The sequence below is a fragment of the Geodermatophilus sp. SYSU D00698 genome (genome assembly GCF_054050335.1).
The window spans coordinates 1-55,346 of record NZ_JBJGZD010000029.1 but is presented as its reverse complement, the minus strand read 5'-3'; the positions used below and the strand labels follow the sequence as shown (position 1 = coordinate 55,346).

Sequence of the window (55,346 nt, the reverse complement as noted above, 5' to 3'; positions counted from 1 at the left end):
AGCTCAGACCGGGCCGCGGCCTTGCCCGGCTGGCTGCACACCTACAACCATCACCGCACCCACAGCGCCCTCGGCGGACGGCCACCGATCGGCCGCATCCCCGTCAACGACCTCGCGGGACAGAACAGCTAGCGGGCCGTGTAGGCGGCGAGGAAGAGCACGAACGCGCTGGAGCCGAGCAGCAGGCGGGCCGGGGTCAGCCCGTTGATCAGCCCCGCGGTCGCCTCCACCCAGGCAGGCCGCACCGTGGCCTCCCGGGCGCCGCGGCGGACCAGCCGCACCTCGTCCGCCAGCAGCGCCCCGGCCGCGCCGAGCATCACCAGTCCGACGACGAGGAACACCAGCGCCAGGCGCTCGGCGAACGCCTCGGCCCGCCCACCGAGCAGCAGGACGGCGACCACCCCGGCCAGCAGGCCGAGGACCGCGCCGGCGAGCGGCGCCCACGGGCCCATGCGGGTCAGCGGGTCGCTCCGGCGGGGGCGGACCACCGGCGGCCGGCCGGGCACCGGCCCGGTCGGGGAGGAGCCCGTCTCGCCGCCGCCGGGCACGGGCCCGCCCGTCGCCGGCGCGCCCGTGCCCGGTCCGCCCGGAGGGCCGCCGGGGGCAGGGGCGGCGGTTCCGGGGGACGCCTGGCCGGCGGCGGTCGCCCCGCCCGCGCCCGGGTCGCCGGGCGGGTACTGCACGGGGGCGGTGGCGGGCGCGGTCGGCGGGGCGGGACGTGCGGGGACGGCGGGCTCGGTCATCGCCGGCGACGCTAGGACGCCCCTCCGACAGGTCCGCGCAGGTCGGCCGGGCGCGGCGGGACCCGCCGGTCCCCCCGCGGGGCGCCGCGGCGCGCGACCACGCTGCGTCGCCCCGGGGTGACGGGGCGTCAGAGCAGCCGGCGGCCGTCCTCGGCGACCACGCGCAGCCAGCGGTACCCGTAGCCCTCGAGCGCCAGCTCCGCCGCGCCGTCGTCGCCGAGGGGCGTCGTCCGGGTGACCAGCAGGTCCTCCAGCCGGTGCGAGGCGTCGCAGCCCCCGAGCACCAGCGGCACCACGCGCGGCTCGGGACCGAGGTTGTGGACGGCGACCAGCGTGCCGTCGTCCCACTCGCAGACGTGCGCGAGCACCTCGCGGTGCGGCTGCTCGAGCACCCGGAACGAGCCCCAGCCCAGCTCCGGCGACTCGCGGTAGCGGCGGATGAGCAGCTTCACGAACGACAGCAGCGAGTCCGGGTCGCGGCGCTGGTCGGCGACGTTGACGAACTCCGGGGCGAAGCCGCCGGTGACCACGGGCCCGGGCAGCCGGTCGGCGTCGGCGGTCGAGAACCCGCCGTTGCGCCCGGCGGTCCACTGCATCGGCGTCCGGACGGCGAGCCGGCCCTCGGCGTCGAGGTCCTCGCCCATGCCGATCTCCTCGCCGTAGAAGAGCACCGGCGTGCCGGGCAGCGAGAACAGCAGGCTGTAGACCATGCGCACCCGCCGCGGGTCGCCGTCGAGCATGGGCGGCAGCCGGCGGCGCAGGCCGCGGCCGTAGACCTGCATGCGCTCCTCGGGGCCGAAGGCGGCGAAGACCTCCTTGCGCTCGTCCTCGGACAGCTTGTCCAGGGTGAGCTCGTCGTGGTTGCGCACGAAGGTGGCCCACTGGCTGTCGGGGTCGACGAACGGGCGCTCGACCAGCGCCTTCGTCAGCGGGCCGGCGTCGGCGCGGGCCAGGGACAGGTACATCGCCTGCATGCCGACGAAGTCGAAGAGCATGGTCAGCTCGTCGCCGTCGTCGCCGCCGAAGAAGTCGCGCTGCTGCTCGTGCGGCAGGTTCACCTCGCCCAGCAGCACGCCGCTGCCGGTGCGGCGGCTGAGGAAGGAGCGCAGCGCCCGCAGGTACTCGTGCGGGTCGGGGAAGCGGTCGGCGTCGGCGCCGCCCTCGGTCTCCAGGAAGAAGGGGACGGCGTCGACGCGGAAGCCCGACAGCCCCAGCTGCAGCCAGAAGCCCATGATCTTGGCGACCTCGTCGCGGACCCGCGGGTTGGTCACGTCGAGGTCGGGCTGCTCCTTGTAGAAGCGGTGCAGGTACCACTCCCCCGTCGGCTCGTTGTACGTCCAGACCGAGTCCTCCTGGTCGGGGAAGACGACCTGGTCGGAGGTGTCCGGCGGCTCGTCGTCGCGCCAGACGTAGAAGTCGTGGAACGGGTCGTCCTTGCTGCGCCGGCCCTGCCGGAACCACGGGTGCTCGATGGAGGTGTGGTTGACGACGAGGTCGGCGATCACCCGGATGCCGCGGTCGTTGGCGGTGCGGACGACCTCGACCAGGTCGCCGTGGCTGCCCAGCCGCGGGTCGACGCCGTAGAAGTCGGTGATGTCGTAGCCGTCGTCCCGCTCGGCCGTGGGATAGAAGGGCATCAGCCACAGGCAGGTGACGCCGAGGTCGGCGAGGTGGTCGATGCGCTGGGCCAGGCCCGCGAAGTCACCGGTGCCGTCGTCGTTCCAGTCCAGGTAGGTCTCGACGTCGAGGCAGTAGACGACCGCCGTCTTCCACCACAGGTCGGCCGTGTCGGTGATCTTCATGCCCCGCGACCCTGTCGGCCCCGCGCGCCCCGGGCAACAGGACGGCGGGGTCTCGCTGGACCCGCGCTCCTCCCGGAGTCGATCACCGGCTGCGTGTCCGCGACACGCGCCGACACGCCGACGGGAGCGGCACGGACCCGATCGTCAACGCGCGGGGGGCCGGCCCTCGGGGAGCACGGTGGGCGCCCCGGGCTCGGGCTCCTGCCGCGGACGGCGCGGCCCGCCGGGACCGTCGAGCGCCACCGCCGGCTCGGGCTCGGTGACGCCGAGCTGCGGCAGTACGTGCTCGCCGAACGCGTCGAGGAAGGGCCGCTGCTCCTTGCCCACGTGGTGCAGGTAGATCTCGTCGAAACCGAGCTCGACGTACTCCGCCAGCCAGGCGGCGTGCTGCCCGAGGTCGGAGCTGACCCGCACCGCGCCCTCCACCGCCTCCTGCGGTGTGTACGCGCTGGCCTGCTCGAACGCCTCCGGCCCGTCGAGGTCCCAGCACAGCGGCGGCGGGAAGGTGTTGGTGTACCACTGCTCGTAGGCGGTCTTGCGCGCCTGCTCGGGATCGGGGTCCCAGCACAGGTGCACCTGCAGCACGAGCCGGCCCTGCCCGCCGGCGTCGCGGTAGGCGCCGGTCAGCTCGCGCAGCGTCTCGTGCGGCTGGTTGATGGTGATCATGCCGTCGGCCCAGTCGGCGTGCCGCCGCGCGGTCGGCACGCTCATCACCGGGCCGATGAGCGCCGGCTGCTGCTCCGGCAGCGACCAGATCCTCGCCCGCTCGACGGCCACGAGGCCGCGGTGGGTGACCTCCTCGCCGGCCAGCAGCGCGCGGATGACGTCGACGCACTCGCGCAGCCGGGCGTCGCGCACCCGCTTGGGCGGCCACGGCGTGCCGGTGATGCGCTCGTTCATCACCTGCCCGCTGCCCAGCGCCATCCAGAACCTGCCGGGGAACATCGCCGCCAGCGTGGCCGCACCCTGCGCGATGACCGCCGGGTGGTACCGCTGCCCGGGGGCGTTGACCACGCCGCAGGGCAGGCCGGTGGTGGCGAGCGCGGCGCCGAGCCACGACCAGGCGAACCCGGAGTGCCCCTGGTTGGAGTTCCAGGGCGCGAAGTGGTCCGAGCACATCGCCGCGGTGAAGCCCACCTCCTCCGCGTGCTGGACGGCGGCCAGCAGATCGGCCGGGTGCACCTGCTCGTGCGAGTTGTGGAAGCCGATCACGGTCACCGGTCGTGCCTACCGCAGCCGGGGCCGCCCGGCCAGGTGACGGCCCAGCTCAGCCCGGCAGCCCAGCCCAGCAGCCCGGTCAGCAGCCCGGTCATCGCACCGGGGCCCCACCACGTCGTCCAGTCGGCGACCCGGCCGTCGTCGGCCACCAGCGGCGCCACCAGCTCGCGCACCTCGGCCGACCACTCCGCCGTCCCCCCGTCGGGCAGGACGGCGTCCACCCACACCGCCCGGCGGGCCCCGGCGGCCGAGGGCCGGCCGGCCGCCGGGGTCCTGCACCAGCCCCCGGAGGTCGGGGACGGCGACCCTGGCACCGCGGGCGCGCAGCTCCGCGGCGAGCGGGCCGAGCACCGCGGGGCCGAGCAGTGGTGGGTGCACGAGCTGTCAGTCCACGGGCCCGGCCTGCCGCACGCGGTGGGAGCGGTGAGCGGGGTAACCGGCACCACTGCGTCCCCTGCGCTGCGATCACCCCCGCGCGCCCGGAGGATCGGGGGGTGACACGCACCCCCGACACCGACCGGTGGGGCATCGACGCCACCTGGCTCGACGCCCTCGACGAGGAACACGAGGTCGCCCAGGCCACCATCGACCGCCTGCGGGAGGTGATCGGCGAGCCGCCGGAGGACCTCGAGCACCGGGCGCCCATCGTCGCCCGCCCCGGCGACGTCCTGGAGGTCGACGAGGCCGAGGTGACCCTCGAGGACGGGTCCACCCGGCACGTCGACGGCGAGCTGCCCGCCGACTTCCCGCTCGGCTACCACTGGCTGCAGGCGCCCGGCGGCCCGCGGCGCCGGCTGATCGTGTCCCCCGGCCGGTGCTGGCTGCCCGAGGACCGCGCGTGGGGCTGGGCGGTGCAGCTCTACGCCACCCGCAGCCGCGGCAGCTGGGGCATCGGCGACCTCGCCGACCTGCGCGCCGTCCGCGAGATGGCCGCCGGCCAGGGCGCGGGCTTCGTGCTGATCAACCCGCTGCACGCCGTCGCGCCGACGCCGCAGCAGGAGGCCAGCCCCTACCTGCCGGCCACCCGCCGCTTCCGCAACCCCGTGTACCTCCGCGTCGAGGAGGTGCCCGGCGCCGACCGCGTCGACCTCGACGGCGACGCCGGCCGCGCCCTGTCCGAGGGCGACCTGATCGACCGCGACGCGATCTGGGCCCGCAAGCGCGAGGCGCTGCGCCGGGTGTTCGACGCCACCGGCCGCGACGACCCCGCCTTCCCCGACTGGTGGTGGCACCAGGGGCAGAAGCTGCAGGACTGGGCCACCTGGTGCGCCCTGGCCGACGTCCACGGCCCCGACTGGCACACCTGGCCCGAGGAGCTGCGCGACCCGCGCAGCGGCGCCGTCGGCTCCTTCGCGGCCGAGCACGAACGCGACGTCGCCTTCCACGCCTGGCTGCAGTGGTGCCTGTCGCTGCAGCTCGAGCGCGCCACGGAGGGCATGACGGTCATCCAGGACCTGCCCATCGGCGTGGCCGGCGGCGGCGCCGACGCCTGGACCTGGCAGGGGGTGCTCGCGCAGGGCGCGACCGTCGGGGCGCCGCCGGACGAGTTCAACGCGCAGGGCCAGGACTGGGGCTCCCCGCCGCTGGTGCCGTGGCGGCTGCAGGAGTGGGACTACGAGCCGTTCGTCGAGTCCATCCGCGCGACGATGGCCGGCGCCGGCGGCCTGCGCATCGACCACGTGATGGGCCTGTTCCGGCTGTGGTGGGTGCCCTCGGGCGGCAGCGCGGCCGACGGCGCCTACGTCCGCTACCCCGCCGAGGACCTGCTGGACATCGTGGCACTGGAGAGCCACCGGGCGCGGGCCGTCGTCGTCGGCGAGGACCTCGGCACGGTCGAGGACGGCGTCCGGGAGGCCATGGCCGAGCACGGCATCCTCAGCTACCGGCTGCTGTGGTTCGAGGACGACGACCCCGCCGAGTGGCCCGAGGAGGCCATGGCCGCGATCACCACCCACGACCTGCCCACCGTGGCGGGACTCTGGACCGGGGCCGACGTCGAGGAGCAGCGCGAGCACGGCACCGGCAGCGACGAGGAGCTCGAGCGCGGCCGGCGGTCGCTGCTGGAGCGGCTGCCGGGGCTGCGGAGGAACGCGAAGCCGGAGACGGCGGTCGGGCGGGCGCACGAGCTGCTCGGGCGGGCGCCGTCGCTGCTGCTGTCGGCCACCCTCGACGACGCGCTCGCCGTCCGCCGCCGGCCCAACATGCCCGGCACCACCGACCGGCCCAACTGGTCGCTGCCGCTGCCGGTGCCCGTCGAGGAGCTCGCGGGGCACCCGCTGCTGCAGGAGGTCGCGCAGACCCTCGCGGCGGGCGTGCTCGCGACGACCGACCCCGAGGAGGACGCGATCGGCGAGCAGGCCGGCGGGGAGGCCCGCCGGGACTGACCGGCCCGCGGGACGGGTCCGGCGCGGCACCCGCTCGGGGTGCCGCGCCGGACGCGTTCTCAGCCGCGGATCAGGACTCGCGGCCGTCCTGCTCGCTGCTGCCGGTGCCACGGCCCTGGGTCAGGACGTCGCCCCCGCCGGGACCACCGACGAGCGTGTCGTCGCCGTTCCCGCCGGCGAGCGTGTCGAGGCCGAACCCGCCGAGCAGCACGTCGGCACCGTTCTCCCCGGAGAGCGTGTCGTCGCCGGCGCCGCCGCAGACGACGTCGTCGCCGTTGCCGCCGCTGATGGTGTCCTCGCCGCCGAGGCCCATGATCACGTCGACGCCGTTGGTGCCGCGCAGGACGTCGTCCCCGTCAGTGCCGCGGATAGTCGGGACGAGGCCGTTGCAGCGCTCGTCCAGGTCGATCCCGACCAGCAGCGGGTCGTGGTCGCTCGAGCGGAACGGGTCCGCCGCGTAGAGCGCCTCGTCGCCCGTGTACTGGTAGGCGGAGGACTCGACCGAGTTGGTGTTCCAGTGCACGGCGCCCCTCACCTTCGCGGTCAGGGACGCGGTGGCGAGGGCGTGGTCGAGCGAACCGGACAGGTCGTCGAAGACGTAGCTGTACCGGTCCGCGTCGAACCGCGACCCGAGGTCGGTCAGCCCGGCGGCCTCGAGGGCCACGATCGGGTCCTCCTGCGTGTAGGCGTTGTAGTCGCCGAGGGAGACGACGTCGGGGTCGCGCTCCCGCAACTCGTCGATGAACGCGGCGAGCGACTCGGCCTGGCGGACCCGGTCGCCGTTCCAGGCGCCTTGGCCGTCCCCGGTGTCGGCGTTGTCACCCGTGGCCGAGTCACCCGAGCCCTTGGACTTGAAGTGGTTGGCCACAACGGTGAAGGCGTCGCCGTCCTTGACGAAGGTCTGCGCCTGCGGCTCGCGGGCGTTGTCCCAGACCTCCTCGTCGACCAGACCGACGGGCGCACCGACCGGCTGGACGACGCCGACCTGGTAGATGATCGCGCTGCGGATGACGTCGCGGTCGATGTCGTAGAGCTCGTCGGGCAGCGGGACGTGGGCCCACTTCTCGTACCCAGCGGCCGTGTTGAGGCGGGTGACCAGGTCGGAGAGCGCGGCGTCCGCGTTGCCGGGGTCGCGGCCGGTGGAGTCGGTGTCCTCGATCTCCATCAGCGTCACGACATCGGCACCGAGGGCGTTGATCGCCGGGACGATCTTGCCGGCCTGCTGCTCGAACTCACGCTGACTCGTGGCCCCCCGGGCGTTGGGGCCGCTGAGCGTCAGGAAGTAGTTCAGGACGTTGAACGCGCCGACCCGCACGTCGCCGGGGACGGCGTCCGGCGTGGCCGGGCGGGTGTTCTGACCCGCGAAGACACCGGCGGCGGTGCCGTCGGCCGGCTGCAGCCGCCAGGCGTTGAAGCCGTGGCCGAGGACCAGCGGCTCGGTGAAGGTGAGCTCGTCGCCCACGCGGACCGGGGTCTGCGGCGTCAGGTACGGCCGGGTGGTGACGCTCACCCGGGCGCTGACGCCGTCGTCGAGGACGATGCCGCGCATCGCGTTCTCGGCGGCGATGGTCTCCGCCTCGGCGCCGGGGCGGGCGAGCTCGGTGGGCTGCACGAGCAGGCCGCCCTCGGAGAGGGTCAGCTCACCGAAGCTCGTGAGGTCGAAGACCTCGCTGACGGTCAGCGTGTCGACCGGCTCCACGAGCATGCCCTCGAGCCGCTCGCGGGTGACGTCGTCGGCAGGCAGGTCGAGCGGGGCGGCCGCCGGCAGGTCCGCCGCGGTGCCGTCGGCGCAGACCGCGACGTCGGTGCGCGCGGTGATCTGCGTCTGGCCGCCGTACTCGCTCACGGCACCCCGCACGGCGACGGTGTCCCCCAGGTCGACCGCGGCGCCCGGGCTGTACACGAACACGCCGTCCGAGGTGGCGGCGTCCCCGTCACCGTCGGCGTCCTGCAGGTAGAAGCCGTCGAGGCCGGGCAGGTCGCCGACGACGACGCCCCGCACCGTGACGGTCCGGCCGTTCAGCGGCGTGGCGGCACCGGTGCCCTGGACGGCGCCGATCTCCTGGGTGGCTGCGACGTCGCAGGAGAACGACGGCGCCGGAGGCGTCGTGCCGCTGCCGTTGACCGCACCCTTCGTGGCGGGTCCCGGCCCGCTCCACGCGGAGACGCCGGCCGCGTCGATCGTGCGGGACAAGGAGTGGCCGACGGGCGTGCTGTTGGTCTCGCTTACCCCGATGTCCGTGCTGGTCCGGTCGTCGGCCGCACCACCCACGGCCGTCATGGTGCCCTCGTACGACAGGAACTCGAGGACCTCGGCCCCGCGAACGAGGGCGATGCCGTCGGGTGCACCGTTCTGCAGGCCGTCGGTCGGGTAGTCCACATACGACACGGAGGCGCCGTTCGCCGGAGCAGGGACCGCGATGGTCCCGTAGACGGCCCCTCCGTTTCCGTTGTAGAGGACCAGCGACAGGCCGACCGCATCGGTCCCCGGCGGGAACTGGACCTCGATGAACTCGCCGACGTCGGAAGAGCCGGCGTTGTCGTAGTGGATCTCGGAGATGAAGGGGGCGGTCGGCGCGGCCGCGGAGGCGGCGGCCGGGAGACCCACGACGGCGACGGTCACGGCAGCGGCGCCGAGTGCCGCCCGGCGCGCGAGCAGGCGCCGGGAGCCGGTTGATGAGAGCACGGAGGACCCTTCGGGCAGGTGCCAGGACGTGAGCGACGCTAAGCAGTCGCCGTGCACACTCCAACAACGATCAGTGACGGTTAGGTGACTCCCCGCATGGACTGTGACCGAGATCACCGCCCTGTCCGCGTGTCCCCGAGTCGACACGCCGACACGGCGACACGGCGCCCGCAGCCCGCCGTCCGAACGCGTGTTCGACCAGCGTGTCAGACTGCCGGGGTGGCAGGCGGGATGCAGCGGGGCAGGTCGCGGCCGTCGCTCGGCGAGCGCGCCGCGGACTCCGGCGTCGCGCCGGCCCCGCCCCCGGGGGCACCGCCGCCCCGGCCGCCTGCGAGGGAGCCGGCGGCGGGCCGGCACTGCTGGGTGCTGACCCCGCCCGGTGCGGACGGGACCGTCCCCGGCCTGCTGGTGGAGTGGCGCCAGTCCGCCGGCGGCTGGCAGGGCCGGGTCGCCTACGCCGTCCCCGGGACGCACGGCCCGGTGCTCGTCGAGGCCTGGTTGCCGGCGGGGTCGCTCGAGCAGCGCTAGGGGTTTCCCGCCCCCTTCGACGGCTATGGCCTCCGGGACCGATCGACGACGACGCAGCGGAGGCACTGCGATGACCGAACCCGACCGCCCGACCCTCGACGACGTCATGGACACCGAGGAGTCGGCGCCGCGCGACCGTCAGCAGCACGGCAAGACCGACCCGCGACCCGACGACGACTGGCTGCAGCACCGCACCGAGCAGGAGCGGCAGGCCGTCGGCTCCGACGACGCCGACCCGGCCGGCGCGGAGTTCCACTCCGCCACCGACTGAGGGAGGACCCTCCTGCTCCCGACCCCTCGCTCCGCTCGCGCGGGTCCCTGCAGGAGGGCCGCACAGCCCGTCACCTCCCGGGGGCGGGTGCCGGACGGCACCCGCCCCTCAGCCCCGGCCCGGCGCGCTGCTGCGCCCGAGCAGCAGGGCCAGCACCAGGGCCCCGCCGATGCCGGTGCCCGCGACCACCACCGCGCCCGACCACCCCGCCGCCGCCCAGGCCCGGCCGGCCAGCGTGCCGCCCACCGACGAGCCGACGTAGTACCAGAACGAGTACAGCGAGGCGGCCTGGCCGACCGGCCGCTCCCCCAGCGCCGCCCGCGCGGCCACCCAGCCGCTGGCCACGCCGTGCGCGGCGAAGAAGCCGACCGTCAGCACCGCCAGTCCCGTGACGAACAGCGCCAGCGGCGCGGCCGGGGTCAGCGCGAGGCCCGCCGCGGTCACCGCCAGCGCCACCGGGACCACCACCCGCCGCCCGGCCCGCTCGGCCAGGCCCCCGGCGACCGGTGAGGCCACCGATCCCAGCAGGTAGGTCAGGAACACCAGCCCGGCCAGCGCGGGCGACAGCCCGTACGGCTCGGCCTCCAGCCGGAACGTGCCCGCGTTGTAGACCGCCACGAACCCGCCCATCAGCAGCGCCGCCAGCCCGTAGAGACCGAGCAGCACCGGGTCGCCGAAGCCGCGCGCGAGCTGGTGCAGCACCGGCGTCTCCCGCGGCACCGCGACGAACCGGCGCGAGGCGGGCAGGAGCACCCAGACGGCGACCGTGCACGCCACCGCGAGCCCGGCGATGCCGCCGACCGCCGCCCGCCAGCCGCCGAGGTCGGCCAGCGCCCCGGCGACCACCCGGCCGCTGAGCCCGCCGATCGCCGTGCCGCCGACGAACAGCCCGATCGCCCGCGAGCTCACCGACGCATCCAGCTCCTCGCGCAGGTAGGCGACGCCGACGGCGGGCAGCCCGGCCAGCGCGAACCCCTGCAGGCCGCGCAGGACGAGCAGCGCCTCCCACGCCGGCGCCGCCGCGGTCAGCACCGCCAGCCCGCTCGCCACCGCCAGTGCCGCCCGCAGCACCGGTCGGCGGCCGATCCGGTCCGACAGCGGGCCGAGCACGAGCAGCCCCAGCGCCAGCCCCGCCGTCGCCACCGAGACCGACAGCGTGGCCGCGGCCGGCGACACGGTGAAGGCGCGGGTCAGCTCGGGCAGCAGCGCCTGCGGGGCGTACAGGACGGCGAACACGGCGACGCCGGCGAGGAACACCGCTCCCGACGCGCGGCGCAGGCCCGCGTCGCCGGCCCGGTGCCCCGGCGGCAGCGGCTCCTCCCCGCCCGGCACGGCGGCGGGCGGGGGCGGCACGCGCCCATCGTGCCCGGCTGCTGGGATGGGCCCGTGCCCCGCCTCCGGCCCGCCGACGTCGCCTGCTGGGTGGTCAAGACGGCCCGGCCGCCCGAGGCGGTCGTCCCCGGCTGGCGCCCCGGGGAGCAGGCGACGTTCTCCCGCTGCCTGCGCCGCTCCTACCGGCTCGGGCTCATGCGCCCCGGCGACCCGTGCCTGCTGTGGCTGAGCGGCCCCGACCGCCCGGGCGTGCACGCGACCGGGGAGCTCGCCGGGGAGGTCGGCGAGGACGCGGGCGGGCCGGCCGTCGTCGTCCGGCTCACCCTGCTCGCGGCCCCGGTGCCGCGCGGCGACCTGCTGGGCGACCCCGTCGCCCGCGACGCCGAGGTGCTCCGCATGCCCGCCGGCAGCAACCCCTCCTACCTGACGCCCGCGCAGCACGCCGCCGTCCTCGCCCACCTCGGCTGACCCGCCGCCCGCGCGCGCGGGCGGCAGGGGCGGGCACGGGACCGGCTGGGACCATGGGCCGCATGCCCGGCAAGCGGATCACCTGGGGTGCGGTCGCCTGGCTGCTGACCCTGCAGTTCTTCGTCGTCGAGACGGTCGTGCAGCTGCGGTCGGTGCTGCCGTACTCGCGCTCGGCCGACACCATCAGCGCCCTCGGCGACGCCACCCAGCCGGCGCACGCCCTGATGAACGCCTCGTTCGTGGTGCAGGCCGGGCTGATCGGCGCCGGGGCGGTGGCGCTGCTGCCGGTGCTGCGCGGGCGGGCGGCGCGCCCGGCGGTGGCGCTGCTCGGCGTCGCCGCGCTCGGGGTGCTGCTGGTCGGCGTCTTCCCGCGGCTGACCTCGCCGAGCCTGCACACCGCCGGCACGGTGCTGTACCTGGTCGGCGGCGGCCTCGGGCTCATCGCGCTGGCCTACGCCGTGCGGCCGTGGTCGGAGGCGCTGGGCACCACCGTGGTCCTGCTCGGCCTGTTCGCCACCGCGATGACGGTCTTCTACGGCGCCGGGGTGGTCGAGCTGCTCGGCGAGGGCGGCACCGAGCGCGCCGCGGCGTACGTGCTGCCCGTCGGGCTCGCGCTGGCCGGCGCGGGGCTGTGGTGGCTCAGCCGGACCCGCGCGGAGCCCGACACCGGCCGCCCGACCCGGCGGCAGCTGCGGGCGCAGGAGCGCGAGCGGGAGCGGCTGGAGCGGGCGCGGCGCGCCGCCGAGCGGGACGACGCGCTCGAGGCCGCCGCCCGCCGCGCCGATGCGACCCGGGGGACCCCGGCCGACGCCGACGACGACCTGGACCCCGACGACCCGTGGGCCGGCCCCCGCCGGCGCCGGGAGCGCTGACCCGCTCGCGGGCGTCCCGGGGTGCGGCCACGATGGGCTCGTGACCGCCGAGGAGGTGGGCCCCGAGCACCGCGCCGACCTGGTGGCGCGCACGCGGGCCACGGGCCTCGAGCCGTGGGCGCCCGGCGAGCACGGGCACCGGGTGCGGCTGATCCCCACGGCGGTCACCGGCCGGCGGATCGTGCCCGGGGAGCTGCCGCCCGCGGTGGACCCCGCGCCTACCTCTGAGCGGCCGCCTCCAGCACCGGCTCCGGCTGCCGCACCGGGCCGCGGCGCCGGGACAGCGCCACTCCCGCCAGGCACACCGCACCCCCGGCGACGGCGAGCGCCGGCGGCACCTCGTCCAGCAGCGCCCACCCGAGGACGACGACCAGCGGCGGCACCAGGTAGGTCGTGACGCCGAGCCGGCCGGCCTCCGTGCGGGCCAGCGCGTAGGCCCAGGTGCTGAACGCCAGCGCCGTCGGGACGACGCCCAGGTAGACCGCCCCCAGCACCGAGGACGCCGGCGCGGCGGCCAGGTCGGACACCAGCGCCCCGGCCCACGGCAGGCAGCACGCCGCCCCGATCGCGCAGGCGGTCGCGGTCACCTGCAGCGGCGGCAGCCGGCGCAGCACCGGCTTCTGCGCCACCACGCCGACGGCGTAGGTCACCGCCGCGACCAGGCACAGCAGCACCCCGACCAGGTCGCCGCCGCTCCCCCGGCCGGCCACCCCGATGAGCAGCACCCCGGCGAAGGCGACGGCGAGGCCGGCGACCAGCCGGCGCGGGAAGCCCTCGTGCAGCCACACCCCGGCGAGCACCGCGATCAGGATCGGGCCGATGTTGACCAGCATCGCCGTCGTCCCGGCGTCCAGGTGCCGCTCGGCGGCGTTGAGGGCGACGTTGTAGACGGCGAACCAGCCGACCCCGCAGACCGCCAGCAGCCCCCACTCGCGGCGGGTGGGGGCGACCCAGCCGCGGCCGAGCGACAGCAGCGCGAGCACCGCCGTCCCGACCAGCAGCCGCCCCAGCGCCAGCGCGCCCGGGGACAGGTCGACGCCGACGGCGCGGATGCCGATGAAGGCCGAGGCCCACGCGAGGACGGTGACGGCGACGGCGGCGAGGACGGGCAGGGACACCGGGCGGGCGGGCACCAGCCGACCGTAGGGGCCGCGCGTGCCCGCACACCGGCGGTTTCCGGACCTCGCCCTCGACCTGGCGCTCCCCTTGCGGAGATCGGCAGGGACGGCGCGCTCAGCTCCGGAGGTGCTCGGCGTAGGTGACCCGCCCGCGCGCCGCCTGCGGGCCGGGGAGCACGCCGCCCTCGCGGAAGGCGGCCGACAGCCGGCCCGGCAGCGGGGTGGCCACCACCCGCACCGAGGGCTCGCGGGCCGCCACCCACGCGTGGGCGAGGTCGGCGGCCGAGAGGTCCTCGGGCCCGCCGAACTCGACGACCTCCCCGCCGGACGGGGCCCCGGCGACGACCTCGGTGAGGAACCCGGCCGCCTCCCCGACGTCGACCGGCGCGGCGCTCCAGCCCATCGGCACGATCAGCACCGGCCCGCGGCGGGCGGTGCCGAGCATGTCGTCGACGAAGTCGTGCCACTGGGTGATCCGCACGATGGTCACCGGCAGTCCCGAGGCCAGGGCCACCTGCTCGGCGGCGAACTTGGCCCGGTAGTAGTTCCACGGCACCCGGTCGACGCCGACGATCGAGACGTGCACCAGGTGCCGCAGCCGGTCGCGGTCCAGCGCCTGCACCAGCCGCCGGGTGCCGGCGACGTCGACCTGCCACGGGTTGCCCCGCGGGTCGGTGGCGGCGTGCACGAGCACCTCGGCGCCGCGCACCGCCGTCGCGAGGTCCCGGCCGGTGGCCAGGTCGGCCCGCACCCCTCCCGGGCCGGTCCCCCGCCTCGACACCTGCCGCACCTGGTGCCCCGCCGCCTGCAGCGACGGGACCAGGACCCGGCCCAGCCTCCCCGTACCTCCGGTGACCACGACGTCCATGGGTGCAGTCTGGCCGGACCGGTCCTTCCCGTTCCACCGGCGTGCCGCAGCAGTCGTATCTCACGTGCGAGATACCGTTCCCGACCGTGACGGCGACCGAGCTCCCGGCCGAGACCACGACCACCCCCCTCTCCCCCGCCCCCTCCTCCGCGGCCAGCGCCATGCAGCGCATCGGCCTGCTGGTCCGCGACGCCCGTCGGCACCGCGGGCTGACCCAGCAGCAACTCGCCGAGCGGCTGGGCACCAGCCAGAGCGCGATCGCCCGGATCGAGCAGGGCGGGCAGAACCTCACCCTCGACCTGCTCGGCCGGCTCTCCGAGGCGCTCGAGAGCGAGTTGATCAGCGTCGGCCCGGCCGGCCCCACCCACCTGCGGGTCACCGGCGGCACGCCGCTGCGCGGCAGCGTGACGGTGAAGTCGTCGAAGAACGCCGCCGTCGCGCTGCTGTGCGCCGCCCTGCTCAACCGCGGCCGGACGACGCTGCGCAACGTGGCCCGCATCGTCGAGGTGGACCGGATCCTCGACGTGCTGCGCTCGATCGGCGTGGCGGCCACCTGGGACGGGACCGGCCGCGACCTGACCCTGCAGGTCCCCGACCAGCTCGACCTGGCCGGCATCGACGCCGACGCCGCCCGCCGGACGCGCAGCATCATCATGTTCCTCGGCCCGCTGCTGCACCGGGCCCGCTCGTTCCGGCTGCCCTACGCCGGCGGCTGCGACCTCGGCACCCGCACCGTCGAGCCGCACATGATCGCGCTGCGCCCGTTCGGCCTGGACGTCGAGGCGCACGCCGGTGAGTACCACGCCACCGTCGACCCGCGGGCCACCGCGCGGCGCACCATCGTGCTGACCGAGCGCGGCGACACCGTGACCGAGAACGCGCTGCTGGCCGCCGCCCGCACCGAGGGCACCACGGTCATCCGCAACGCCAGCTCGAACTACATGGTCCAGGACCTGTGCCTGTACCTGCAGCTGCTCGGCGTCGACGTCGAGGGCCTCGGGACGACGACGCTCACCGTGACCGGCCGGGCGGTGCTCGACGCCGACGTCGACTACACGATCAGCGAGGACCCGGTCGAGGCGATGAGCCTGCTGACCGCCGGCATCGTCACCGGGTCCGAGCTGACCGTCCGCCGCGCGCCCATCGAGTTCCTCGAGATCGAGCTGGCGGTGCTGGCCGAGATGGGGCTGCGCTACGAGCTGTCGCCGGAGTACCTGGCCGACAACGGGCACACCCGGCTGGCCGACGTCACCATCCGCCCGTCGCAGCTCAAGGCCCCGATCGACAAGATCCACCCGATGCCGTTCCCGGGCCTGAACATCGACAACCTGCCGTTCTTCGCGGTCATCGCCGCCTCGGCCACCGGCTCGACGCTCATCCACGACTGGGTCTACGACAACCGCGCGATCCACCTGTCGGACCTGACCCGGCTGGGCGCCGACGTCCGGCTCATGGACCCGCACCGGGTGCTCGTCACCGGCCCGACCCGCTGGCGCAGCGCCGAGGTCGTCTGCCCGCCGGCGCTGCGGCCCGCGGTCTGCATCCTGCTGGCGATGCTGGCCGCGCGCGGCACGTCGGTGCTGCGCAACGTCGACATCATCGCCCGCGGCTACGAGCACCTCTACGAGCGCCTGGTCGAGATGGGCGCCTCCATCGAGGTCTTCTCCGACTGAACGCGGCACCGGGAGCCGTCCGCACGTGTCGACGACCGGCACGTGCGGACGGCCTCCCGCGCCTCAGCGCTCCTGGGCGGTGGGGCGGACGAGGACCTCGTTGACCGCCACGTGCGGCGGCTGGCTGACGACGTAGGTGATCGCCCGCGCGACGTCCCCGGCCTGCAGCGGCGTCATCTCGGTGTACATCCGCACCGAGGCGGCCTTGGCGTCGGGCTGCGTGATGTGGTCGGTGAGCTCGGTGGCCACCGCGCCCGGCTCGACCAGCGAGATCCGCACGCCCCGGGTGGTCACCTCCTGGCGCAGCGACTCGCTGAAGGCGTTCACCGCCCACTTGCTGGCGTTGTAGACGCCGGCGCCCTTGCGGGCGGTGCGGCCGGCGACGCTCGAGACGTTCACGACGTCGCCGGAGCCCTGCTCGACCATGCCGTCGATCGCCGCGTGCGTCATGTACATCAGGCCGAGCACGTTGGTGGACAGCATCCGCCGCCAGTCCTCGACGTCGGCGCCGACGATCGTGCCGAGCAGCATCACGCCGGCGTTGTTGACCAGGACGTCGAGCCCGCCGAGCTCCTCCCGGGTCCGGGCGACGGCGGCCCGGCAGGACGCCTCGTCGGTCACGTCCAGGTCGAGCGTCAGCACGCGGGCGCCGTCGTCGCGCAGCTTCCCCGCCAGCGCGTCGAGCCGGTCGGCCCGGCGGGCGCCGATCGCCACGGCGGCGCCGGCCTCCGCGAGCGCGACCGCGGTCGCCTCCCCGATCCCCGACGACGCCCCGGTGACCAGGGCGACCCTCCCGGACAGTGGTCGGGCGGCGTCGGTCATGCGGTCCTCCTCCCGGGCCGCCCGGTGCGGCACCCCGGCCAGCCTGCGCCCGCCCGGCCCATCCGGCAGCGCGGGCGGCTCAGTCCTCCGGCAGGACGACGCCGAAGCCGCGCACGGCCAGCCGCAGCAGCACCGGCCCGCCGCGCTGCAGGTCGGTCACCCGCGCGGCCGCCGCGGCCTCGAGCTGGGCCACCCGGCGGGCCAGCGCCTCGGGCCCCTGCAGCCGCGCCCGGTGCAGGACGGTCGTGTTGCCCCACACCCGGCGCCGCGACTCGCGCAGCAGCACCCGGGCCGCGGTCCGGTTGAGCCCGCCCATGACCCGGTCGACCGGCGTGCGGCGGCTGCCCGCGGCCTGCAGGGCGAGGTCCTCGGCGGCCACCCGGCCGGCCAGCACCTCGTCGATGCGCTCGTGGTCGCGGCGGCGGGAGTCCAGCAGCGGCGGGTCGGCGAAGTCGGCCGGGCCGATCACCCGCACCAGCGACTGCGGCAGGTCGAAGTTGATGTGCGCGTTCATGCCGAGCAGCACGTGCGCCTCCGGCCGGGCGGCCGGGTCGGTGCCGAACGCGGCCCGCCACGGCGCCGGCGGGGTGGCCGGGTCGCGGCGGTGCGCCTCCAGGGCGTCGAGGTACAGCCCGGCGAAGTCGACGTCCCACGCGGTCACCCAGTCCGGGTCCTCGAACCGGCCGGCGTCGATCGCCGCGTTCACCGCCTCGGTGGTGCGCAGGTAGGTGCCGAGGAAGTGGCGGGCCGGGTCGCCGGCGGCGACCAGGTCGTCGAGCAGGTCCTGCATGCGGGCGACGAGCTCGTCCACCGGTGCGGTCACGCCCGCGATCGTCCCCGCGCCGTCCGCCCGGCGCAGGTCAGGCCTCCAGGAGGCCGGGCAGCCGGTCCAGGGCCGCCGTCAGCAGGTCCGGCAGGTCCCCGGCCTCGCCGGCCAGCCAGCCGGCCCGGGCGACCTCGAAGCAGGCGACGACGAGCTTGGCCAGCAGCAGCGCGTCCCCGGCCGGGACGCCGCGGGCGGCCAGTCCGTCGGCGAGCGCGGCCTCCCAGCGGCGCAGCTCGGCCGCCGCCCGCGACCGCAGCGCCGGCACGCCGGCCACCACCTGCTCGCGGGTGAGCAGCAGGTCGCGCAGCGGGGCGACCCGACCGGCGATCACGACGGCGGCCGTGCGCAGCGCCGCCCACGGGGACAGGTCGGGCGGGGCGTCCGCCACGGCCGTCGCGGCGGCGGCGAGCAGGTCGTCCTCGAGGCCGAAGAGCAGGTCCTCCTTGTCGGCGAACAGCCGGAACAGCGTGCTGCGCGAGACGTCGGCCGCCGCCGCCACCTGCCCGGTGCTCGTGGCGGCGTAGCCCTGCGCGGCGAACAGGGCGACCGCGCGGCGGGTCACCTCGGCGCGCAGCCGCCGGCGCCGTCGCTGCGCGGCCGTCTCGGTCACCGCCACCTCCTGTTGACACGGCGTCCCATCCTGGCACAGAGTCCCACATCGGGACGCCGTCCCGCGAGGCCCGGGAGGCACGATGGGCGACATCCGCACGGCACTGGTCACCGGGGCGACGTCGGGGCTCGGGCGGGCCGCCGCCGGGCACCTGGCGGCCACCGGGCAGTGGCGCCTGCTGCTCGGCGCCCGCGACGCCGCCCGCGGCGCGGCGGTGGCCGCCGAGCTGGGACCCCTGGCCGAGGTGGTCGACCTCGACCTGGCCTCCCTCGGTGCCGTCCGGGCGGCCGCGGCCCGCGTCGCCGCCGGCGAGCCGCTGGACGCGCTGGTGCTCAACGCCGGCGTCCAGCTGCCGGTCGCCGACGAGGCGAGCGCCGACGGCCACGAGCTGACCTTCGCGGTCAACCACCTCGCGCACTTCCTGCTCACCGTGGAGCTGCTGCCGCACCTGGCGCCGGGCGCGCGGGTGGTCGTGGTCGGCAGCGGCACCCACTGGGGCACCTGGCGGAAGTCCGGGCCGTTCCCGGCGCCGCGCTGGGCCGACCCGCGCGAGCTGGCCCGCCCGCGCCGGGAGTCCGGGCAGCGCGCCTACGCGACGTCGAAGCTCGCCAACGTCCTCTTCGGCGCCGAACTGGCCCGCCGGCACCCGGAGGTCGACGTCGCCGTCTTCGACCCCGGCCTGGTGCCGGGCACCGGGCTGCACCACCGATACCCCGCCCCGGCCCGCGTGGTCTACACCGGCCTCGCGCCCCTGCTGGCCCGGCTGCCGTTCGCCTCCGGCGTCGACGAGGCGGCCGCCCGGCTCGCCGCCGCGGTCACCGGCCCGCCGGGCACCAGCGGGCGCTACCTCGAACGCGGCGTCGAGGCGCCGTCGTCGCCGGACAGCCGAGACCCCGGCCGCGCACGGGAGCTGTGGGAGGCCAGCCTGGAGCTGACCCGGCCTCAGACCAGCGCGTCGTAGCCGTCGTCGGGGGGCAGCAGCCCCGAGTCGACCGGCGGGCGGTGCGGCTGGTCCAACCCGCGCATGCGCGCGGCGTGCAGCGCCAGCAGCAGGTTCAGCCGCAGCGTGGGATCGGTGGTGAAGGGCCCGAGCAGCCGCTCGAGCTTGCCGATCCGGTAGCGCATCGTGTTGTAGTGGAAGTGCAGCCGGCGGGCGGACTCCGCGACGTTGAGGTTGGTCTCCAGCAGCACCCGCAGGGTCTCGCGCAGGTCGGCCGAGTCCGGGTCGGCGGCGTCGGCCAGCGAGCCGAGCACCTCGTCGACGTAGGAGCGCAGCTCCGTGCTGTCCGGGATGAGCGACAGCAACCGGAACACCCCGAGCTGGTCGAAGTGGGTGACCGCGGCCGCGCCGTGGATCTCCTGCCCCACGCCGAGCGCCCGCTGCGCCTGCTGGTGCGCCTCGCCCAGCGCCGAGATCGACTCCGCGGGGCGGCCGATGCCGGTGCCGAGCACCCGGCCGACCCGGCGCACCCGCGCGTTGACCCGCGAGGTCACCGCGGTGACCAGCGAGGTGATCTCCTCCGGCGTCCGGCCGTCCAGCGGCAGCACCGTGACGATCTCGGTGGACAGCCCCGCCACGGCGGCGCCGCTCACCTCGGTCTCCAGCGCCGCCCGCCAGCCGTCGGCCAGTCGGTCCAGGACGTCGAGGGCCCGGGTGGGGTCGGCCGCGGGGTCGGCGGCGGTCTCGGTGGCGGTGACCAGGACGACGACGGGACCGTCGAGCCGCCAGCCGAAGGAGCGGGTCTGGGCCAGCGCCCGCTCGGTGTGCCGCAGCGAGCCGCCGACCAGCCGGCGGACCAGGTCGCCCTGGAAGCGCAGCTCCACCGAGTGCACCGCCTGCTGGCGGATCACCGACAGCGCCGAGACGACGGCGGCCCGCTCCAGCACGCCGCCGGCGCCGACCACCATCTGGCCGCTGCGGTGCACCGCGACCAGCCAGCCGTGCCGCTGGTCGCCGGCCATGATCGGCGCGACCGCGTACTCCCCCACCCCGCCGGGCAGCTCGTGGTGGCCGGGGACGAGCAGGATGCCGTCGGCCGGGGACAGATCGGCGTCGGCGAGCACGTCGGCGGGCGTGACGACGGTCTGGTCGGCGCGCACCCCCGACAGCCGGTGGGCCGGCGCCATCATGGCCAGCTCGTCCTCGGCCTCGGCGTCGAGCAGCCACAGCCAGTCGCTGATCTCGGCGACGTCGGCGGGCGGGCCGGCGCTGGTGACGATCTCCCGGTCGGGGCCGAGCCCGAGGACGGCGGCGCCCTCGAGGTAGGTGGCCAGCTGCTCGGTGACCTCCGCCAGGCCGCCGCCGCTCAGCGCGACGTCGATGAACTGGTCGTGCATGCGGGCGGAGACGGCCAGCGCCTCGCCCTGCCGGCGCACGACCGCGCCGAGCACCTCGGAGACGGCCTCGTCCATGCGGACGGTGGCCGGCAGCGCCACCACGGGGAACCCGTGCCGCTCGGCCTCGGCGAGCACCTCGGCCGGCACCGCGGGCGGCCCCTCGGTGCGGCGGAAGGCCAGCGCGGCGGCGCCGACCTGCAGCAGCCGGTCCACCAGGGCGCGGCCGGCGGCGGCGTCGGCCGGGGGCAGCCGGGCGCCCAGGACGACGAGGACGTCGGGACCGGCGGTGGCCAGCGGGGCCGACGGGTCGTCGACGACCATGTGCCGGACGACGCGGCCGGTCCCGGAGCGCCCGGCGACCACCTCGGCGCCCACCAGGCGGGGCAGGCGCAGCGCCTCGTCCAGGCGCAGGCCGACGCGGTCGCGCCACCCGGCGCGCTCGTCGCGGGCCGGCAGGGCGCGGGACGGGGAGGGGTTCTGCCACCCGTGGGGCAGCTGCAGCGGCGCAGTCGGGTACATCGCCGAGGTCATCGGCATCTCACTGTGAGTCACGACTCGCCCTCCTCCTCACCCGTCGTCCTTCTCGAGTTGCGGGAAAATGGCAGGTGTGCCTGGACGGGCACCCCCATTCTTGGCCACATTCGCCATAAGAGGACGTGCGACGCGCCGCATAGCTTCGAGCCAGTCGGCCCGTCCGCTGGATGGTAGGCGCTCCCCCCAGGTGGTGCGTCTCACCCTCCGACGGCCGGTCCGAGGGGCGGGAGTCGAGCGGAGGGTCGCTCCCGCTGTCCGACGGGGAAGGGCTGCACACATGCGCACCATCGACCACTCGACCACCGGTTCTCCGACCGCACCGGGGCGCGCCGCCCGTGCCGGCGTCCCGACGATCCCCCTGCCCCGCTCGTCGGCGCAGGAGACGCTGCGGACGGCGTCGCCGGCACGCGCCGCCTCGGCGGTCCCGGCCTCGGCCAGCACCGGCGTGGCCGACCTGCTGCGCGGTCCCGTCCGCCCCGCGCGGGTGCTCATGAGCATGCCCGCCGCGGTGTACCTCCAGGTGCCCACCGAGCGCGGCACCGACGTCGTCGGTGTGCTCACCAGCGACGCCGCCCGCCTGCCCCTGGGCTGCGTCCTCTTCCGGCCCAGCAACGGCCGTCCCCTCGTCGCGCTGCCGAGCGGTGCGCCCGCGGAGGTCGGCGGCGGCCGGATCGTCGTCGGCGACCTGGTCGTGCGCGCCGCGGCGTGGTGGGACCCGCGGCCGCGGCTGCCCAGCCCGCGTCCCGCGCTGCTGCCCGAGGGGGTGCGCCAGCTGCGCACCACCCTCTACGGCGAGGGCGTCCCGCACAGCGCGTTCACGCTGCCCGGCCTGCCCGCCGGCCCCGGCGGTCCGCTGGCCGCGCTGCGGGGCGCGGTGCGCCGGGCCGACCTCGACGCCGCGTTGCGCACCGCCGCCCGGCTGATCGGCCTGGGCCCCGGCCTCACCCCGGCCGGCGACGACGTCATGGCCGGCACGATGGCCGGCCTGGTGCTGCTGCGGCACCCGGCCGCCGAGCGGTTCGCCGCCGGTGTCTACTCGCTGGCCGCCGGCCGCACCACCGAGCTGTCCCGGGCGCTGCTGCGGCACGCCGCGGCGGGACGGGTCAGCGGCGAGTACGCCGCGGTGCTGCAGGGCCTGGTCGGCGAGCGCCCGCTCGGCCCGGCCATCGAGGGCCTGCTGGCCACCGGCTCCACCAGCGGCCGCGCCATGGCGCTGGGCCTGTGCACCGCGATCGACCTGGTCGACCGCACCACCCGCGCCCGCTGACCGCACGACGACCCGACGGCGGCCCCCTCCCCACCCGGGGAGGGGGCCGCTGTGGCGAGGTGCTGGGACGGCCACCCTCCAGGGTCCGTCCGCCTGCGCTCGCGCGGCGTGGGCGGAAGGGCGGTCCCCCGTCTAGAGACGGCAGGCGTGGATGCTCGTGACCAGGATGGCGCGGGCGCCGAGCTCCCAGAGCTCGTCCATCACCCGGTTGGTGTCGGACTGGCGCACCATCGCGCGCACCGCCGACCAGCCCTCGGTCTGCAGTGGGCTGACCGTCGGGCCCTCCAGGCCGGGGGTGAGCTCGGTGGCCCGGGCCAGCAGCTCGTTCGGGCAGTCGTAGTCGAGCAGCACGTACTGCCGGGCCACGAGGACCCCGCGCAGCCGCCGCCGCAGCTGGGCGACGGCGGGGATCTCCTCCGAACCCTCCCGGCGCACGAGCACCGCCTCGCTGGTGAGCACCGGCTCGCCGATGATCCGCAGGCCCGCGGCGCGCAGCGTCGTCCCGGTCTCGACGACGTCGCACACCGCGTCGGCCACCCCGAGGCGGCAGGCGGTCTCCACCGCGCCGTCGAGCTTGACCACGCCGGCCTTGATCCCCGACTCGTCCAGGTACCGCTGCAGCAGCACGGGGTAGGCGGTGGCGATCCGCCGTCCGGCCAGCTTCTCGACCGAGTCGATGCCCGACTCGACGGGGCTGGCGAACCGGAACGACGAGCGGCCGAAGCCCAGCGGCATGACCTCGACGGCGGTCGGGCCCCCGCCGTCGGCCGGCGCGGTCTCCAGCAGCATGTCGCGGCCGGTGATGCCGACGTCGAGGGTGCCGGCGGCCACGTAGACGGCGATGTCGCGCGGGCGCAGGTAGAAGAACTCGGTGTCGCTCTCGGGGTCGTAGACCGCGAGGTCCTTGGTGCTGCGCCGCTGGCGGTAGCCGCTCTCGGCGAGCATCGCGGCCGCGGGCTCGCTCAGGACGCCCTTGTTGGGCACGGCGATGCGCAGCACTGTGTGTCTCCTGTGGGTCGGCGGCGGTGGTTCAGAGGTGGGTGTAGACGTCGTCGAGGGTCAGCCCGCGGGCGAGCATGAGGACCTGCACGCGGTAGAGGAGCTGGCTGATCTCCTCCGCCGTCCGCTCGGGCCCCTCGTGCTCGGCGGCCATCCAGGACTCCGCCGCCTCCTCGACCACCTTCTTGCCGGCGGCGTGCACGCCGTCGCGGACGGCGGTCACCGTGCCCGAGGCGGGGTCGCCCGCGGCGACCTTGGCCGACAGCTCGGCGAACAGCTCGTCGAAGCGCTTCACGCCGGCCCCTGCCCGACGGCCGGGGTGGCCTGGAAGCCGGTGGAGTGCCACGGCCCGCGCAGGTCGCGGAGGGTGAGCGCGGTGGCCAGCGCGGCGACGGCGGCCTCCCAGCCCTTGTCCTCGGCGGAGCCGGGCAGGCCGGCGCGGTCGCGGGCCTGCTCCTCGGTGTCGCAGGTGAGCACGCCGTTGCCGACGGGCCTGCCGGCGTCCAGCGCCACCCGGGTGAGGCCCGCGGTGACCGCGTCGCAGACGTACTCGAAGTGCGGGGTGCCGCCGCGGATGACCACGCCGAGCGCGACGACGGCGTCGTGCCGCTCGGCCAGCGCCTGGGCGACCACCGGCAGCTCCACCGCGCCCGGCGCCCGGACGACGGTCGGCCGGTCGATGCCGCTGGCGCGGGCGGCCTCGACGGCGCGGGCGAGCAGCGCGTCGGTGATCTCGGCGTGCCAGGTGGTCGCGACGATGCCCAGCGTCAGCCCGGCGGCGTCGACCGCGCCGGCCTCGGGGCGTCCCTGCCCGCTCACGCCGCCTCCTCGCCGACGGTCGCCGGCCGCGTGCGCGGACCCGCTGCTGTGCCCCTCGGTGGACTCGCCGGCTCGTTCACAGCCGCTGCTCCCTCTGGCCCAGGGGGACGTCGGTGCCCGGGACGGTGGCGTGCTCACCGGTGGGGACGTCGGCGGGGCCGGACTCGGTCTCGGGCTCGATGATGTCGAGCAGGTGGCCCATCCGGTCGCGCTTGGTGCGCAGGTAGGACAGGTTCTCGGCGGTGACGTGGCTGGGCAGCGGCACCCGGCCGGTGACCTTGAGGCCGTAGCCCTCCAGGCCCGCGCGCTTGGCCGGGTTGTTGGTCAGCAGCCGCATGGTGTGCACGCCGAGGTCGACGAGGATCTGCGCGCCGGTGCCGTAGTCGCGGGCGTCGGCGGGCAGGCCCAGGTCGAGGTTGGCGTCGACGGTGTCCACGCCGGCGTCCTGCAGCTGGTAGGCCTGCAGCTTGTGCAGCAGGCCGATCCCCCGGCCCTCGTGCCCGCGGATGTAGAGCACGATCCCGCGACCCTCGTGCGCGACGGCGGCCAGCGCGGCCTGCAGCTGGGGGCCGCAGTCGCAGCGCAGCGAGCCGAAGACGTCGCCGGTGAGGCACTCGGAGTGCACGCGCACCAGCACGTCCTCGCCGTCGCCGATGTCGCCGTAGACGAAGGCGACGTGCTCGCGCTCGTCGTAGGAGCTGCGGTAGCCCACCGCGGTGAAGGTGCCCGGCGCCAGCGGCACGGTGGCCTCGGCGACCCGCTCGACCAGCTTGTCGAACCGCTTGCGGTAGGCGATGAGGTCGGCGATGGAGATCAGGCACAAGTCGTGCTCGTCGGCGAAGACCCGCAGCTCCTCGGCGCGGGCCATGCCGGTCGGGTCCTTCTCGCTGACCAGCTCGCACAGCGTGCCCGAGGGGCGCAGGCCGGCGAGGACGGCGAGGTCGACGGCGGCCTCGGTGTGCCCGGGCCGGCGCAGCACGCCGCCGTCCTTGGCGCGCAGCGGCACGATGTGGCCGGGGCGGGCGAGGTCGGCCGAGGAGGTGTCCGCGGCGGCGAGCAGCCGGATGGTGTGCGCGCGGTCGGCGGCGGAGATGCCGGTGGTCACGCCCTCCCGGGCGTCGACGGTCACGGTGTAGGCGGTGCCGCGGCGGTCCTGGTTGACCCGGAACATCGGCGGCAGGTCCAGCCGGTCGGCGTCGGCCTCGGTGACCGACACGCAGATGTAGCCCGAGGTGTACCGGACCATGAAGGCCACCAGCTCGGGCGTGGCGAGCTCGGAGGCGAAGATCAGGTCGCCCTCGTTCTCGCGGTCCTCGTCGTCGATGACGACGACGGGGCGGCCGTCCTTGACCGCCGCGATGGCGCTCTCGACGGTGTCCAGGCGGACGGTGCCGCTCATCGGCGCGCTCCCAGCAGGCGTTCCACGTACTTGGCGATCACGTCGACCTCCAGGTTGACCGGGTCCCCGGGGGCGCGTCCGCCCAGCGTGGTCTCCCGGAGGGTGGCGGGGATGAGGCTCACCTCGAACCAGGGCTCGGGGTCGTCGGCGGCGCTCAGCGCGCTGACCGTGAGCGAGACGCCGTCCACGGTGATCGAGCCCTTCTCGACGACGTAGCGCGCCAGCTGCGGCGGCAGCGCGACGCGGACGACGTCCCAGCGCTCGCCCGGCGTGCGGGACACGACGGTGCCGACGCCGTCGACGTGGCCCTGCACGACGTGCCCGCCCAGGCGGCCCCCGGCGGCGACGGCGCGCTCGAGGTTGACCGGGTCGCCGTCGCCGAGGGTGCCGAGGCTGCTGCGGCGCAGCGTCTCGGCCATGACGTCGGTGGACCACACCTGGTCGCCGTCCGGGCCGGGCTCGACGCCGGTGACGGTGAGGCAGACGCCGTTGACCGCGATCGAGTCGCCGAGGCGCACGTCCTCGAGCACGCGGCGCGCGCGGATGCGCAGCACCGCAGCGTCGCCCGTCGGGCCTCCCAGGTCCTCGCGTGCGGCGAGGGAGCCGACCTCCTCGACGATGCCCGTGAACACGTCAGCCCCTTCCGTCCGCGTCCGGTCGCTCTCCAGTGTGCCGGGTCGGCCGCAGGCGGATCTGCACGTCCCCGCCCAGCAGGGTGACGTCCCGGACCTCGAGGGACAGCGCCGCGCCGATCGTGCTGATTCCCAGGTCCCCCACCAGCGGGGGACCGGCGCCGAGCAGCTTCGGGGCGAGGTGGACGACGGCCTCGTCGACCAGCCCGGCGCGGAGGAAGGCCGCGGCCAGGGTCGGGCCGCCCTCGAGCAGCACCCGGCGGACGTCGCGGTCGAACAGCTCCGCGAGCAGCTCCGCCGGGCCGGCCGCCCGGCTGACGTGGGTGGGCGCGGCGCCGTCGAGCACCCGCGCGGTGGCCGGCAGCCGCCCGCGGCGGTCGTGCACGACGCGCAGCGGCTGGCGGGCGGCGTCCCGGCCGCCGGCGTCGCGGACGGTGAGCTGCGGGTCGTCGGCCAGGGCGGTGCCCGACCCGACGACGACGGCGTCGCAGGTGGCGCGCAGCGCGTGCACGGCGGCGCGGGCCGTGGGCCCGGTGATCCAGCGGCTGGTGCCGTCGGCGGCGGCGACCCGCCCGTCCAGGGTGGCGCCCACCTTCCAGACGACGAACGGCCGGCCCGCGCGGACGCCGGTGAGCCACGCGGCCAGCGCGCCCTCCTCGGCGGCCTGCCGCTCGACGCCCACCTCGACGTCGACGCCGGCCGCGCGCAGCCGCCCGGCGCCGCCGCCGGCCAGGCCGGTGGGCTCGGGCACGGCGACGACGACCCGCGCGACGCCGGCGGCGAGCAGCGCGTCGGCGCAGGGGCCGGTGCGGCCGGTGTGTGCGCACGGCTCGAGGGTGACGACGGCGGTGCCGCCGCGGGCGCGCTCGCCGGCCCGCCGCAGCGCGTGCACCTCGGCGTGCGGCCCGCCGGGCGGGGAGGTGGCGCCCTCCCCCACGACCGCGCCGCCGGCGTCGAGGACGACCGCGCCGACCGGCGGGTTGGGGCTGGTGGTCCCGAGGACGCTCTCGCCGAGCGCCCGTGCCCTCGCCATGGCGGCCTGCTCGGCCGGGGTGACCGTCACCCGGCGGCCGCCGCCGTGGCCCGGGCGCGCAGGGCGGCGATGGCGCGGGCCGGGTCGTCGGCGCCGTAGACGGCCGAGCCCGCGACGAAGACGTCGGCGCCGGCCTCGGCGGCCCGCTCGATGGTGTCGGCGTTGATGCCGCCGTCGACCTCCACCAGGACCTGCAGGTGACCGGTGTCGACCAGCTCGCGGGCGCGGCGGACCTTGGGCAGCACCTCGGCCATGAACGCCTGGCCGCCGAAGCCGGGCTCGACGGTCATCACCAGCAGGGTGTCGAAGTCGCGCAGGACGTCCTCGTAGTCCTCCAGCGGCGTGCCGGGCTTGATCGCCAGGCCGGCCAGGGCGCCGGCGGCGCGGACGTCGCGCGCGACGCCGCGGGGGTCGCCGGTGCAGGCCTCGGCGTGCACGGTGACGTTGCGGGCGCCGAGCTCGGCGTACCCGGGCGCCCACCGCTCGGGCGCCTCGATCATCAGGTGGCAGTCGAGCGGGATCGGGCTCACCGCCTGGATCGCCTCGACCACCGGCCGCCCCAGGGTGAGGTTGGGGACGAAGTGGGCGTCCATGACGTCGACGTGCAGCCAGTCGGCGTCGGCGACGCGGGCCACCTCCTCGGTCAGCCGCGCGAAGTCCGCCGAGAGCAGGCTGGGGGCGATCATCGGGGTCCGGGCCACGTCGTCCGAGTCTAGGCAGCCGGTGATCACCCCCTCGCGGCGCCGCCGTACCCGCTACCGTGCCGCCCGTGTCAGACACCGGGGTGGCCGCGCGGGTCGCCGCGCTGTGCCTGGACCCGCGCGGGCGCCCGGGTGACTGGTCGGTCTGCGGTCCGGCCGTCCGCGCGGGCCTGCTGCTCGACCTCGGGCTGGACGGCCGGGTGACCCAGACGGCCGACAGCGTCGTCGTGGACCGGTCGCCGACCGGGTCCGCCGCCGCCGACCGGCTGCTCGCCGCGATCGCCACCGGGCCGGAGCGGTCCCTCGACAGCTGGGTCGAGGACGGACCGGTCGGCCTGCGCGACGTCGCCGACGCGGAGGTCGCCGCCGGCCGCTGGCACCGGCGGCGGCTGCGGTGGCGCCGGGACCGGTTCGTGCCCGACCGCGAGCGGCTCGACGTCGACCGCACCCGGGACCCCGGTCTGCTCGACGACGGGTGGAGCGCAGCGGACGCCGCCGTCGTCGCCGTCGCCCAGGCCGCCGGGCTCCGCGGCGGGGGCCCGGTGCCGCCCGCGCCGGAGCTGGTCACCGCCACCGGTGCCGCCGCGTGGCTGTGCGGGGCGGTCACCGAACACCTGCACGCCACCGCCCGCCGCTACCGCGCGCAGGCCACCGCGCTGCGCGCGGGCGACGCGCCCGGCCCGGCCTGACCGGCGCTCAGTCCCGGTCGGGCAGCGCGGTCCAGTCGGCCCAGGACAGGTCGCGGCCGACGTGGCGCGGCGCGCGCAGCGGCCACTCCGCGGCCAGCCAGCGCGGGACGAAGGCGTCCAGCGCCGCCTCGACCTCGGTGCCGGCCAGGCGGTCGACCACCCACCAGGACACCTCGGCGTCGGCGTCACCGGCCTTCTCCGGCGGGTCGACGTAGACGCAGCCGAGCAGCTCGGTCTCGTCCTCGTCGAGCAGCGCGTAGTTGAAGCTCTCGTGCGCCTCGATCTCCCGCTCGTGGCGGGCGAGGTCCTCCCGGTCCTGCTCCTCGGTCATCGTCGCGGGCGGCCAGCCCCACGCCTCGCCGTAGATCCCCCACAGCCGCTCGCGGGAGCCCATGACGGCGGGGAAGTCGATGGCGGTGTCGGCCGCGCGGATGGGGCGCAGGTGGTGGCCGGTGGGCAGGTCGGCGCGGAGGGGGTGGACGAAGTCGTCGGGGAGCCAGGAGTCCGAGGGCACGGCGGGGCAGGCTAGGCGACGGACGCCGGCCGTGGGGCCCCGCCGCGCCTCAGCCGGTGCGGCGCAGCAGGGCCAGGAACATGGCGTCGGTGCCGTGCCGGTGCGGCCACAGCTGCCCGTACGCGCCGCGCTCGATCCCGGGGACCTGGGGGAACAGCGGCGCCACCGGCAGCACCTCGACGTCGTCCCGCGCGGCCGCGGCGTCCGCGACCGCGACGGTCTCCGCCGCGTGCGGCGAGCAGGTCACGTAGGCGACGACGCCGCCGGGGCGCACCGAGGCCAGCGCGCGGTCCAGGAGCGCCGTCTGCAGGTCCACCAGCGGGCCGACGTCGTCCGGCGTCCGCCGCCAGCGCACCTCCGGCCGCCGGCGCAGCGCGCCCAGCCCGGTGCACGGCGCGTCGAGCAGCACCCGGTCGAACGAGCCCGGCGCCCACGGCGGCTCGCGGCCGTCGGCGACGATCACCTCCACGTCGTCCTGCCCCGCCAGCGCCCCGCGCACCAGCTCGGCGCGGTGCGGCGCGCGGTCGGCGGCGGTCAGGTGCACCCCCGCCGGGCGGACGGCGGCCAGCAGCCCCGCCTTGCCGCCGGGCCCCGCGCAGACGTCCAGCCAGCGCCCGTCCGGGCCCTCCAGCGGCGCGCGGGCGAGCAGCAGCGCGGCGAGCTGGCTGCCCTCGTCCTGCACCGCGGCCCGGCCCGCCCGCACCGAGGGCAGCCGGCCCGGGTCTCCCCCGCCCAGCCGCACCGCGTACGGCGACCACGGCCCCGGCGTCCCGCCGGACTCCTCGGCCAGTTCGTCGCGGGGCACGTGCCGGGCGACCAGGTGCACCTCGGGCGCGGCGTCGTCGGCGAGCAGCGCGTCCTCGAGCTCGGCGTCCCCGGCCGCACCACCGCCCAGCGCCTCGCGCCAGGCCGACACGATCCACCCGGGGTGGTCGGTGGCCAGCGCCAGCCGCCGGTCGCCGTCGGCGCCGAGCCGCTCGAGCCAGGCGGCGCGGTCACCGCCGGCGGCCACCTTCCGCAGCACGGCGTTGACCAGCCCGGAGGCCCCGGCGCCGACGATCGCGCGGGTGAGGTCGACGGTGGTCGCGACGGCGGCGTGCGCCGGCACCCGCAGGTCGAGCAGCTGGTAGGCGCCGAGGCGCAGCAGGTCCAGGACGCGCCGGTCGAGGTCGGCCAGCGGGCGGTCGACCAGCCGGGCGAGCACCGCGTCGAGCGTGCCCTGCGCACGCAGCGCCCCGTAGGCCAGCTGGGTGGCGAAGGCGGCGTCGCGCGGCTCGAGGGAACGCTCGCGGAGCAGCTGCGGCAGCAGCAGGTTGGCGTAGGCCTCCCGCGCCGAGACGCCGTCGAGGACGTCGTAGGCGGTCAGCCGGGCACCGTCGAGCGCCGGACGGCGCGGCGGGCGGTCGCGGCGCCCGCCACGCGGGCCGGCCGGGCGCCGGGGCGGGCGGCTCACGACTCCTCCTCGCCGGCGCTCGTCGTCGCCACGGGCCAGGCTGCTCCGCCCCTGCGTGACCTCGCGGGCCCGGTCACGAGCCCAGCCGCTCGCCGGGTGCCGGACGGGCGCCGCGGGCCCAGTCGGCCGCGGGCAGCACCCGCTTGCCCGCCGGCTGCACCTCGCCCAGCCGCACCGAGCCGCGGCCGGTGCCGACGACGACGCCGCCCGGCCCGGCCGACACCTCCCCGGGCGCCAGCGCCGGGGCGCTCGGCAGCGGCTCGACCGGGCCCAGGCGCAGCCGGTCGCCGCGCCAGGTGGTCCACGCGCCCGGCACCGGGGTCAGCCCGCGCACCCGCCGGTCGACGACGTGCGCGGGCAGCTCCCAGTCGACCCGGGCGTCGGCGGTCTCGAGCCGCGGCGCGAGGCTGACCCCCTCGGCCGGCTGGGGCCGCGGGACCAGCGTGCCGGCGGCGATGCCGTCGAGGGTGGCCACCAGCAGCCGGGCGCCGCTGACCGCCAGCCGGCCGAGCAGGTCGCCGGCGGTGTCGCGCGGGCCGATCGGCTCGGTGACCACGCCGAAGACCGGGCCGGTGTCCAGGCCCTGCTCGAGCCGGAAGGTGCACGCGCCGGTGACCTCGTCGCCGGCCATGACCGCGTGCTGCACGGGCGCGGCGCCGCGCCAGGCCGGCAGCAGCGAGAAGTGCAGGTTCACCCAGCCGTGCGCGGGCAGCTCCAGCGCCGCGGGCGGGACCAGCGCGCCGTAGGCGACCACCGGCGCGCAGTCGACGGCGAGGCCCGCGAGCTGCCCGAGGAACTCCGGCTCGCGCGGCGAGCGCGGCTGCAGCACCGGCAGCCCGGCGGCGTCGGCGCGCTCGGCCACCGGGGAGCGGCTGACCTTCCGGCCGCGGCCGGAGCGGGCGTCGGGCCGGGTGAGCACGGCGACCACCTCGTGGTCGGAGGCCAGCAGCGCGTCCAGCGAGGGGACGGCGGCCTCGGGCGTCCCGGCGAACAGGAGCCTCAGTGGGGGCTCACCTCCACGCGCGGCACCCAGGCGCCCATGCCGGCCCACTCGGCCTCGGCCAGCGCGGCCCGTGCCGCGGCGGCGGCCTCGGGGTCGAGCCGGTCGACGAACACGACGCCGTCGAGGTGGTCGACCTCGTGCTGCACCGCGCGGGCCAGCAGGTCCGAGCCCTCCACCCGCACCGGGTCGCCGTGCTGGTCCCAGCCGGTGGCGACGACGTGCAGGTGGCGGCGGCAGTCGAAGCGGAAGCCCGGGATGGACAGGCAGCCCTCGGGCGCCTCCTCGGTCTCGTCGCCGACGAGGTCGACCGAGGGGTTGACCAGGTGGCCCACCTCGCCGTCGACGTACCAGGTGAAGACCCGCAGCCCGACGCCGATCTGCGGCGCGGCGAGCCCGGCGCCGCCGGCGGCGTGCATGGTGTCGGTCAGGTCCGCGACGAGCCGGCGCAGCTCCGCGTCGAAGTCGACGACGGGCGCCGCGGGCCGGTGCAGGACCGGGTCGCCCAGCAGCCGGATGGGGGTGATGCTCACCCGCCCAGCGTAGGTGGGGGCGGGCGGGAACCCGTCACACGAGGTCGAGCGGGTCGAGCTGGACGCGGACGTGCTCGGGCACCTTGCGGGCGCTGCGCACGCCCTGCACCTCGGCCAGGGCGGTCGCCAGCGCCAGGCCCTCGGTGCGCGGCACCCGCACGAGGTACCGCTCGCGCTCGCCGTCCTGCCCGGGCCGCGGGGGCTCGGGCACCGGGCCGAGCAGGTCGGCGCCGTCGGGCAGCCGCGCGGCGCCCAGGAACTCCGCCAGCGCCGCCGGCGACCCGGACAGCGCGGCCATCCGGGTGGCCGGCGGGAAGCCGAGCTCGCGGCGGTCGGCGAGCTCGCGCCCGGCCAGCCAGCCCGGGTCCCAGCGGACCAGCGCCTGGACGACGGGGTGCGCGGCGTCGGCGGCGACGACGACCGAGCCGTGCGCCCGCACGAGCGTGGCGGCGTTCATCCAGCGGCGCAGGGTCTCCTCCCCCGCCCGCAGGTCCGCCCGCCCGAGCAGCGCCCACGAGTCCAGCAGCAGCGCGGCGCCGTAGCCGCCCTCGGCGACCGGCTCGGCGCCCGGCGTGGCCACGACCAGCTGCGGCCCGGCGGGCACCGACGGCAGCACGCCGGACCCGCGTCCGGACACCCGCACCGGCGCGCCGGGGAACGCCCGGCCCAGCTCCTCGGCGGTGCGGTTGGCGCCGACGACGGAGGCGCGCAGCTTCGTCCCGTGGCAGTGCGGGCAGTCGAAGGTGGCCGCGGGGCGGGCGCACCAGCGGCAGGCGGGCACCCGCGAGCCGCCCGGCCCGGGCGTGGGCGCGATGCCCAGCGGCCCGGAGCAGACCGCGCAGCGGGCCGGCGCCCGGCAGCGGTCGCACGACAGCCCGGGCGCGTAGCCGGCGCGCGGCACCTGGACCAGCACCGGCGTGCCCTCGGCCAGCGCCGCGCGGGCCACCCGGTGGGCGAGGCTCGGCAGCCGGGCGGTGCGCGCGGCCGGGTCGCGGGCCAGCTCGTGGTCCTCGCCGAGGGCCTGCACCCGCGGGGCGACCGCGCGCAGCGTGGCGCGGTCGGCGACGAGCTCGTGCGCCCAGCCGCTCTCGACCAGCAGCGCCGCCTCGGCGGTGCGCGCGGTGGCCGCGACGACGGCGGCGCACGAGGACAGGTGGGCGCGGTGCACCAGCACGTCGCGGGCGTGCGCGTACGGGGCGCGGGGCTCGGCGTGCAGGTCGTCGCCGTCGTCCCAGACCGCGACCAGACCCAGGTCGGCGACCGGCGCGAACGCCGCCGCGCGGGTGCCGAGGACGACCTTGGCGCTGCCGCGGGCGGCGTCGAGGAAGCGGCGGTAGCGGGCGTCGGGGGCGGCGTCGGCGCGGAGCACGACGAACGACCCCTCCGGCAGCCGGGTGCCGGCCGCGGCCTCCAGCCGGTCCAGGTCGCGGCCGTCGGGGACGACCACCAGCGCCCCCCGGCCGCCGGACAGCGCCGCCTGGCACAGCTCGGCCAGCCGGGCCGGCCAGTCCTCCCCCGGCAGCGCCGTCCACACCGCGCGGGCGGGCCGGCCCTCGGCGACGGCGGCGAGCAGCGCCGGCCCGGTCGGGTAGCGGGCGAAGCCGGCCGGGTCCGGCGGTGCCGGCGGCGCCGGGGGCTCGGCCGGCGGGCGCTTCTCCGCGGCCGCCCGGCGCGGCGGGACGGCCAGCCGCAGGACGTCGGTCAGCGTGCCGCCCCAGCGCTGCGCGACCGAGCGGGCCAGCGCGGCCACCTCGGGGGTGAGCACCGGCTCGGAGGAGACCAGCTTGGCCAGCGGGGCGAGCGTGCGGCCGGAGTCGCTGACGTCGGTGAGCTCGAGGACGAAGCCGTCGACCAGCTGCCCGGCGAAGCGCACCCGCACCCGGCAGCCGGCCCGGACCTCGCCGGCCATCTCGTCCGGGACCGCGTAGTCGAAGGCCCGGTCGAGGTGGGCCAGCGGCACGTCGACGACGACCCGGGCCACCCGCGGGCTGCGGGCGGCCGGGCCGGCCGGCGCGTCCGTGGTCTCGGGACTGGCGGGTGCCGAGGTCAGCGCTGTTCTCCGTTCGGCGGGGTCGTGTCGCAGCAGTGTCCCCGCCGGGTCCGACATCCCGGCCCGCTGCAGGGGCCCGCCGCGAACCCGGTGACGCGCTGGGAGGCCACCCTCCGGGGCCCCCGCCTGCGCCTGCGAGGCGTGGGGGGGTGGGCCTCCGTCAGCCCACGGCGGAGCGGAGGGCCTCCACGCGGTCGGTGCGCTCCCAGGGCAGCTCGACGTCGGTGCGGCCGAAGTGGCCGTACGCGGCGGTCGGCCCGTAGATCGGCCGCAGCAGGTCCAGGTCGCGCACGATCGCGCCGGGGCGCAGGTCGAACACCGTGGTGACCGCCTTCTCCAGGACGTCGTCCGCGACGGTGCCGGTGCCGTGGGTGTCGACGAACAGGCCGACCGGGTGCGCGGCGCCGATGGCGTAGGCCACCTGCACCTCGCAGCGGCGGGCCAGGCCGGCGGCGACGACGTTCTTGGCCACCCAGCGCATCGCGTAGGCGCCGGAGCGGTCGACCTTCGAGGGGTCCTTGCCGGAGAACGCGCCGCCGCCGTGGCGGGCCATGCCGCCGTAGGTGTCGACGATGATCTTGCGGCCGGTCAGCCCGGCGTCGCCCATCGGGCCGCCGATGACGAACTTGCCGGTCGGGTTCACCAGCAGCCGGTAGCCGTCGGTGGGCAGGCCGAGGGCCTGCAGCTCCGGCTCGACGACGAGCTCCTGCACGTCGGGGGTGAGCAGCTGCTCGATGGAGATGTCCTCGGCGTGCTGCGAGGAGACGACGACGGTGTCGACGCCGACCGGCCGGTCGTCCTCGTAGACGACGGTGACCTGGGTCTTGCCGTCGGGGCGCAGGTAGGGCACCGAGCCGTCCTTGCGGACCGCGGACAGCCGGCGCGAGAGCCGGTGGGCCAGCGCGATCGGCAGCGGCATGAGCTCGGGGGTCTCGTCGGTGGCGTAGCCGAACATCAGGCCCTGGTCGCCGGCGCCCTGGCGCTCGATCTCGTCGTCGGTGGTGCCGGTGGTGCGCGCCTCGTAGGCGGTGTCCACGCCCTGCGCGATGTCCGGCGACTGCGCGCCGATGGAGACGCTGACGCCGCAGGAGGCGCCGTCGAAGCCCTTGCGGGAGGAGTCGTAGCCGATCCGCAGCACGGTGCGGCGGACGACGTCGGCGATGTCGACGTAGCCGGCGGTGGTGACCTCCCCGGCGATGTGGACCTGGCCGGTGGTGATGAGCGTCTCGACGGCGACGCGGCTGCGCGGGTCCTGCGCCAGCATCTCGTCGAGGATCGCGTCGCTGATCTGGTCGGCGATCTTGTCCGGGTGGCCCTCGGTCACCGACTCGGACGTGAAGAGGCGGCGTGGCACTCGGTTCTCCCTGGGTCGGTGACGAGATCGCGGCGCGGCCTGCCCGCGCCGTGGGAGCAACTTACCGGCGCGTCCAGCCCGTGGCAGCCGCCGGTCAGGCGAGACGGGGCAGGACGACCTGCCAGACCGCCGCGGCGACGGCGTCCTTGCTGCCGTGGGGCACCTCCGTGGCGGTGCCGTCGGCGGCGAGGACGACCGCGGCGTTGTCCGGGCGGCCGAACACCCCGCCGCCGGAGACGTCGTTGACGACGAGCAGGTCGCAGCCCTTGCGGGCGAGCTTGGCGCGGGCGTGGGCCAGCACGTCGGCGTCGGCGTCGCCGGTCTCGGCGGCGAAGCCGATCACGAGCTGCCCGGGGGCGCGCTTGGTGACCAGCTCGGCGAGCACGTCGGGGTTGCGCACCAGCGGGACGGCGTCGGGCTCGCTCGCGCTGTCCTTCTTGAGCTTGGTGGCCGCGACGGTGGCCGGCCGGAAGTCCGCGACCGCCGCCGCCATGACGACGACGTCGGCTGCCGCCTCCCCGCCGGACCCAGCCTCGGCGAGCATCGCGGCGCGCAGCTCCTCCGCCGTCCCGGCCGGGACCACGCGGACGCCGAACGGCGCGGGCAGGTCGACGTTGGCCGCGACGAGGGTGACGTCGGCGCCGCGGGCGGCGGCGACGCGGGCCAGCGCCCAGCCCTGCCTGCCCGACGAGCGGTTGCCCAGGTAGCGCACCGGGTCCAGCGGCTCGCGGGTGCCGCCGGCGCTGATCAGGACGCGGCGGCCGGTGAGGTCGGCCCGCACGACGCCGGCGCCCGCCGCGAGGACCACCTGCGCCAGCGCGGCGACGTCGGCGGGCTCGGGCAGCCGGCCGGGCCCGGAGTCGGGGCCGGTCAGCCGGCCGACGGCCGGCGGCAGCACGATCGAGCCGCGGCGGCGGAGCGTGGCGACGTTGTCCTGGGTGGCCGGGTGCAGCCACATCTCGGTGTGCATGGCCGGCACGAACACGACCGGGCAGTGCGCGGTGAGCAGGGTGGCGGTGAGCAGGTCGTCGGCGCGGCCCGTGGCGGCGCGGGCCAGCAGGTCGGCGGTGGCGGGGGCGACCACGACGAGGTCCGCCTCCTGGCCGATGCGGACGTGCGCCACCTCGGGCACGTCGGACCAGACGTCGGTGGTGACCGGGTGGCCGGACAGCGCCTCGAAGGTCGCCGCACCGACGAAGTGCAGCGCACCGGGGGTGGGGACGACGCGGACGTCGTGCCCGGCCTCGGTCAGCGCGCGCAGCAGCAGGGCGGCCTTGTAGGCGGCCACGCCCCCGGCGACGCCCAGCACGATCCGGCTCATGCGTTCCATCCTCCCGCAGACGCGACGACGCCCCCGGCCAGGCCGGGGGCGTCGTCACCACTTCTGGGGCCGGGCGGCCTAGTTGTCGCCGGCGGTGTGGGTCAGCAGGCCCTCGTTGATCTCGCGCAGCGCGATCGACAGGGGCTTCTCCTGGGGCGCGGTGTCGACCAGCGGGCCGACGTACTCGAGCAGGCCCTCGGAGAGCTGGCTGTAGTAGGCGTTGATCTGCCGCGCGCGCTTGGCGGCGAAGATCACCAGGCCGTACTTGCTGCTGGTGCGCTCGAGCAGCTCGTCGATCGGCGGGTTGGTGATGCCCTCGGGGGCGGGTGCGACTCCGGACACGGGCGGGCGTGCTCCTCGGTTGGCTCGGTGGGAGTGGGGGGCCTCGGGTGGCCGGTCACTCGGAGGCGCCGGCGGCCTTTCCTGCCGACGGCGCGACCAGCAATCCTACCAACTCGTCCGCGGCCCTCGCGACGTCGTCGTTGACCACCACGACGTCGAACTCCCCCGCGGCGTCCAGCTCGGCCTGCGCGATCGCGAGCCGGCGCTCCTGCACGGCCGGCGGCTCCGAGCCGCGGCCGGCCAGCCGGCTCTTCAGCTCCGCCCACGACGGCGGGGCGAGGAAGACGAGCTGGGCCTCCTGGGCGCGCGCCCGCACCTGGCGGGCGCCCTGCAGCTCGATCTCGAGCAGCGCCGGGGCCCCGGCCGCGAGACGCTCGCGGACCGGGGCGGCCGGCGTGCCGTAGCGGTTGCCCGCGTACTCGGCCCACTCGAGGAGGCCGTCCTCGGCGACCAGCCGGTCGAACTCGGCGTCGCTGAGGAAGTGGTAGTGCACCCCGTCGACCTCGCCCGGGCGCTGCCGGCGGGTGGTCACCGACACCGAGACCCACACGTCGGGGTACCGGCGGCGGACCTCGGCGACGACGGTGCCCTTGCCGACCCCCGAGGGTCCGGAGAGCACCGTCAGGCGCGCCGGGGCAGGGATCGGCTGGGCAGTCGGCAACGGGTGGTCCCTCGTGGTGCTGGCGTCGGACGGGTGGTGCGGCGGTGCGACCTCAGACCGTCGAGTCGGCGGGCACCTGGTCGGCGACGACGTTCTCGCCGCCGAACTCCGCCTCCAGCGCCTTGCGCTGGTTGGCGCCCAGGCCGCGCACCCGGCGGGTCGGGGAGATCTCGAGCCGCTCCATGATCTTCGCAGCCCGGGCCTTGCCCACGCCGGGCAGGGACTCGAGCACCGCGGAGACGCGCATCTTGCCGATGACCTCGTCGGTCTCGCCCTGCTTGAGGACGTCGCCGACCGTGGCGCCCTTGCTCTTGAGCCGCTCGCGGAGCTCGGCGCGCGCCTTGCGGGCGGCGGCGGCCTTCTCCAGGGCGGCGGCGCGCTGTTCGGGGGACAGGTCGGGGAGGGGCATGGTGCGTCCCATCGTGTCGTTGCCGGGGATCTGCGACCCGGCGGGTACGTGCGGTGTCGGGTGCGGGGCCCGCGGTCTGGGCGCCGACGATCAACCTAGTAACCCCGAATCCGCAGGTCACGCGCTGTTTGCGCGAGGTTTTCGACCTCCGGTCGTCCGCTCGTGACGCCCTGTGGAAGGTCGGCGTGACCGTCCGTGAACACCGCAGGTCACAAAGTATACGAAACGCATTCGTATCGGGTCACCGGCTCCGACACGACCGCACGTGACACGCCGGACGGCGCGCCGGGACGCCCGTCGGCAGGCGGGCCGGCGGCCGGCTCAGCCGGCCAGGTCCTCGGCCCAGCGGGCGGCCGCGGCGCGCAGCCCGGCGGGGTCCGGGCCCGCGGCGAGCACGTCGCGGGAGACGGTCGGGACGACCGCGCGGCCGGTGCCGAACAGCCGCCGCAGGTCCGCGGCCGAGCCGCCCTGAGCGCCCAGCCCCGGCGCGAGCACCGGGCCGCCCAGCCCGTCGAGGTCGACGTCGAGCTCGCCCAGCGTGGCGCCGACGACGACGCCGAACGACCCGGTCGTGGCGCCCCAGCGGCTGCCGAGGTCCTGCACCGCGCCGGGGTCGGGCAGCGGGTCGCCCACCACCCAGCCGGGGGTGTTCCAGCCGCGGACGGTGTCGACGACGGCCTGCGCCACCGACCGCTCCCCCACCGCCGCGTGCTGCAGCGTGCCGGCGTCGGGGTTGGACGTGCGGGCCAGCACGAACAGCCCGCCGCCGGTGAGCCGGGCGGTGTCCACGGCCGGCTGCAGCGAGCCCGGCCCCAGGTAGGGGCTGACGGTGAGCGCGTCGACCGCGCACGGGTGCTCCGGGCGCAGCACGTCGGCGTAGGCGTCCATCGTCGAGCCGATGTCGCCGCGCTTGGCGTCGAGCAGCACCAGCGCCCCGGCCGCGCGGGCCCGGGCGACGGCGTCCTCCAGCACGGCCAGGCCGCGCGAGCCGTGCCGCTCGAAGAACGCCGACTGCGGCTTGAGCACCGCGACCTCGCCGGCCAGTGTGTCCACCACCGTGTCGGTGAACCGGCGCAGCCCGTCGACGTCGTCGGCCAGTCCCCAGCGCTCCAGCAGCGGTGTGTGCGGGTCGATGCCCACGCACAGCGGCCCCCGGGCCGCGACGGCGTCGGCGAGGCGCTGCCCGAACCGCGCGCTCACCGGGGCACCGACCGCGGCAGGGTGTCGCCGTGCGCGGCGATGCAGTCGCGGGCGAGGAAGGGGTCGGCGAAGGCGCCCGACGCCGACTGCACGGCGTCGGCGCCGGCCTCGTGCAGCGCCGCGAACGACGCCGGGTCGGTGACCCCGCCCATCGCCAGCACGTCGAAGCGCCGGCCGGACGCCTCGCGCAGCGCCACGAGCCGGCGGGTGAAGTCCAGCGCCCGGCCGCGCACGGCCGCCCCCGACAGCCCGGCCACCGCGCGGCCGGGGAAGGTCGGCTCGCCGTCGCCGCGCACCACCCGGCTCGCCACCGTGTTGATGCCCGCGACGCCGTCGACCAGCGGCGCCAGCCGGGGCACCAGCGCGGCCAGCCGGTCCTCGTCGAGCCAGGACAGCTTGGCGACCAGCCCGGTGCGGTCGTCCAGCGCGCGGCGCACGCGCGCGACGACGGCGACGGTGGCGTCCGCGTCCAGGCACAGCGGCGGCTTCACGCCGTCCGGCGAGGCCGACAGCGTGTTCGGGCACGACAGGTTGAGCTCGACGACGGTCGCCCCGGCCTCCTGGGCCATCGCCGCCACCCGGGCGAAGTCGTCGACCAGGGCGGGGCCGTCGCCGGACCCCATGACGCTGACCAGCAGCAGCTGGTCGGCGTCGACGGCGGCCAGCGACCGCTCGAGGTCGGCCATCCACTCCCGCGGCGCCGGCGAGGGCACGCCGAAGGAGTTGACCGTGCTGACGTCCGGGGAGCCGGGCTCCACCCAGTCCCAGGGGTCGGAGACGACGGCGTCACCCGGCGGGCGCGGCGCGAACGTCCAGTTCGGCTGCACGTTCGGCTCGTGCGCCCGGCTGCGCACGGTCTTGTAGGTGAGCACGCTGAACCCGTTGCGGGCGTGGAAGCGGACCCACTCCTCCCCGCCGTTCAGCACGCACGCCGGCACCCCCAACGGGAAGGCGACGTCGCGGCCGAGCACCCGCCACCGCCGGTCACCGGCCCGCGGCCGCCGCGGCAGCCGCGGGCCGACGGGGGCCGGCAGGTTGTCGCGGTAGGAGCCGAGCAGGTCGTAGGACGGCGTCCGCACCCCGTGCGCGGCCAGCAGCCCGCCGTGCCCGGCGAAGAACGCCACCCGGGTGAGCAGCGGCAAGTCGGCGTCGCCGGCCTCCCCCGCCGCCAGCCGCGCGGCGAGGCCCTCGGCGGCGGCCCGCAGCGCGGCGAGCTCGTCGGCCGGCGGCGTCGCGAACCGGGTGACCCCGGCCAGGAACGACGCCGCCAGCCCGTCGAGCAGCCCGCGGGCGACCAGGTCGTCCCGCACCTGCCCGACGACGCTCACGGGCGCGGCGCCGGCGCGGCGGTCAGACCGGCGTGGACCTCCTGCAGGCTGCGCACGCCGAGGCCGCCGCGGCGCAGGGCCTCGACGCCCTGCACCGCCGCCGCCAGCCCCTGCACCGTGGTGACGCACGGGATGCCGGCGGCCACCGCCGCGGTGCGGATCTCGTAGCCGTCCAGCCGCGGCCCGCTGTTGCCCGGCGACCCGAACGGCGTGTTCACCACGACGTCGACGTCGCCGGCGAGGATCCGCTCGACGCAGTTGCCCGGGCCCTCGCTGTACTTGCCGACCACCTCGCAGTCCACGCCGTTGCGGCGCAGCACCCGCGCGGTGCCGGCGGTGGCGAGCACCCGGAAGCCGAGGTCGGCCAGCCGCTTGACCGGGAACACCGCGGCCCGCTTGTCCCGGTTGGCCAGCGAGACGAAGACCGTGCCCCCGGTGGGCAGCGAGCCGTAGGCGGCGGCCTGGGACTTGGCGAACGCGGTCCCGAAGCCGTCGTCGAGGCCCATGACCTCGCCGGTGGACTTCATCTCCGGTGACAGGACCGTGTCGACGCCGTGGCCCTCGACGGTGCGGAACCGGTGGAAGGGCAGCACCGCCTCCTTGACCGCGATCGGCGCGTGCTCGGGCAGGTCGGTGCCGTCGCCGGTGGCCGGCAGCACACCGGTGGTGCGCAGGTCGGCGATCGTCTCCCCCACCGCGATCCGCGCCGCGGCCTTGGCCAGCTGCACCGCGGTCGCCTTGGACACGAACGGCACCGTGCGGCTGGCCCGCGGGTTGGCCTCCAGCACGTACAGGACGTTGTCCTTGAGCGCGTACTGCACGTTGAGCAGCCCGCGGACGCCGATCCGGGCGGCCAGCGCCTCGGTGGCGGTGCGGATCTGCGCCAGGTCGGAGGAGCCCAGGGTGATGGGCGGCAGCGCGCACGCGGAGTCGCCGGAGTGGATGCCGGCCTCCTCGATGTGCTCCATGACGCCGCCGAGGTAGAGCTCGGTGCCGTCGTAGAGCGCGTCGACGTCGATCTCGACGGCGTCCTCGAGGAACCGGTCGACCAGCACCGGGTGCGCGGGGCTGACGTCGGTGGCCTTGGCGATGTAGGCCTCGAGCGTGGCGTCGTCGTAGACGATCTCCATGCCGCGCCCGCCGAGCACGTAGGACGGGCGGACAAGCACGGGGTAGCCGATCGCGGCGGCGATCGCGCGGGCCTCGGCGAACGTCGTCGCGGTGCCGTGCTCGGGCGCTCGGAGGGCGGCGTCGGCGAGCACCCGGGAGAACGCCCCGCGGTCCTCGGCGTCGTCGATGGCCTCGGGCGAGGTGCCCAGCACCGGCACGCCGGCGTCCTTGAGCCGCTGCGCGAGGCCCAGCGGCGTCTGCCCGCCGAGGGTGCAGACGACCCCGGCCACCGGCCCGGCGGCGCGCTCGGCCTCGACCACCTCGAGGACGTCCTCGAAGGTCAGCGGCTCGAAGTACAGCCGGTCGGCGGTGTCGTAGTCGGTGGAGACGGTCTCGGGGTTGCAGTTGACCATCACGGCCTCGTAGCCGGCGTCCTGCAGCGCCATGACCGCGTGCACGCACGAGTAGTCGAACTCGATGCCCTGCCCGATCCGGTTGGGCCCGGAGCCGAGGATCAGCACGGCCGGCTTCTCCCGCGGCTCGACCTCGGTCTCCTCGTCGTAGGACGAGTAGTGGTACGGCGTGCGGGCGGCGAACTCGGCGGCGCAGGTGTCCACGGTCTTGAACACGGGCCGGACGCCGAGCCGGTGGCGCAGCAGCCGGACGCCGTCCTCCCCCGACAGCTCCGGCCGCAGCGCGGCGATCTGCCGGTCGCTCAACCCGTGCCGCTTGGCCCGGCGCAGCACCGCGGCGGTGAGCGCCGGCGCCTCGCGGACCTCCGCGCCGACCTCCCCGACCAGCGCGATCTGGTCGACGAACCACGGGTCGAAGCCGCTGGCCTCGGCGACCTGCTCGACGGTGGCGCCGGCGCGCAGCGCCGCCTCGGCCACGTACAGCCGCCCGTCGACCGGCGTGCGCAACGCCTCGAGCAGCTCCTCGGCCGTCGACCCGTCCTCCGGGCCGGTCCAGAAGCCCGCCACCTTCGTCTCGGTGGACCGCATCGCCTTGCCCAGCGCCTCGGGGAAGTTGCGGCCCAGCGCCATGACCTCGCCGACGCTCTTCATCGTCGTGGTCAGCCGCGGGTCGGCGCCGGGGAACTTCTCGAACGCGAACCGCGGGATCTTCACGACGACGTAGTCCAGCGCCGGCTCGAAGCTGGCCGGGGTGACGCCGGTGATGTCGTTGGTGATCTCGTCGAGGGTGTAGCCGATGGCGAGCTTCGCGGCGATCTTGGCGATCGGGAAACCGGTGGCCTTCGACGCCAGCGCCGACGACCGGGAGACGCGCGGGTTCATCTCGATGACGACCAGGCGCCCGTCGGCGGGGTTGACGGCGAACTGGATGTTGCACCCGCCGGTGTCGACGCCGACCTCGCGCAGCACCGCGATGCCGACGTCGCGCATCCGCTGGTACTCGACGTCGGTGAGCGTCATGGCCGGCGCGACCGTGACCGAGTCGCCGGTGTGCACGCCCATCGCGTCGACGTTCTCGATCGAGCAGACGACGACCACGTTGTCGCTGCGGTCGCGCATGAGCTCGAGCTCGTACTCCTTCCAGCCGAGCACCGACTCCTCGACGAGCACGGTGTGCACCGGGGAGTCCGCGAGGCCGTGGGAGGCCATCCGGCGCAGCATCGCCTCGTCGGTGGCGAAGCCGGAGCCGAGGCCGCCCATGGTGAAGCTCGGCCGGATGACGACGGGGTAGCCGACCTCGGCGGCGGTCTCCAGCGCCTCCTCGACGGTGGAGCACACCCGCGAGCGCGGGGCGTCGGCGCCGATCGACCGGACGATGTCCTTGAACATCTGCCGGTCCTCGCCGCGGTTGATCGCGTCGACGTCGGCGCCGATGAGCCGGACGCCGTAGCGCTCCAGCGTGCCGTTCTCGTACAGGCCGATGGCGATGTTGAGCGCGGTCTGCCCGCCGAGGGTGGCCAGCAGCGCGTCGGGGCGCTCCTTGGCGATCACCCGCTCGACGAACTCCGGCGTCAGCGGCTCGACGTAGGTGGCGTCGGCGACGTCGGGGTCGGTCATGATCGTCGCCGGGTTGCTGTTGACCAGGCTGACCCGCAGGCCCTCGGCGCGCAGCACGCGGCAGGCCTGGGTGCCGGAGTAGTCGAACTCCGCGGCCTGGCCGATGAGGATCGGCCCGGAGCCGATGACCAGGACGTGCGAGATGTCGGTGCGCTTGGGCATCAGGCGTTCTCCCCCGTGCTGTGCTGGACCAGCGGCGCCGGGCTGACCGCGTCCCCGCCGTCCCGCGTGGCCTGCAGGAGGTCGACGAACCGCTGGAACAGCGGTGCCGCGTCGTGCGGGCCGGCGGCGGACTCGGGGTGGAACTGGACGCTGAACGCCGGGGCGTCGAGCAGCCGCAGCCCCTCGACGACGTCGTCGTTGAGGCCGACGTGGCTGACCTCGACCCGTCCGTAGGGGGTGTCGGTGGGCCGGTCCAGCGGCGCGTCGACGGCGAACCCGTGGTTGTGGCTGGTCACCCGGACGGTGCCGCTGACGCGGTCGAGCACCGGCTGGTTGAGGCCGCGGTGGCCGAAGCGCAGCTTGTAGGTGCCCAGGCCCAGCGCCCGGCCGAGGATCTGGTTGCCGAAGCAGATGCCGAACAGCGGCCGGCCGGCGTCGAGCACGCCCCGCACCGCGGCGACGGCGTAGTCGGCCGCGGCCGGGTCGCCGGGGCCGTTGGAGAGGAACACGCCGTCGGGGCCGGCGGCGAGCAGGTCCTGCGCGGTCGCGGTCGAGGGCAGCACGTGCGTCTCGACGCCGAGCGCGGCGAGGTGCCGCGGGGTGGCGGTCTTGATGCCGAGGTCGAGCGCGGCGATGGTGAACCGCCGCTCCCCCACCGCCGGGACGACGTAGGGCTCGCGGGTGCTCACCTGCGGCGCGAGGTCGGCGCCGGCCATGCCCTCGGCGGCGCGCACCCGGGCGAGCAGGGCGTCGGGGTCGGTGGACTCGCTGCTGATCCCGGCGCGCATCGCGCCGCGCTCGCGCAGGTGCCGGGTCAGGGCGCGGGTGTCGATGCCGCTGATCCCGACGACGCCCTGCGCGGCGAGCTCGTCGTCGAGGCTGCCGGTGGCCCGCCAGTTGGCCGGGCGGCGGGCGGGGTCGCGGACGACGAACCCGGCCACCCACATGCGGCGGCTCTCGTCGTCCTCGCCGTTGACGCCGGTGTTGCCGACGTGCGGCGCGGTCATCGTGACGATCTGGCCGGCGTAGCTGGGGTCGGTCAGCGTCTCCTGGTAGCCGGTCATCCCGGTGGCGAACACCGCCTCGCCGACCGTCGTCCCGACCTTGCCGTAGGACTCGCCGCGGAACGTCCGCCCGTCCTCGAGGACGAGGATCGCCTCGCTCACTTCACTGCCTTTCCGTCGAGCACCGTCGCCTCGCCCCGCAGGAACGTGGCGACGACCCGGCCGGGCAGCTCCCGGCCGGCGTAGGGACTGTTGCGGCTGCGGCTGGCCAGCGCGGCCGGGTCGACGGTGGCCCGGGCGGCGGGGTCCAGCAGCAGCAGGTTGGCCGGCTCACCCGGCGCCAGCGGGCGCCCGTGACCGGCCAGGCGGCCGATGGCCGCGGGGCGGGCCGACGTGCGGTCGGCGACGCCGGCCCAGTCGAGCAGGCCGGGCTCCACCAGCGTCTCCAGCACCACCGACAGCGCCTGCTCCAGCCCGAGCATCCCGGGCCGGGCCTGCGCCCACTCGCTCTCCTTGTCCTCCACCGCGTGCGGCGCGTGGTCGGTGGCGACGGCGTCGATCGTGCCGTCGGCCAGGCCGGCGCGGAGGGCGTGGACGTCCTCGTCGGTGCGCAGCGGCGGGTTGACCTTGAACACCGGGTCGTAGGACTCGGCGCAGGCCTCGGTGAGCAGCAGGTGGTGCGGGGTGACCTCGGCGGTCACCTGCACGCCGCGGGACTTCGCCCAGCGCAGGATCTCCACGGAGCCGGCGGTGGAGACGTGGCAGACGTGCAGCCGGGCTCCCACGTGCTGGGCGAGCAGCACGTCGCGGGCGATGACCGCCTCCTCGGCGGCGGCCGGCCAGCCGGTCAGCCCGAGCCGCGCGGAGCGGTCGCCCTCGTTCATCTGCGCGCCGGCGGTCAGCCGCGGCTCCTCGGCGTGCTGCGCGACGACGCCGTCGAAGGCCTTGACGTACTCCAGCGCGCGGCGCATGAGCGCGGGGTCGGCCACGCAGTGCCCGTCGTCGGAGAAGACCCGCACGCGGGCGGCGGAGTCGGCCATCGCGCCGAGCTCGGCCAGCCGCTCGCCGCGCAGCCCGACGGTGACCGCGCCGACCGGCACGACGTCGACCAGCCCAGCCTCCTGGCCCAGCCGCCACACCTGCTCGACGACGCCGGCGGTGTCGGCGACCGGGTCGGTGTTGGCCATGGCGTGCACCGCGGTGAACCCGCCGAGCGCCGCGGCGCGGCTGCCGGTCTCCACCGTCTCGGCGTCCTCGCGGCCGGGCTCGCGCAGGTGGGTGTGCAGGTCGACCAGGCCGGGCAGGGCGACCAGCCCGTCCGCGTCGACGACGGTCGCGCCGGTGGCGGACAACCGGTCCCCGACCGCGGCGATCCGCCCGTCCTGGAGCAGCAGGTCGGCGGGCTCGCCGCCGAGCACGCGCGCCCCCTTGATGAGCGTGGTCACGAGGAGGCCCCTCCCAGGAGCAGGTAGAGCACGGCCATCCGGACGCTGACGCCGTTGCCGACCTGCTCGACGATCGTCGAGCGGACCGAGTCGGCGACGTCGGCGGCGATCTCCATGCCGCGGTTCATCGGGCCGGGGTGCATGACGATCGCGTCGTCCGACAGCGCGGCCATCCGGACGGCGTCCAGGCCGTAGCGGCGGCTGTACTCGCGGGCGCTGGGGAAGAACGAGGCGTTCATCCGCTCGAGCTGGACCCGCAGCATCATCACGACGTCGGCCTTGGGCAGCACGGCGTCGAGGTCGTAGGAGACCTGCACCGGCCAGGACCCGACGCCGACCGGCAGCAGCGTCGGCGGCGCGACGAGGGTGACCTCCGCGCCGAGCGTCGTCAGCAGCCAGACGTTGGAGCGGGCCACCCGGCTGTGCAGGACGTCGCCGACGACCGCCACCCGCACGCCGTCGAGCCGGCCCAGCCGGCGGCGGATCGTGTAGGCGTCCAGCAGCGCCTGGGTGGGGTGCTCGTGGGTGCCGTCGCCGGCGTTGACGACGCTGCCGCGCACCCAGCCGGCCAACCGGTGCGGGGCGCCGGACGCCGAGTGGCGGACGACGATCGCGTCGCTGCCCATCGCCTCGAGGGTGAGCGCGGTGTCCTTGAGGCTCTCGCCCTTGGAGACGCTGCTGCCCTTGGCCGAGAAGTTGATGACGTCGGCGGACAGCCGCTTGGCCGCGAGCTCGAAGGAGATGCGGGTACGGGTGGAGTCCTCGTAGAAGAGGTTGACCACCGTGCGCCCGCGCAGCGTGGGCAGCTTCTTGACCTCGCGGCCGGCCAGCGCCTGGTCGATCTGCGCGGCGGTGTCGAGGACGAGCGTGGCGTCGGCGCGGTCGAGGTCGGCCGCGTCCAGCAGGTGGCGCTTCACCGGCCGGTCACCAGGACCTCGTCGGTGCCGTCGGTCTCGGCGAGGTGCACCCGGACCTTCTGCGCGCGCGAGGTGGGCACGTTCTTGCCCACGTAGTCGGCGCGGATCGGCAGCTCGCGGTGCCCGCGGTCGACCAGCACCGCCAGCTGCACCGCGCGGGGCCGGCCGAGGTCGCGCAGCGCGTCGAGGGCCGCGCGCACCGAGCGGCCGGAGAACAGGACGTCGTCGACGAGGACGACCAGCCGGCCGTCGATCCCCGCGGGCGGCAGGACGGTGTCCTCCAGCGCCCGGACGCCGCGCATCCGCAGGTCGTCGCGGTACAGGGTGATGTCGACGGTGCCGACGTCGACCGCCGTGCCGGCGAAGGCGGCGATGCGGGCGGCCAGCCGGCGGGCCAGCGGGGCGCCGCGGGTGGGGATGCCGACCAGGACGACGTCGGCGAGGCCGGCTGCGTCTCCGCCCACCCCGCCACCCCCGGCGCACTTCTCGATCACCTGGTGGGCCATGCGGTCGACGACGCGGGCGACGTCGGCTGCGGCGAGCAGCACGGTGGGCGCCGGGCCGTCGGACGGGTCTGTGGACTGGTTCCCGGGCAGGGGCCCGGTCGTGCCGGCCATCAGGCCTCCTTCCCCGCCTCACGGGACGGGTCGTTAAAGGAGTGGGGTGGACCGGTCTCGACCGTACTGCACCCCTCCGTGTGACCGTCGTCGCGCGTCGTGGCCCTGCAGGTGGGCGCGGGAGTCCCAGGATGATCCGCACGAGGGATGCGCTGTTGCCATCCGCCACTTGTGAGTACGCTGCGTGACGAACCGGCCTCCGACACGACGACGGACAGTGAGCAGAGACGCATGAGCACCGACTACTCACGGGCACTCGGCGCCCGGCTGCGGGCCATCCGCAACCAGCAGGGTCTCTCCCTCCAGGGCGTGGAGGACAAGTCGCACGGACGCTGGAAGGCCGTCGTCGTCGGGTCCTATGAACGCGGGGACCGCGCGGTGACCGTCCAGCGGCTCTCCGAGCTCGCCGTGTTCTACGGCGTGCCGGTCTCCGAGCTGCTGCCCGACCCGCGCCCCTCCTCGGCCGTCACCTCGACGACCAAGATCGTCCTGAACCTCGAGTCGCTGGGCTCGCTGCCCGCCGACGAGGCCGGCCCGCTCGCCCGCTACGCCTCGACCATCCAGGCGCAGCGCCACGACTACAACGGCAAGGTCCTCTCCATCCGCGCGGAGGACCTCAAGTCGCTGGCGATCATCTACGACATGAGCCCCGACGAGCTCACCACCCGGCTCATCGAGTGGGGCGTGCTCAACCCCGGCATGGACGGCGTCGGCGGCCCCGTCGACGACGAGGACGAGGCCTGGGACCGGCGCCGCGCCCCCCGCTGAGGAACACCGCTGTCCCGCGGCAGGCCTCGCGACAGCACGACGAGACCGGGCTGACGAGACCGGGCTGACGAGACCGGGCTACGGAGTGCGTGCGCCCCGGCCCACCGGCCGGGTCGGTCCGGCTCGGGTGACCGGGGCCTGTGTCCGCGCCCGCCCGGGTCCGCGGTCACAGCCGCGCGGACAGCCGCCGCCCGCGCAGCGTCAACTCCCCCCGGGCGCCGTTCGGAGGGCCCGTGCGCGGTGGCGGGTCCACGAGCGCGTCGGACAGCTCGGTCCGACCGGTGATGCCGAGCTTGCCGTAGATGTGAGAGAGGTGCGCCTCGACGGTGCGCACCGACACGACCAGCCGGTCCGCGATCTGCACGTTGCTCAACCCGAGGCTGGCCAGCCGAGCCACCTCCTGCTCCCGTGCGGTCAGGGACGGGGGCAGCAGCGCCTGCAGCGACTGACTGCCTGCCAGGCCGCACTCGCGTGCCAGCGTGACGGCCCGTGCCATGGCCGTGGCCGCCGCACGCCGCGCGCCCCGGCGCTCGTGGGCGGCCGCCGCCTCTGCGGCGGCGTCCGCAGCGGTCAGCAGCAGGCCGGCCTCCTCGAAGCGGCGGCTCAGCACGTCGAGGTCGTCCCCGTTCTCGGCCACGATCGCCCCCACGTGGTCGGCGAGGTCCTGCACGTAGGCCGACTCGCAGCGCCGGGCGAGGACGCCGAGCCGGTCGACCACGTGGAGCGGGCGCCCGAAGCGGAAGGTGGTGTGCAGGACGACCGCCTCGGTCGCCACCTGCCCCTGCTCGGCGGCGCTTCGAGCGGCCTCCCGGCTGAGCCGGGCGGCCTCGGCGGAGTGTCCCTGGGCACCGGCCACCACGGCGCGCGCGACGAGGACGAAGGGGGCGTAGACGGGGAGCGCGGCGGAGGCGGCTCCGTCGAGGTCGGCGACGAGCCCGCGTGCGGCGTCGACGTCGCCGAGGAGCGCCCGGGCCATCGCGAGCTGGGAGCGGCACACCGGCAGGAGACCCAGCGGGTCGGCCCTCCGCAGGCCCGTGTACGCGCTGACCAGCCAGCGGGCCGCCACCCGTACCCGCCCGGCGGCGAGCGCGGCCCAGCCACAGTGCAGGGAGGCGACGGCGTCCCCGTACCACTCCGGGCCGGCCAGGTTGCGCCGGTGGAGGTCGGCAGCGAGGGACTCGAGCTCACGCGCCCGTCCGCTCAGGCGGAGCGCCATGACCTCCGCCTGCGTCAACGCCAGGTGCACGAAGGCGGGCACGCTCCTCCCATCCGGCCACGAGAGAACGGCCCGGCCCTCGGCGACCCTGGCCAGCGCCGACCGCGGAGCTCCGGTGACGGCGTGGCCCAGTGCAGCCGCGGCGGTCGCGAGCTGCCAGGCCGGCTCCCCTTCGCGGGCGGTGGAGCGCACAGCCGTTGCCCGGTCCACCGCCCCGACCGGGTCGCCGCTGCAGAAGGCGAGGACCGCCCCGGTCGCCGCGAGGAGGGAGCGGCCGTGGTCGGAACGGACTGCCGGGACCACCGCGTCGAGCACGGCCTGCGCCTGGGCGACCTGACCGAGGGCGCAGGCCAGGTCCAGCACGCGGATCACCGTGGCCTCGACGCGGTCGTCGTCCGTGACGGCGACCTCTGCGGCGTGGCGGGTGAGGTCCTCGGTCTCCACCGGGGACCCGGGCCAGGTGGTGGCCTCCACCAGCGCCAGGTACGCCGGCGCCTGCCCGCCCGCCTCGACGGCGGCCCGCGCCAGGCGCCCGGCGAGGCGGTGGTCGAGCATCGCGGCCGCACTCCGTGCGGCCGCGGTGAGCTGCCCGGCGTCCGGCACCGGCTCCCCTCCGTCGAGCAGTGCCAGGCACCGGGCTGCGACATGTGCCGGGGACCGGTCGTCCCCGGAGCCCGCGAGGAGCTCACGACGGATGGATCGGAGCACCGCCTCCGGTGTACGGCTCCGGACGACCTCCGTGTACAGCGGGTGCGCCGTACGGACGAGGCCCGGCGTCCCCTTGGCGTCGTCGACGACGACGCCGAGGCGTTCGAGCCGGGCGACGGCCTCCCGGCTGCTCAGCGCCTCGACCTCGCGGGCCGACAGCGGTTCGACCGTGGCGAGGACCTCCAGCACCCGCCACTCCGCGGCATCCAGCTGACCCAGCTGGGCCAGCACGATCTCGCACAGCCGCTGGGACGGCAGCATGGCGTCCTGCCACCGCCACGCCCCCTCGCATCTCGTCAGCCGACCGCTCCAGACGCCGTCCTCCAGCAGCTCCCGGAGGAACAACGGGTTGCCTTGACTCAGGTGCCAGAGTCGCTCACCCGTCCGGGCGTCCACGTCCCCGCCGAGCACCTGGCCGATCAGCCGGACGAGCTCGGCGCGGCGCAACGGCTCCAGGTGGATCCGGTCGGCCAGCCCGTCCTTCCACAGCGGGGCGGCCGGATCCGGCTCCGTCGCGCCTGTGCGCACGGTCAGGACCAGCATGACCGCACCGCTCGCGGCGAGCTGGTGCAGGAGGGTCACCGACATCTGGTCGAGCAGATGGGCGTCGTCGACGCCGAGGACCGGGGTCGGACCGGTCCCGTCCCCGGCGATGGCCGCGGTCGCCCGTTGCAGCAGGGCCAGCCCGGTCGCGCCGTCGTCCACCGCGGGCAGGAGGTGGGCCAACGCGCCGAGCGGCACGAGCGCCGCGGCGCCGGTGGCCACGGCCCACGCGGTCGGGTGGCCCCGCTGCGCGGCGGCGGTCAGGGCCTCCCGGGCCAGTCGGGACCGCCCCACCCCCGGGGGACCTGTGATCACCAGGCTGCGCTCCGGCCTCGCGGTGAGCGCAGCGTTCATGGTCCGGAGCTCGGCTTCCCGACCCGTGAGGGGCCAGCGCATCGCCTCCATCAGACGGGACGAGCGCGATCAGGGACGGACCACGGCATCCCGTGTCCCGTCCGTCGTTCCACCGCTCCCGGCATGAGCTCCCTCGCCACTGCCGCTCCCCCGAGCTACTGGTACGGATCCCGCGCGGCGACATTAGTCACGGATTCGTCCCGGATTCGACGTCCGGGCTCCCGCGCGGCCCGGGTCGTGCCCCTGTGCTACGCCTCCCTCACAATCAGTTCGCCCGACCGGAGGCCGCTCCCCCGGTCCCCGTTCCCGGACCGACCATGAGGACAGCGGGCCCCCCGCCGAAGGCGGCAGCCGGCGGTGTACCGGCGGTGGAGCCGCCGACCGTGACCTCCCAGTCCGTCTCCGCGGCCGCCGGCGACCCGACCCGGACCAGCCGATCGGGCGGGACCCCGTCCCGGAGGAGGTCCCCCCACAGCCCGGCCGGCACCGCCACGGTGCCGCCGGAGGAGGCCGGCCCGGCGATCCAGTCGGCGAGCTGCTGGTGCGGCGGGGTCCGCGCGGACACCGGCAGGAAGAGCGCTCCGGTGATCACGACGACCAGGGCGGTCACGAGGAATGTGCCCCTGAGCAGCGGGTGCGGGCGGGCCGTCGCCGGGCCACCGGTCCACGCGGCAGCGAAGAGGACGCCGAGCAGCACCACGGCGACCAGCACCACCGGGAGCGCCGTGCCGGCCCCGTGCCAGGGCACCACGGCCGGCACGGTGGCCGCACCGGCAGCTGCCGCCGGCAGGCGGAGGCCGCGGAGGAGGAACCCGGTGCCGACGGCGAGCGCCGCGAGGAGCAGCAGTACGGCGCGCTCGGAGGCTCCGAGGGGGAGGTCGGCCGGACCGCTCGGCACGGTGGCCACCACAGCGGCGACCGGGAGGACGACGAGGGCTGCCAGCCACGGTCGGGTGTCGCCCTCCACCGTGTCCGGGCGGGCGTGCCGGGGTCCGCCCGCGTGCCGCGCGCGCCGGCCCGATCCGGCTCCGAGGTGGGTCCCGATGCCCACGGCCAGCGGGACGGCGACCAGGGGCTCGGTCGCCACGCCCACCGCGACGGCGGCGATCCCGAGCGCTCCCGCGACGGGGTGCCGTGCCCGGGTCAGCACGAGCGCGCCCACGGCGGCCCACGCGGCCCCGACCAGACCGCTGCCGACCGTGGCGAGCACGGTGACCGCCGGCCCCATCACGAGCACCGCCAGCAGGGGCAGGGCCACCGCGACCGGGCGCACGCGCCGGGTCCGGACGAGCGCGAGGAGCGCCACCACCAGGACCGCCGAAGCCACGACCGCGAGTTCCCGGCCTCCCGCCAGGATCGTGTCGTGCCGCTCGAAGGCACCGGTCAGCCAGGCGTAGCCGGCCACCTGCAGGCGCAGCAGCCGGTCGCCGGAGCCCGCTGCGGCACCGTCCACGCCGTGCAGGGCGGCCCACGCACCGTCCACCAGCCGGAGCTCCGCCGCGGTGGCCGGGTGCGACCAGGCGACGGAGGCCACCCGCACGAGCACGAGGGCGCCGAGGCCTGCCAGCCCGACCACCGCACCGACCCGGCGGACGGCTGCCCGGTGGGCCGACCCGACCCGCCCGGCCCGGCGGACGGCGGGACGGCCGGCGACCAGGGCGACGGGACGCCGGGCGACCAGGGAGGCCAGTGACCACAGGATGAGCCCCAGGCCGATCCACGGCAGCACCAGCAGCAACAGTTGCAGGACGCCCAGCGTGGTGGCCACGACGTCCCCGCTCCGGGCGTCGGCGTCGAGGTGCCGGACGTACTCCAGCGACGCCTGCCAGGCGACGGGCAGCAGGTACGGCAGGGCGACGAGGACGGCGACCAGCCAGGCGAGCAGCGTGGGGACGATCAGCACGACCCACAGCACGACCACCCGGCGCGCCCGTGGCCTGAGTCTGCGCAGGAGCGGGTGGGACGGGCGGCCCGGGAGCAGGCTCAGCAGCGCCGGCTTCACGAAGCCGAACAGCTCGGGGACCCCCACCAGGTCGGCGAGGATGTAGTAGCCGTCCATCCGCAGGTTGGGCAGGAACTGCCAGGCTGTCTGCGTGTGCATCGCGACCAGCGCGATGAGCAGCCACGGCTCGCCCGTCCCGAGGTGGCACAGGCCCAGCGCCAGCATGGCGATGCAGTTGAAGTAGACGCCGCCCAGGTCGGTCCGCAGCCGCCCGACCCGGTCGAGGCGGTAGCTGTCGGTGACCTTGCTGTAGAACGCCGGCCAGACGATGTAGAGCCCGACGCCGACCTCACCGGGACGGGCGCCGCCGTAGCGGCAGGCGGTCACGTGGCCGCACTCGTGGAAGGCGGTGAAGACCACGGTGAGGCCGAGGAGGGCGAGGATGAGCCCCGGCTGCCGGGCCACGTCGACGACGGCGGACTCCATCCGGCCGAGGACGTCGCCCTGGGCGACGATCCACACGTCGACGGCGAGGAACGCGGTGACCAGCGCCACCCAGGCCGGCCGGGTGAACAGCGGCCGGAAGAACCCGGCGATGCGCCAGCTGACGGCGGCCGGGATGACACCGGCGCGGTAGCGGAGCCCTAGCAGCGGGTCCGCGCGGACCGGCGCCTGGGGGCTCGCGTCCGCGGTCCCTGCGACGGAGGCGTCGGGAGGGCCGAGAGCGACGATCCCGGCGGGTCGGAGCCGCTCCTCGACCAGGAAGGTCACCTGCTCGGCGGTCAGCTCCCGGCCGAGCTCGGCACTCAGGTCGGCCGCGATCTGCTCGGCGTCCCGGCCGTCGAGGGAGCCGGCGAGCCGGTAGAGCAGGCGAGGCACCTGCATGACCTGCCCGTCGACCCGGCGGATGATGAACCGGGGGTCCTCGTAGGCGGAGTCCTGGTACTGGCCCAGCAGCTCCGTGCCCAGGGCCAGACGCGGCGGCGGTACACCCGCCGACGGGCGGTCGAGGACCTCGCTCTGCGTCACGCTGCCGTCCCCCTTGTCGCGGACCGATCAGGACACGGGGAGGGACGGCCGGGATCGACCGCCCCTCCCGTGGCGGCGGCGCAGGTCCGCACCGCCTTCTCTGCGGTCGTGGTCAGCCGCGGCCGAGTCCGCGGCCGACGTTGACGCCGGCCAGTGCCGTCGCCACGGCCGTGTTCACCTGCGTGCCGCCGAAGTTGATGTTCCCGGCGTTGATGGCGATGGCGATGGAGAGATTGCCGTTCTGCGAGAAGAAGGCCTGCATCGTGGTCCGCTCGGGCAGCAGCTCGACGGTCTGGTCCTCGAACATGGGAACTCCTCAGGATCGGTACTGGGAGGAAGTCCCCCGGCGCGGCCGTCAGCCTCCTCGGCCGTCCGGGTGGACTGCCGAGTCCGATCGGTCCGGATCCGGCGGGCGGAAGTCTGTGACGCTCGCCCGGACCGCTACAACCGCGGCGGACACCTACGAGGACGAGGTCGGTCACGGACTCACGCCGTCGGGACCACGGCCGGCCGGTGAGCTCACCACGTAGACCCGAGCGCCACCACGGACGGCGACACGTCCGCCCCGCGGACCGGCCACCGAGGCACCAGGGTGGTGACGAACCGTCGTGACGGCGACCCGGACTGTGCGGACATGGAGGAGGGGGGGGGGGGGGGGGCCGCCCCCCCCCCGGCCCCGGCCCCCCCGCCGGCCCCCCCCAACCC

50 protein-coding genes are annotated in these 55,346 nt (G+C 76.2%); 11 read left to right on the top strand and 39 right to left on the bottom strand.

Annotation, left to right across the window (positions count from 1 at the left end):
* On the top strand, positions 1 to 132 hold a 132-nt coding region (locus ACI8AB_RS20495; protein WP_456951639.1), incomplete at its 5' end, for an integrase core domain-containing protein.
* Here ACI8AB_RS20495 and ACI8AB_RS20490 read toward each other — a convergent pair.
* The 4 genes from ACI8AB_RS20490 to ACI8AB_RS20475 all read right to left on the bottom strand — a co-directional run bounded on the left by ACI8AB_RS20490 (position 129) and on the right by ACI8AB_RS20475 (position 3,984).
* On the bottom strand, positions 129 to 743 hold the full coding sequence (locus ACI8AB_RS20490) for a hypothetical protein (protein ID WP_456951638.1): 615 nt from the start codon (positions 741 to 743) through the stop codon (positions 129 to 131). The two genes, ACI8AB_RS20495 and ACI8AB_RS20490, sit on opposite strands and share 4 nt — an antisense overlap.
* A 128-nt stretch (positions 744 to 871) precedes the next feature.
* Positions 872 to 2,545, bottom strand: coding sequence for an alpha-amylase family protein (locus ACI8AB_RS20485; protein WP_456951637.1), 1,674 nt, complete (start codon positions 2,543 to 2,545; stop codon positions 872 to 874).
* Positions 2,546 to 2,689: 144 nt separating this feature from the next.
* Positions 2,690 to 3,763 carry a TIGR03885 family FMN-dependent LLM class oxidoreductase gene (locus ACI8AB_RS20480; RefSeq protein ID WP_456951636.1) on the bottom strand — a complete coding sequence of 358 codons (1,074 nt, stop codon included), beginning with the start codon at positions 3,761 to 3,763 and terminating at the stop codon, positions 2,690 to 2,692.
* Complete coding sequence (locus ACI8AB_RS20475; RefSeq protein ID WP_456951635.1) at positions 3,760 to 3,984, bottom strand: hypothetical protein; 225 nt, start codon at positions 3,982 to 3,984, stop codon at positions 3,760 to 3,762. Before ACI8AB_RS20475 ends, ACI8AB_RS20480 begins: the two co-directional genes overlap by 4 nt.
* 273 nt (positions 3,985 to 4,257) lie before the next feature.
* On the opposite strand from ACI8AB_RS20475, the gene malQ reads away from it, so the two are divergent.
* Positions 4,258 to 6,147 carry a 4-alpha-glucanotransferase gene (malQ, locus tag ACI8AB_RS20470; protein WP_456951634.1) on the top strand — a complete coding sequence of 630 codons (1,890 nt, stop codon included), beginning with the start codon at positions 4,258 to 4,260 and terminating at the stop codon, positions 6,145 to 6,147.
* Between the two features lie 70 nt (positions 6,148 to 6,217).
* Here malQ and ACI8AB_RS20465 read toward each other — a convergent pair whose 3' ends face one another.
* Positions 6,218 to 8,755 carry an ExeM/NucH family extracellular endonuclease gene (locus ACI8AB_RS20465; protein WP_456951633.1) on the bottom strand — a complete coding sequence of 846 codons (2,538 nt, stop codon included), beginning with the start codon at positions 8,753 to 8,755 and terminating at the stop codon, positions 6,218 to 6,220.
* Between the two features lie 441 nt (positions 8,756 to 9,196).
* On the opposite strand from ACI8AB_RS20465, the gene ACI8AB_RS20460 reads away from it, so the two are divergent.
* Positions 9,197 to 9,361, top strand: coding sequence for a hypothetical protein (locus ACI8AB_RS20460; RefSeq protein ID WP_456951632.1), 165 nt, complete (start codon positions 9,197 to 9,199; stop codon positions 9,359 to 9,361).
* A gap of 70 nt (positions 9,362 to 9,431) precedes the next feature.
* On the top strand, positions 9,432 to 9,632 hold the full coding sequence (locus tag ACI8AB_RS20455; RefSeq protein ID WP_387986958.1) for a hypothetical protein: 201 nt from the start codon (positions 9,432 to 9,434) through the stop codon (positions 9,630 to 9,632).
* 108 nt (positions 9,633 to 9,740) lie between these two features.
* On the opposite strand, the gene ACI8AB_RS20450 is transcribed toward ACI8AB_RS20455, so the two are convergent.
* The gene (locus tag ACI8AB_RS20450; protein WP_456951631.1) at positions 9,741 to 10,985 is read right to left on the bottom strand and encodes an MFS transporter; all 1,245 of its coding nucleotides are present in this window, start codon (positions 10,983 to 10,985) and stop codon (positions 9,741 to 9,743) included.
* A 33-nt stretch (positions 10,986 to 11,018) separates the two neighbouring features.
* Between ACI8AB_RS20450 and ACI8AB_RS20445 the strand changes: the two genes are divergently transcribed.
* Positions 11,019 to 11,432, top strand: a complete 414-nt coding sequence (locus ACI8AB_RS20445) for a hypothetical protein (protein ID WP_456951630.1) — start codon at positions 11,019 to 11,021, stop codon at positions 11,430 to 11,432.
* Between the two features lie 62 nt (positions 11,433 to 11,494).
* Positions 11,495 to 12,304 (top strand): DUF998 domain-containing protein, encoded by an 810-nt coding sequence (locus ACI8AB_RS20440; protein WP_456951629.1) that lies wholly within the window; start codon positions 11,495 to 11,497, stop codon positions 12,302 to 12,304.
* A gap of 218 nt (positions 12,305 to 12,522) precedes the next feature.
* On the opposite strand, the gene ACI8AB_RS20435 is transcribed toward ACI8AB_RS20440, so the two are convergent.
* Entirely contained in the window at positions 12,523 to 13,437 is a 915-nt protein-coding gene (locus ACI8AB_RS20435) for a DMT family transporter (RefSeq protein ID WP_456951628.1), read from the bottom strand.
* A 100-nt stretch (positions 13,438 to 13,537) separates the two neighbouring features.
* A complete protein-coding gene (locus tag ACI8AB_RS20430; RefSeq protein ID WP_456951627.1) occupies positions 13,538 to 14,290 on the bottom strand; it encodes an SDR family oxidoreductase in 753 nt (250 codons plus the stop codon).
* An 86-nt stretch (positions 14,291 to 14,376) separates the two neighbouring features.
* On the opposite strand from ACI8AB_RS20430, the gene ACI8AB_RS20425 reads away from it, so the two are divergent.
* Positions 14,377 to 15,963, top strand: a complete 1,587-nt coding sequence (locus ACI8AB_RS20425; protein WP_456951626.1) for a helix-turn-helix domain-containing protein — start codon at positions 14,377 to 14,379, stop codon at positions 15,961 to 15,963.
* A 63-nt stretch (positions 15,964 to 16,026) separates the two neighbouring features.
* On the opposite strand, the gene ACI8AB_RS20420 is transcribed toward ACI8AB_RS20425, so the two are convergent.
* From ACI8AB_RS20420 to ACI8AB_RS20410, 3 genes are all read right to left on the bottom strand, one after another.
* On the bottom strand, positions 16,027 to 16,785 hold the full coding sequence (locus ACI8AB_RS20420) for an SDR family NAD(P)-dependent oxidoreductase (protein WP_456951625.1): 759 nt from the start codon (positions 16,783 to 16,785) through the stop codon (positions 16,027 to 16,029).
* Between the two features lie 79 nt (positions 16,786 to 16,864).
* The gene (locus ACI8AB_RS20415; protein ID WP_456951624.1) at positions 16,865 to 17,608 is read right to left on the bottom strand and encodes a DUF5995 family protein; all 744 of its coding nucleotides are present in this window, start codon (positions 17,606 to 17,608) and stop codon (positions 16,865 to 16,867) included.
* Positions 17,609 to 17,645: 37 nt separating this feature from the next.
* Complete coding sequence (locus ACI8AB_RS20410) at positions 17,646 to 18,221, bottom strand: TetR/AcrR family transcriptional regulator (RefSeq protein WP_456951623.1); 576 nt, start codon at positions 18,219 to 18,221, stop codon at positions 17,646 to 17,648.
* A gap of 82 nt (positions 18,222 to 18,303) precedes the next feature.
* Between ACI8AB_RS20410 and ACI8AB_RS20405 the strand changes: the two genes are divergently transcribed.
* Positions 18,304 to 19,182: an SDR family NAD(P)-dependent oxidoreductase gene (locus tag ACI8AB_RS20405; protein WP_456951622.1), complete on the top strand. Its 879-nt coding sequence runs from the start codon at positions 18,304 to 18,306 to the stop codon at positions 19,180 to 19,182.
* Here ACI8AB_RS20405 and ACI8AB_RS20400 read toward each other — a convergent pair.
* Positions 19,164 to 21,110: a PucR family transcriptional regulator gene (locus ACI8AB_RS20400; RefSeq protein WP_456951621.1), complete on the bottom strand. Its 1,947-nt coding sequence runs from the start codon at positions 21,108 to 21,110 to the stop codon at positions 19,164 to 19,166. The two genes, ACI8AB_RS20405 and ACI8AB_RS20400, sit on opposite strands and share 19 nt — an antisense overlap.
* Before the next feature lie 259 nt (positions 21,111 to 21,369).
* Here ACI8AB_RS20400 and ACI8AB_RS20395 point away from each other — a divergent pair, with 259 nt between their 5' ends.
* A complete protein-coding gene (locus ACI8AB_RS20395) occupies positions 21,370 to 22,359 on the top strand; it encodes a DUF2877 domain-containing protein (RefSeq protein ID WP_387986923.1) in 990 nt (329 codons plus the stop codon).
* Between the two features lie 132 nt (positions 22,360 to 22,491).
* Here the strand turns inward: ACI8AB_RS20395 and hisG are convergent, their stop codons facing one another.
* The 7 genes from hisG to rpe all read right to left on the bottom strand — a co-directional run bounded on the left by hisG (position 22,492) and on the right by rpe (position 27,942).
* Positions 22,492 to 23,358 (bottom strand): ATP phosphoribosyltransferase, encoded by an 867-nt coding sequence (gene hisG / locus ACI8AB_RS20390; RefSeq protein WP_456951620.1) that lies wholly within the window; start codon positions 23,356 to 23,358, stop codon positions 22,492 to 22,494.
* Positions 23,359 to 23,389: 31 nt separating this feature from the next.
* Positions 23,390 to 23,653, bottom strand: coding sequence for a phosphoribosyl-ATP diphosphatase (locus tag ACI8AB_RS20385; protein WP_387986919.1), 264 nt, complete (start codon positions 23,651 to 23,653; stop codon positions 23,390 to 23,392).
* Positions 23,650 to 24,177, bottom strand: a complete 528-nt coding sequence (ribH, locus tag ACI8AB_RS20380) for a 6,7-dimethyl-8-ribityllumazine synthase (protein ID WP_456951619.1) — start codon at positions 24,175 to 24,177, stop codon at positions 23,650 to 23,652. Before ribH ends, ACI8AB_RS20385 begins: the two co-directional genes overlap by 4 nt.
* Before the next feature lie 76 nt (positions 24,178 to 24,253).
* Positions 24,254 to 25,576 carry a bifunctional 3,4-dihydroxy-2-butanone-4-phosphate synthase/GTP cyclohydrolase II gene (locus tag ACI8AB_RS20375; protein ID WP_456951618.1) on the bottom strand — a complete coding sequence of 441 codons (1,323 nt, stop codon included), beginning with the start codon at positions 25,574 to 25,576 and terminating at the stop codon, positions 24,254 to 24,256.
* Positions 25,573 to 26,208, bottom strand: coding sequence for a riboflavin synthase (locus ACI8AB_RS20370; RefSeq protein WP_456951617.1), 636 nt, complete (start codon positions 26,206 to 26,208; stop codon positions 25,573 to 25,575). The genes ACI8AB_RS20375 and ACI8AB_RS20370 overlap by 4 nt, the downstream gene beginning before the upstream one ends.
* Before the next feature lies 1 nt (position 26,209).
* Positions 26,210 to 27,271 (bottom strand): bifunctional diaminohydroxyphosphoribosylaminopyrimidine deaminase/5-amino-6-(5-phosphoribosylamino)uracil reductase RibD, encoded by a 1,062-nt coding sequence (ribD, locus tag ACI8AB_RS20365; protein WP_456951616.1) that lies wholly within the window; start codon positions 27,269 to 27,271, stop codon positions 26,210 to 26,212.
* Positions 27,268 to 27,942, bottom strand: a complete 675-nt coding sequence (gene rpe, locus ACI8AB_RS20360; RefSeq protein ID WP_456951615.1) for a ribulose-phosphate 3-epimerase — start codon at positions 27,940 to 27,942, stop codon at positions 27,268 to 27,270. The genes ribD and rpe overlap by 4 nt, the downstream gene beginning before the upstream one ends.
* A gap of 68 nt (positions 27,943 to 28,010) precedes the next feature.
* On the opposite strand from rpe, the gene ACI8AB_RS20355 reads away from it, so the two are divergent.
* Entirely contained in the window at positions 28,011 to 28,631 is a 621-nt protein-coding gene (locus ACI8AB_RS20355; protein WP_456951614.1) for a GPP34 family phosphoprotein, read from the top strand.
* 7 nt (positions 28,632 to 28,638) lie between these two features.
* Here the strand turns inward: ACI8AB_RS20355 and ACI8AB_RS20350 are convergent, their stop codons facing one another.
* The 17 genes from ACI8AB_RS20350 to pyrR form a co-directional block, all read right to left on the bottom strand.
* Positions 28,639 to 29,145, bottom strand: coding sequence for a hypothetical protein (locus ACI8AB_RS20350; protein WP_456951613.1), 507 nt, complete (start codon positions 29,143 to 29,145; stop codon positions 28,639 to 28,641).
* A gap of 49 nt (positions 29,146 to 29,194) precedes the next feature.
* The gene (locus ACI8AB_RS20345) at positions 29,195 to 30,598 is read right to left on the bottom strand and encodes an RsmB/NOP family class I SAM-dependent RNA methyltransferase (protein WP_456951612.1); all 1,404 of its coding nucleotides are present in this window, start codon (positions 30,596 to 30,598) and stop codon (positions 29,195 to 29,197) included.
* Between the two features lie 73 nt (positions 30,599 to 30,671).
* Positions 30,672 to 31,649, bottom strand: coding sequence for a methionyl-tRNA formyltransferase (gene fmt, locus ACI8AB_RS20340; protein WP_456951611.1), 978 nt, complete (start codon positions 31,647 to 31,649; stop codon positions 30,672 to 30,674).
* Entirely contained in the window at positions 31,598 to 32,131 is a 534-nt protein-coding gene (gene def, locus ACI8AB_RS20335; RefSeq protein ID WP_456951610.1) for a peptide deformylase, read from the bottom strand. Before def ends, fmt begins: the two co-directional genes overlap by 52 nt.
* A gap of 34 nt (positions 32,132 to 32,165) precedes the next feature.
* Entirely contained in the window at positions 32,166 to 34,112 is a 1,947-nt protein-coding gene (locus tag ACI8AB_RS20330; protein ID WP_456951609.1) for a primosomal protein N', read from the bottom strand.
* 229 nt (positions 34,113 to 34,341) lie between these two features.
* Positions 34,342 to 35,535, bottom strand: a complete 1,194-nt coding sequence (gene metK, locus ACI8AB_RS20325) for a methionine adenosyltransferase (RefSeq protein ID WP_456951608.1) — start codon at positions 35,533 to 35,535, stop codon at positions 34,342 to 34,344.
* 94 nt (positions 35,536 to 35,629) lie between these two features.
* A complete protein-coding gene (coaBC, locus tag ACI8AB_RS20320; RefSeq protein ID WP_456951607.1) occupies positions 35,630 to 36,856 on the bottom strand; it encodes a bifunctional phosphopantothenoylcysteine decarboxylase/phosphopantothenate--cysteine ligase CoaBC in 1,227 nt (408 codons plus the stop codon).
* Between the two features lie 78 nt (positions 36,857 to 36,934).
* Positions 36,935 to 37,198: a DNA-directed RNA polymerase subunit omega gene (gene rpoZ, locus ACI8AB_RS20315; protein WP_089305624.1), complete on the bottom strand. Its 264-nt coding sequence runs from the start codon at positions 37,196 to 37,198 to the stop codon at positions 36,935 to 36,937.
* A 55-nt stretch (positions 37,199 to 37,253) separates the two neighbouring features.
* Positions 37,254 to 37,859, bottom strand: a complete 606-nt coding sequence (gene gmk, locus ACI8AB_RS20310) for a guanylate kinase (RefSeq protein ID WP_456951606.1) — start codon at positions 37,857 to 37,859, stop codon at positions 37,254 to 37,256.
* A 52-nt stretch (positions 37,860 to 37,911) separates the two neighbouring features.
* Positions 37,912 to 38,268: an integration host factor, actinobacterial type gene (mihF, locus tag ACI8AB_RS20305; protein ID WP_387986876.1), complete on the bottom strand. Its 357-nt coding sequence runs from the start codon at positions 38,266 to 38,268 to the stop codon at positions 37,912 to 37,914.
* Between the two features lie 321 nt (positions 38,269 to 38,589).
* Complete coding sequence (pyrF, locus tag ACI8AB_RS20300; RefSeq protein ID WP_456951605.1) at positions 38,590 to 39,468, bottom strand: orotidine-5'-phosphate decarboxylase; 879 nt, start codon at positions 39,466 to 39,468, stop codon at positions 38,590 to 38,592.
* Positions 39,465 to 40,796, bottom strand: a complete 1,332-nt coding sequence (locus tag ACI8AB_RS20295; protein ID WP_456951604.1) for a dihydroorotate oxidase — start codon at positions 40,794 to 40,796, stop codon at positions 39,465 to 39,467. The genes pyrF and ACI8AB_RS20295 overlap by 4 nt, the downstream gene beginning before the upstream one ends.
* A complete protein-coding gene (carB, locus tag ACI8AB_RS20290; protein WP_456951603.1) occupies positions 40,793 to 44,098 on the bottom strand; it encodes a carbamoyl-phosphate synthase large subunit in 3,306 nt (1,101 codons plus the stop codon). The genes ACI8AB_RS20295 and carB overlap by 4 nt, the downstream gene beginning before the upstream one ends.
* A complete protein-coding gene (carA, locus tag ACI8AB_RS20285; protein WP_456951602.1) occupies positions 44,098 to 45,264 on the bottom strand; it encodes a glutamine-hydrolyzing carbamoyl-phosphate synthase small subunit in 1,167 nt (388 codons plus the stop codon). The genes carB and carA overlap by 1 nt, the downstream gene beginning before the upstream one ends.
* Positions 45,261 to 46,547, bottom strand: coding sequence for a dihydroorotase (locus tag ACI8AB_RS20280; RefSeq protein ID WP_456951601.1), 1,287 nt, complete (start codon positions 46,545 to 46,547; stop codon positions 45,261 to 45,263). Before ACI8AB_RS20280 ends, carA begins: the two co-directional genes overlap by 4 nt.
* Positions 46,544 to 47,464 carry an aspartate carbamoyltransferase catalytic subunit gene (locus tag ACI8AB_RS20275; RefSeq protein ID WP_387986861.1) on the bottom strand — a complete coding sequence of 307 codons (921 nt, stop codon included), beginning with the start codon at positions 47,462 to 47,464 and terminating at the stop codon, positions 46,544 to 46,546. Before ACI8AB_RS20275 ends, ACI8AB_RS20280 begins: the two co-directional genes overlap by 4 nt.
* Positions 47,461 to 48,081 (bottom strand): bifunctional pyr operon transcriptional regulator/uracil phosphoribosyltransferase PyrR, encoded by a 621-nt coding sequence (gene pyrR, locus ACI8AB_RS20270; RefSeq protein WP_456951600.1) that lies wholly within the window; start codon positions 48,079 to 48,081, stop codon positions 47,461 to 47,463. Before pyrR ends, ACI8AB_RS20275 begins: the two co-directional genes overlap by 4 nt.
* 231 nt (positions 48,082 to 48,312) lie before the next feature.
* Between pyrR and bldD the strand changes: the two genes are divergently transcribed.
* Positions 48,313 to 48,849, top strand: coding sequence for a transcriptional regulator BldD (gene bldD, locus ACI8AB_RS20265; RefSeq protein WP_387986855.1), 537 nt, complete (start codon positions 48,313 to 48,315; stop codon positions 48,847 to 48,849).
* A gap of 166 nt (positions 48,850 to 49,015) precedes the next feature.
* Here bldD and ACI8AB_RS20260 read toward each other — a convergent pair whose 3' ends face one another.
* The 3 genes from ACI8AB_RS20260 to ACI8AB_RS20250 form a co-directional block, all read right to left on the bottom strand.
* Positions 49,016 to 51,712, bottom strand: a complete 2,697-nt coding sequence (locus ACI8AB_RS20260) for a LuxR C-terminal-related transcriptional regulator (protein WP_456951599.1) — start codon at positions 51,710 to 51,712, stop codon at positions 49,016 to 49,018.
* A 223-nt stretch (positions 51,713 to 51,935) separates the two neighbouring features.
* On the bottom strand, positions 51,936 to 54,641 hold the full coding sequence (locus tag ACI8AB_RS20255; RefSeq protein WP_456951598.1) for a hypothetical protein: 2,706 nt from the start codon (positions 54,639 to 54,641) through the stop codon (positions 51,936 to 51,938).
* A gap of 112 nt (positions 54,642 to 54,753) precedes the next feature.
* Positions 54,754 to 54,948, bottom strand: coding sequence for a hypothetical protein (locus ACI8AB_RS20250; RefSeq protein ID WP_456951597.1), 195 nt, complete (start codon positions 54,946 to 54,948; stop codon positions 54,754 to 54,756).
* Between the last annotated feature and the right edge of the window lie 398 nt (positions 54,949 to 55,346).

What these genes read in the sequence shown, in the direction of transcription:
- ACI8AB_RS20250 (WP_456951597.1), bottom strand. Translation starts at nt 54,948, where the DNA reads ATGTTCGAGGACCAGACCGTCGAGCTGCTGCCCGAGCGGACCACGATG.
- mihF (WP_387986876.1), bottom strand. Translation starts at nt 38,268, where the DNA reads ATGCCCCTCCCCGACCTGTCCCCCGAACAGCGCGCCGCCGCCCTGGAG.
- ACI8AB_RS20455 (WP_387986958.1), top strand. Translation starts at nt 9,432, where the DNA reads ATGACCGAACCCGACCGCCCGACCCTCGACGACGTCATGGACACCGAG.
- coaBC (WP_456951607.1), bottom strand. Translation starts at nt 36,856, where the DNA reads ATGAGCCGGATCGTGCTGGGCGTCGCCGGGGGCGTGGCCGCCTACAAG.
- carB (WP_456951603.1), bottom strand. Translation starts at nt 44,098, where the DNA reads ATGCCCAAGCGCACCGACATCTCGCACGTCCTGGTCATCGGCTCCGGG.
- ACI8AB_RS20440 (WP_456951629.1), top strand. Translation starts at nt 11,495, where the DNA reads ATGCCCGGCAAGCGGATCACCTGGGGTGCGGTCGCCTGGCTGCTGACC.
- ACI8AB_RS20485 (WP_456951637.1), bottom strand. Translation starts at nt 2,545, where the DNA reads ATGAAGATCACCGACACGGCCGACCTGTGGTGGAAGACGGCGGTCGTC.
- ACI8AB_RS20405 (WP_456951622.1), top strand. Translation starts at nt 18,304, where the DNA reads ATGGGCGACATCCGCACGGCACTGGTCACCGGGGCGACGTCGGGGCTC.
- ACI8AB_RS20375 (WP_456951618.1), bottom strand. Translation starts at nt 25,576, where the DNA reads ATGAGCGGCACCGTCCGCCTGGACACCGTCGAGAGCGCCATCGCGGCG.
- bldD (WP_387986855.1), top strand. Translation starts at nt 48,313, where the DNA reads ATGAGCACCGACTACTCACGGGCACTCGGCGCCCGGCTGCGGGCCATC.
- ACI8AB_RS20260 (WP_456951599.1), bottom strand. Translation starts at nt 51,712, where the DNA reads ATGCGCTGGCCCCTCACGGGTCGGGAAGCCGAGCTCCGGACCATGAAC.
- pyrR (WP_456951600.1), bottom strand. Translation starts at nt 48,081, where the DNA reads ATGGCCGGCACGACCGGGCCCCTGCCCGGGAACCAGTCCACAGACCCG.
- ACI8AB_RS20395 (WP_387986923.1), top strand. Translation starts at nt 21,370, where the DNA reads ATGCGCACCATCGACCACTCGACCACCGGTTCTCCGACCGCACCGGGG.
- ACI8AB_RS20430 (WP_456951627.1), bottom strand. Translation starts at nt 14,290, where the DNA reads ATGGACGTCGTGGTCACCGGAGGTACGGGGAGGCTGGGCCGGGTCCTG.
- ACI8AB_RS20420 (WP_456951625.1), bottom strand. Translation starts at nt 16,785, where the DNA reads ATGACCGACGCCGCCCGACCACTGTCCGGGAGGGTCGCCCTGGTCACC.
- ACI8AB_RS20490 (WP_456951638.1), bottom strand. Translation starts at nt 743, where the DNA reads ATGACCGAGCCCGCCGTCCCCGCACGTCCCGCCCCGCCGACCGCGCCC.